The sequence below is a fragment of the Pseudomonas sp. TJI-51 genome, assembly GCF_000190455.2.
Classification (GTDB): Bacteria; Pseudomonadota; Gammaproteobacteria; order Pseudomonadales; family Pseudomonadaceae; genus Aquipseudomonas; species Aquipseudomonas juntendi.
Map to the genome: position 1 here is coordinate 1 of NZ_AEWE02000067.1, position 57,671 is coordinate 57,671.

Genomic DNA, 57,671 nt, shown 5'->3' on the forward strand with positions numbered 1-57,671 from the left:
ACGTCAGGGGCGCAGTTCAGCGCAGTGCCTTGGTGTAGGAGCGGCCTTGTGTCGCGATGGGCCGCAAAGCGGCCTCGGCGGGTTCAGCTGTTCTGCGAACCTTCAAACCAGGCCAGCTTGTCGCGCAACTGCACCACTTCCCCAACAATCACCAGGGTCGGCGCATGCACTTCATGCTGGGCCACCAGCTCCGGCAAATCCGCCAAGGTACCGGTGAACACCCGCTGGTTACGCGTAGTGCCCTGCTGCACCAGGGCCGCCGGGGTACTGGCCGCACGCCCATGGCGAATCAGCTCTGCGCAGATCGTAGGCAAGCCCACCAAACCCATGTAGAACACCAGGGTCTGCGACGGCGCTACCAGGTCGTTCCATGGCAGGTTGCTGGTGCCATCCTTGAGGTGCCCGGTCACGAAGCGCACCGACTGGGCATGGTCGCGATGGGTCAATGGAATGCCGCCATAGGCGGAACAGCCACTGGCCGCCGTAATACCCGGAACCACCTGGAAGGGGATGCCATGCTCGGCCAGCTCTTCGATCTCTTCGCCACCGCGCCCAAAGATGAACGGGTCGCCGCCCTTCAGGCGCAGCACGCGTTTGCCTTGCTGGGCCAGGTCAACCAACAGGCGGTTGATCTGGTCCTGCGGTACGGCGTGGTCAGCGCGGCGCTTGCCAACGTAGATACGCTCGGCATCACGCCGGCACATATCGATGATCGCCGGGGCCACCAGGCGGTCATACAGCACCACGTCGGCCTGCTGCATGAGGCGCAAGGCGCGAAAGGTGAGCAGGTCCGGGTCGCCTGGGCCCGCACCAACCAGGTACACCTCGCCCCCCTGCTGCACCGGTGCGCCCTCCACCATCGCCTGCAACAGGCGTTCGGCTTCGGCGCCCTGCCCGGCCAGCTGGCGCTCGGCGATCGGGCCCTGGAACACGGTCTCCCAGAAGCCACGGCGCTGGTTCACATCCGGATACAAGGACTTGACCTTGTGCCGGAACCGCGCCGCCAGCCCGGCCAGCTCACCGTAGGCAGCCGGGATCCAGGCTTCCAGCTTGGCGCGAATCAGACGCGCCAGCACCGGAGCGTCCCCGCCACTGGACACCGCAATCACCAACGGTGAACGGTCGACAATCGCCGGGAAGATCACCGTGCACAAGGCCGGCGCGTCCACCACGTTGACTGGCAGGCTGACGGCCTGCGCATCAGCCGACACCTGCGCGTTCAGCCCAGGGTCGTCAGTGGCGGCGATCACCAGCCGGCACCCGACCAGGTCGGCGGCCTGGTAGCCACGCACCAGCACCTCACCGCCACCTTCCCGGGCCAACGCAGCCAACTGGCCGTCGACGTCCGGCGCCACCACGCGCAGCACACTCCCGGCATCCGCCAGCAAGCGCGCTTTGCGCAAGGCGATCTCACCGCCGCCGACGACCAGAACACGGCCGCCCTGCAGCTTGTGGAACAGCGGCAGATAATCCATTTAGCGGATGACCTCGACGCCGCCCATGTAAGGCTTCAGCACCTCTGGTACGCGGATCGAGCCGTCGGCCTGCTGGTAGTTTTCCAGCACCGCAACCAAGGTACGGCCAACCGCCAGGCCGGACCCGTTGAGGGTGTGTACCAGTTCCGGCTTGCCGGTTTCCGGGTTGCGCCAGCGGGCCTGCATGCGGCGCGCCTGGAAGTCGCCGCAGTTGGAGCACGAGCTGATTTCACGGTACTTGTCCTGGCTCGGCACCCACACTTCCAGGTCATAGGTTTTCACCGCGCCGAAACCCATGTCGCCGGTGCACAGGGCCAGCACGCGGTACGGCAGCTCCAGGAGCTGCAGCACGCGCTCGGCGTTGGCCGTCAGCCCTTCCAGGGCTTCCATCGACTTCGCCGGCTCCACCACCTGCACCATCTCGACCTTGTCGAACTGGTGCTGGCGGATCATGCCGCGGGTATCCCGGCCAGAAGCGCCCGCTTCACTGCGGAAGCACGGGGTGTGGGCAACCAGCTTCAGCGGCAGTTGCTTGGCATCCAGAATCGCGCCTGCCACCAGGTTGGTCAGCGACACCTCGGCAGTCGGGATCAGGTAGAAGTCAGCCTCGCCTTCGCGGGTAATCTTGAACAGGTCTTCTTCGAACTTCGGCAACTGGCCAGTGCCCTGCAGCGCTGGGGCCTGCACCAGGTACGGGGTGTAGTGTTCCTCGTAACCGTGCTCGCCGGTGTGCAGGTTGATCATGAACTGCGCCAGGGCGCGGTGCAGGCGGGCAATCGGCCCGCGCAGCACGGCAAAGCGTGCGCCGGACAGCTTGGCGGCGGCTTCGAAGTCCAGGCCACCGCTGAGTTCACCCAGGGCAACGTGGTCCTTGATATCGAAATCGAAGGTTTGCGGGGTGCCCCAACGGCGCACTTCAACGTTGTCGTCTTCGCTGGCACCGACCGGTACGCTGGCATCCGGCAAGTTGGGGATGGTCAGCAGGATGCCGTCCAGCTCGGCCTGGATCTCGTCCAGCTCGGCCTTGCCGGCCGCCAGCTCATTGGCCATGCGCTCGACATCGGCCATCAGTGGGGCGATGTCCTCGCCTTTGGCTTTGGCCTGGCCGATGGACTTGGAACGGGCGTTACGCTCGGCCTGCAGTTGCTCGGTACGGGTCTGCACCGCCTTGCGGCGTTCTTCCAGTGATTCGATGCGCGCGACATCCAGGCTGAAGCCACGGGAGGCCAGGCGATCCGCCACTTCCTGAAGTTGGCCGCGTAACAGTTTGGAATCGAGCATATCGTTCTCTCGTTATAGGTAGGTGTTGGTTCAGAAACGGGTCAGGGACAGGCCGGCCCAGGTCGCGAGCAGCCCGCCCACTACGCTGATACTGGTATAGCCCAAGGCCAGCGGCACTTGCCCGCTTTCCATCAGGCGCACGGTATCGAGCGAAAAAGAGGAAAAAGTTGTTAGGCCACCAAGGAAGCCGACGATCAAGCCGGCGCGCAACTCAACCGGCGCCAGTGGCTTGTGCAGGAACAAGCCGTAGAGCAGGCCGATCAGCAGGCAGCCAACCAGGTTGACCGCCAGCGTACCGGCATAGAAGTGCCGTGGCCAGTGGGCGGTGACCCAATTGGCGGTGGCGAAGCGCAGCAACGTACCGGCCACGCCCCCGGCACTCACGGCAGCGATCAAGGCAATCATGGTTTTCTCCGCTGACGGGGGCTGTTGCGGTCCAGGTCGGCCAGGTGGCGCAGCTTCTCGCCGATTTTCAGTTCCAGGCCGCGCGGCACCGGCTGGTAGTACTGGCGCGGCTCGAGTGCATCGGGGAAGTAGTCCTCACCGGCCGCATAGGCGTCGGGCTCGTCATGGGCGTAGCGGTACTCGTCGCCATAACCCAGTTGCTTCATGAGCTTGGTGGGCGCATTGCGCAAGTGCAGTGGCACTTCCAGCGAGCCATGCTCGGCGGCTTCGCGCAGGGCGGTCTTGAAGCCCATGTACACCGCGTTGCTCTTCGGCGCACAGGCCAGGTAGGTGATGGCCTGGGCCACCGCCAGCTCGCCTTCGGGGCTGCCCAGGCGCTCTTGTACATCCCAGGCGGCCAGGCACAAGCCGAGCGCCCGCGGGTCGGCGTTGCCAATGTCTTCGCTGGCCATGCGCACCACACGGCGGGCGATGTACAGCGGGTCGCAGCCGCCGTCGAGCATGCGCGCGAACCAGTACAGGGCGCCGTCCGGGTTGGAGCCGCGTACCGATTTGTGCAGCGCGGAAATCTGGTCGTAGAAGGCTTCGCCGCCCTTGTCGAAACGGCGACGGCTGTCGCCCAACAGGCTCTGCAGCATCTCGACGTCGATTTCACTGCCGTCTTCGGCCAGGTCCGAGGCATTTTCGAGAAAATTGAGCATGCGCCGGCCATCGCCGTCTGCGGCGGCCATCAGCATCTTGAAGGCATCGTCGCCCACCCGCAGGTTGCGCTTGCCCAGGCCACGATCCTCGGTGAGGGCACGGTCGACCAGCTTGCGCAACGCCGCCTCGTCCAGGCTCTTGAGCACGTACACCCGCGCCCGCGACAACAGTGCGTTGTTAAGCTCGAACGAGGGGTTTTCGGTGGTGGCGCCAATGAACAGCAGGGTGCCGTCTTCCACGTAGGGCAAGAAGGCATCCTGCTGCGACTTGTTGAAGCGGTGCACCTCGTCGACGAACAGAATGGTGCGGCGGCCGTATTGCCCTGCCTGCTGCTTGGCAACCTCCACCGCCTGGCGAATTTCCTTGACCCCGGCCAGTACCGCCGACACGGTTTCGAAATGGGCATCACAGAACTGCGCCAGCAGCCGCGCCAGGGTGGTCTTGCCTACCCCTGGCGGGCCCCAGAAGATCATCGAGTGCAGCGCGCCTTGCTCCAATGCCTCGCGCAGCGGTTTGCCGCGCGCCAGCAGGTGCTCCTGGCCTACGTACTCGTCCAGGTTGGACGGGCGCAGGCGGGCCGCCAGGGGCTGGGCGACAGGTTCGCTTCGAAACAGGTCCATGGCGAGCTCTGGTTACTCCTTGATCACGTCCGCGCCTTTGGGAATGTCGAACTTGAACCTGCTGTCCGGCACCGCCTGGTTGGCCTTGACGCCATTGAACAGGATGTTCGTGCGCTGGCCGACGCTGTCGATCAGCTGCATGTCATTGATCAGGCCCTTGCGGAACGACACGCGCAGCGAGTCGAACAAGGTGTCCTTGGTTTTCGGCTTGAGGGTGAAGTCCATCACTTCGCCCTGCTCCTTCGAGGTGATGTCGAAGCTCTGGCTGATTTTCGACACATCACCCGACAGCAGCAGCGCCGGGGTCTGGTTCAGGCGCACATCGAGCTTCTTGATGGTGGCCTGTTCCAGGTCCGGGTCCCACAGGGTGACGTTCTTGCCGTCCGACACCACCACTTGCTCCTGCGGTGCGTCGGTATGCCAGTAGAACAGGCCCGGACGCTTGACGGTCATCTTGCCCGAGGTTTCCTGCAGGCTGGTGCCATCGGCGCCCAAGGTCAGCTGGGAGAAATTGGCCTCGATGGTCTGTGACTTTTCCAGCAACTGGGTCAGGCGTTGTACATCCTGCTCACCGGCATAAGCGGTAACCGAGCCCAGGGTCAGGGCAGAAACCAACAGCATGCGAATCGCGCGCATGGGAATCCTCATTGAGCATTGAAAAGGCCGGGCACCAACACTGGCGCCCGGCAGGGTGTTCATCAGTCGCGCGGGCCGCCTGGGGCAATTACTTCCCGCGAGCCGTTGCTGTTCATCGGGGTAACGACGCCGGCCATTTCCATCGACTCGATCATGCGGGCGGCACGGTTGTAGCCAATCTTCAGCTTGCGCTGCACAGCAGAAATGGAAGCACGACGGCTCTCGAGCACGAACTGCACCGCTTCATCATACAGCGCATCGGTTTCGGCATCGTCACCATCACCTCCACCGCCGCCGCCGTCGAAGCCGCTGCCGGCTTCTTCCACGCCATTGAGAATGTCGTCGTTGTAGTCTGGGGCGCCGCGCAGCTTCCACGCCTCGACCGTGCGGTGCACCTCGTCGTCGGAAACGAACGCGCCATGCACCCGGATCGGCAGGCTGGTGCCCGGCGGCATGTACAGCATGTCACCGTGGCCCAGCAGCTGTTCGGCACCGCCCTGGTCGATGATGGTCCGCGAGTCGATCTTGCTCGACACCTGGAAGGCCATGCGGGTCGGGATGTTGGCCTTGATCAGACCGGTGATCACGTCCACCGACGGGCGCTGGGTGGCGAGGATAAGGTGAATGCCCGCCGCACGCGCTTTCTGCGCGATACGGGCGATCAGTTCTTCGACCTTCTTGCCGACAATCATCATCATGTCGGCGAATTCATCGACCACCACCACGATGGTCGGCAGGGTTTTCAGCGCCGGCGGCTCGTCGTCCATGCTTTCGCGGCGGTACAGCGGGTCGTGGATGATTTCCCCGGCTTCCTGGGCGTCCTTGATCTTGCGGTTGAAGCCGGCCAGGTTACGCACCCCCATGGCCGCCATCAGTTTGTAGCGGCGCTCCATCTCGGCCACGCTCCAGCGCAGGGCGTTGGCGGCGTCCTTCATGTCGGTGACCACCGGGCACAACAGGTGCGGAATGCCTTCGTAGATCGACAGCTCGAGCATTTTCGGGTCGATCATGATCAGCCGCGCGTCTTCCGGGCTGGACTTGAACAGGATCGACAGGATCATCGCGTTGACCCCCACCGACTTACCGGAACCCGTGGTACCGGCCACCAACAGGTGGGGCATCTTGGCCAGGTCGGTAATGACCGGCTTGCCGCCAATGTCGTGGCCCAGGGCCAGGGTGACAGGGGACTTCTGCTCGTCGTACTGCGGCGTGGCCAGCACTTCGGAGAAACGCACCATCTGGCGGTTTTCGTTGGGGATCTCGATACCCACGGTGGTCTTGCCGGGGATGACCTCGACCACACGCACGCTGGTCACCGCCAGCGACCGTGCCAGGTCCTTGGCCAGGTTGGCGATACGGCTGACCTTGACGCCAGCGGCAGGCTGGATTTCGTAACGGGTGATCACCGGGCCTGGGTGGATGGAGTCCACCGAGACCTCAACGCCGAACTCCTTGAGCTTGATTTCCAGCAGCTGACCGACACCGGCCAGGGATTCTGGCGAGTACTCGATCTTCTTCTGTTCTGCCGGGTCGAGGATGGATATCGACGGCAGCGTGCCCTCCACGGCGCTGTCGATGAACAGCGGCGTCTGCTTCTCTTTCATCACCCGCTTGCTTGGCTCTGGCGCCTTGTCTGCGGCCGGGGGCACGATGGTTGGCGTGGACGACGGCACACGGGCAAGGCTTGGCTCGCGGGGCGGCACCACCGGCTCGCGGGCCAGGGCCGGTTCGCGCACCGGGGCAACGGGCTCGCGCCCGAGGGTCGGCTCGCGGGGCTCGACCACCGCTGCCGGCGCCTCTTCACGCTTGAAGATGCGCTCACGCAGCGCCGGTTTGGCGGGTTCGCGTTTCTCGGCGACCGTTGGCGCGGCCTTCACTACAGGCTCATCCTCACGCAACTGCGCTTCAAGGCGCTTGCGTTCGTTGCGGGCTTCCCACCAGCGATTGGCGGCGCCCTGCACCAGTTCAAACAGGTCGAGGGTGATCTTGCCCGTCAGGTCCATCACCTTGAACCACGACAGGTCGGTGAACACGGTCAGGCCGAACAGGAACAGGGCGATGAACATCAGCGTACTGCCCTGCACGTTCAGCAGGTTGCGCGCCAGGTCGCCAAGGCTCTCGCCCAGGGCGCCGCCGGCAGAAAACGGCAAGCTCGCAGGCGAATGGAAGTGGATGTGCGCCAGCGCGGCCCCCGACAGCACCAGGAACACCAGACCGATCAGCCGCCAGGAAAACAGCCAGCCGCTCCAGTCCCAGGGCTGATGGCGCTGGCGGAAGATCTGCCAGGTTTTCACCGCCAGCAGCAGCGGGAAGATATAGGCGAAGTAACCCAACACCATGAACAGTATGTCGGCAAAGTAGGCACCGGCACGCCCGGCGGCGTTCTGCACCTGGTCGACGGTGGCGGTGTGGCTGAAGCCCGGATCCGAGGTGTCGTAGGTCAGCAGCGCCATCCACAGGTACAGGCACAGAGCGCCAACGGCGATCAACGCACCTTCCTTGAGGCGATAATGCAGCTGCTGCCGCCACAGGGGCACGGGCAAGGGAGCTGGGGTTGCGGTGGATTTCTTCAAAACACGTCTATTCCTGCGCGTGTTGCGCGTCCAATAGTGCTCGGCCGGCAGTGCGGCCAATGAACCACTACTTTTAACATTACTGCCCGCCCACTGCCATGACGGCGCGCCATAAGGCGCTCAAGCGGGGGCGACTTTCACATGCCTGCAATTTGAGCACGCATTTTCTTTCGTGACAAAGGCTTATGCTGTGTTTTTGCACAGGTATGACAGCAAATGTAGCGGATGGTGCCTGTGGTTTCATCAATGTGCAGGAAATTGCCCGAATTCCGCGGCCGTGCCGGCCCTGGCCGCCGCTGCCGGCGCTCAGCCATTGACCCTGCCGGGCGCGCACGCCATGCTGCCCGCTCCCCTCCCCCACCGCACGATAGACCATGCTCACCTGGCTGACCCGCGACTCGCTGACCTTCCCGCCCCTGGAAAAGGCCCTGCACGAACCCAACGGCCTGCTCGCCGCCGGCGGCGACCTGAGCCCCGAACGGCTGGGGGAGGGCCACCGCCCAGGCTGNNTGGTGCAGGCCTACCGCCATGGCTGCTTCCCCTGGTACCAGGACGGCCAGCCGATCCTGTGGTGGTCACCCGACCCGCGCACGGTGTTGCTGCCCGACCAGCTTCACGTATCGCGCTCGCTGGCCAAGCTGATGCGCCAGGGGCGCTATCAGGTCAGTTTCGACAGCGACTTCCCGGCGGTGATCGACGCCTGCGCCGCCCCCCGCGATTACGCCGACGGCACCTGGATCACCGATACCATGCGCAACGCCTACTGCGAACTGCACCGTCGCGGCATTGCCCACTCGGTCGAAGTACGCCAGCACGGCGAACTGGTCGGCGGCCTGTACGGCCTGGCCATGGGCCAGTTGTTCTTCGGCGAATCGATGTTCAGCCGCGCCGACAACGCCTCCAAGGTCGGTTTCGTGACCCTGGTCGAGCACCTGCGCCAGGCCGGCTTCGTACTGATCGATTGCCAGATGCCTACCAACCACCTGCACAGCCTCGGCGCCCATGCCATCAGCCGCGCCGAGTTCGCCCGCTACCTGGCCCGCCACCTCGACCAGCCCAACAGCGCGACCTGGGTGGTTGCCTAGGCGGTTTTCCCTGGCTGGCTTACACTTAGAACAAAGTCTCACCGAGGGGTTGATCATGACAGAGTTGGCGCGGTTGAAGTTCTATGCCACTCAACCCCACTCCTGCAGTTACCTGCCCGACGAGCAGGCAACCACGCTGTTCCTCGACCCCAGCCAGCCGATGGACGTAAACGTCTATGCCGACTTGTCGGACATGGGTTTTCGCCGCAGTGGCGACCACTTGTATCGCCCCCACTGCCAGAACTGCAACGCCTGCGTACCGGCGCGCATTCCCGCGGCCCGCTTCATTCCCAACCGCCAGCAGCGGCGCATTCTCAAGCGCAATGCCGACCTCAGCGTGAGCGCAGCGCGGCCGGCGTTCAAGGAAGAGTACTTCGAGCTGTACCGGCGTTATATCGAAACCCGCCATGCCGACGGTGACATGTACCCACCCAGCCGCGACCAGTTTTCCACCTTCCTGGTGCGGGACCTGCCCTTCTGCTGGTTCTACGAATTTCGCCTGGCCGGCCGGCTGATGGCAGTGGCCGTGTGCGACGTGCTGCCCAATGGCCTGTCAGCGGTCTACACCTTCTACGAGCCCGACGAAGAGCGCCGCAGCCTGGGCCGTTTCGCCATTCTCTGGCAAATCGGCGAAGCCCTGCGCAAGGATCTGGAGGCGGTGTACCTGGGCTACTGGATCAAGAACTGCAAGAAGATGAACTACAAGACACAGTATCGACCCATCGAATTGTTGATAAACCAGCGCTGGGTCACCCTCAACTGAAAGCATTGGCTTGACACACAGTTTTCCGGCATAATCCACGCCACTTTTTTTGCCCGGTGCGGATATGCGTCGGGCCAACACTGGACACCGAGGGCTCAACTGCATGTCGAAAGAAGACAGCTTCGAAATGGAAGGTACTGTCGTCGACACCCTGCCCAACACCATGTTCCGCGTGGAGTTGGAAAACGGGCACGTCGTAACCGCGCACATCTCCGGAAAGATGCGCAAAAACTACATCCGTATTCTCACTGGCGACAAGGTTCGCGTCGAGCTGACGCCTTATGACCTGAGCAAGGGCCGCATCACCTACCGTGCGCGCTAAGCTCCAGCCATGAAAAAGCCCGGCCAAGTGCCGGGCTTTTTCATGCCTTCAAGTTTGTAAGGGGCTGCGTTGCAGCCCCATGTATCACGCTACTTCAGCCGTGGTCTCGAAGTCGAACACCAACTCGCCATCGCGCAAGTCGACGTGCACCACACCGCCATGCTCGGCCAGCTCACCAAACAGGATCTCCTCGGCCAGCGGCCGCTTGATCTTGTCCTGAATCAACCGCGCCATCGGCCGCGCGCCCATCTGCGCGTCATACCCCGAGGCCGCCAGCCAGCCGCGGGCCTCGTCGCTGACCTCAAGCAGCACGCGCTTGTCTTCAAGCTGCGCCTGCAGTTCGATAAGGAACTTGTCGACGATGCTCTTGATGGTTTCGGTGCTCAGGCGGCCAAACTGGATGATGGTATCCAGGCGGTTGCGGAACTCTGGCGTAAAGCTCTTGCGGATCACTTCCATCGCATCGGACGCATGGTCCTGATGGGTGAAGCCGATCGAGGCCCGCGACGCGGTTTCCGCGCCGGCGTTGGTGGTCATGATCAGGATCACGTTACGGAAGTCGGCCTTGCGCCCGTTGTTGTCGGTAAGGGTACCGTGGTCCATCACCTGCAGCAGCAGGTTGAAGACTTCCGGGTGCGCCTTCTCGATTTCGTCGAGCAGCAACACGCAGTGCGGCTGCTTGGTAATCGCCTCGGTCAGCAGACCACCCTGGTCGAACCCGACATAGCCGGGCGGTGCACCGATCAACCGCGAAACCGTGTGGCGCTCCATGTACTCGGACATATCGAAGCGCACCAGCTCCACACCCAGCGCCTTGGCCAATTGCCGGGCCGCTTCGGTCTTGCCGACGCCGGTAGGGCCGGCAAACAGGAACGAACCCACTGGCTTGTCAGGTGCCTTGAGGCCAGCACGCGACAGCTTGATGGCCGTGGACAGCGAATCGATGGCCTGGTCCTGACCGAAAACGGTCAGCTTCAGGTCGCGCTCCAGGTTACGCAGCAGTTCCTTGTCGGAGCTGCTGACATGCTTCGGCGGAATTCGCGCAATCTTGGCGACGATATCCTCCACCTGCGGCACGTCGATGCGCTTGACGCGGCTGGCTTCCGGCTGCAGGCGCTGGTAGGCGCCAGCCTCGTCGATCACGTCGATGGCCTTGTCCGGCATGTGCCGGTCATTGATGTAGCGCGAGGCCAGCTCGGCGGCGGCGCGCAGGGCTTCGTCGCTGTACTCGATATTGTGGTGGCTTTCGAACCGCCCTTTCAGGCCACGCAGGATGCCCACGGTGTCTTCAACCGAGGGTTCGCTGACGTCTACCTTCTGGAAGCGCCGCGCCAAGGCACGGTCCTTCTCGAAGATGCCACGGAATTCCTGGAAGGTCGTGGAGCCGATGCAGCGGATTTCACCCGAAGACAACAGCGGCTTGAGCAGGTTGGACGCATCCATTACCCCACCCGACGCCGCACCGGCACCGATGATGGTGTGGATCTCATCGATGAACAGAATGGCCTGCGGGCGCTTGCGCAGCTCGCCAAGCAGCGCCTTGAAGCGCTTCTCGAAGTCGCCGCGGTACTTGGTACCGGCCAGCAGCGCGCCCAGGTCGAGCGAGTACACCACGCTCTGTGCCAGCAGGTCAGGCACCTGGCCATCGACAATACGCTTGGCCAGCCCTTCGGCAATCGCCGTTTTGCCCACCCCGGCCTCACCCACCAGCAGCGGGTTGTTCTTGCGGCGGCGGGCAAGGATCTGCGCAACGCGCTCCACTTCCTGCTCGCGGCCAACCAGCGGGTCGATGCGGCCAGCACGCGCCAGCTCGTTGAGGTTGCTGGCATAGGCGTCCAGCGGGTTGCTGGAAGAAGAGGTTTCACCACCCTCTTCGTCCTGCATGTCCTGGTCGCTCTCGGATTGCGAGCCATGCCCCGGCACCTTGGAGATGCCATGGGCGATGTAGTTGACCACATCGATGCGGGCCACGCTCTGCTGCTTGAGCAGGAACACGGCCTGGCTTTCCTGTTCGCTGAAGATCGCCACCAGTACGTTGGCGCCGGTCACTTCACGCTTGCCAGAGCTTTGTACGTGGAACACGGCGCGTTGCAGCACACGCTGGAAGCCCAGGGTTGGCTGGGTTTCCCTGTCTTCATCGTTGACAGGAATCAGCGGCGTGGTCGAATCGATGAACTCTTGCAGGTCGTGCTTGAGCTTGTCGAGATTGGCGCCACAGGCGCGCAGAACGGTCGCGGCAGCCTCATTGTCCAGGAGTGCCAGCAGCAGATGTTCGACGGTCATGAATTCATGACGCTTCGAACGGGCCTCCTTGAAGGCAAGATTGAGGGTGACTTCGAGCTCGCGGTTTAACATAGCTTCACCTCATACCCAAGTGGTCGGCGATTAACCGTCCTTCTCGATTTCACAGAGTAGCGGATGCTGGCTTTCCCTGGCGTATTGGTTGACCTGCATAGCCTTCGTTTCGGCGATGTCACGGGTAAACAATCCGCACACTGCCCGCCCCTCGGTATGGACGGTCAGCATGATCTTGGTCGCCAGCTCGCGGTTCAGACTGAAGAACGTCTCGAGCACTTCGACGACGAAATCCATCGGTGTGTAGTCATCGTTGAACAAAACCACCTTGTACATCGGTGGCGCCTGCAGGATCGGCTTGGCTTCCTGAACCGCCAGACCGGAGCCATCGTCCTCATTCGATTGAGGACGATCCTGATTGAATGTTAGTCGAATCTGGCTGTGTGCATGCATGGAAAGAATTTCATCACATCGACAGGTTAAGGTTGTGGGTTGACCCTGCGAACGGCCATTGGTGCAGCCGCTGCATGACCTTGACTATCGGCAAAACGGTGTTACAACCAATAGGAACCCACCGTGGTCGATAAAGATCCGCGCAGTCAACCAGATTTTTTCGCAAGGTTCGTATGCGGATGAAGTGGATGATACTCCAGTGATGGAGTCCTTTGCAGAGGGACATAGGGATGGCAAGCGGTAAAGTCAAGTGGTTCAACAATGCCAAGGGCTATGGATTCGTCAATGAAGAGGGCAAGAACGACGACTTGTTCGCTCATTATTCAGCCATCCAGATGGACGGGTACAAGACGCTCAAGGCCGGCCAAGCCGTGACCTTCGATGTCATCCAAGGCCCGAAAGGTCTACACGCCGTCAACATCAGCAGTGCATCCACGGCTGCGCCCGCGCCGGCCAGTGCACAGCCCGCGGGCAGCACGGCCGACGCCTGACCGACTGCCCTGCCAGCGGGTAAACGAAAAGAAAGGCCGCTTCTTTACCAGAAGCGGCCGTTTCACATTCGCTTACATATGTTTGATCATGGCATCGCCGAAGCCCGAACTTCCCACCAGCGTGGCACCGTCCATCAGGCGCTCGAAGTCGTAAGTCACGGTCTTGGCCGCAATCGCGCCATTGGTGCCTTTGATGATCAGGTCGGCGGCCTCGGTCCAGCCCATGTGGCGCAGCATCATTTCTGCCGAAAGAATCACCGAACCCGGGTTGACCTTGTCCTGCCCGGCATACTTGGGCGCCGTGCCGTGGGTAGCCTCGAACATGGCCACGGTGTCGGACAGGTTGGCCCCCGGGGCGATACCGATGCCGCCCACCTCCGCCGCCAGGGCGTCAGACAAATAGTCGCCGTTGAGGTTGAGCGTGGCGATAACATCGTAGTCGGCCGGGCGTAGCAGGATCTGCTGGAGCATGGCGTCGGCAATGGCGTCCTTGACGATCACTTCGCGGCCGGTCTTGGGGTTGTTGAACTTCATCCACGGCCCGCCGTCGAGCAACTCGGCACCGAACTCGTCACGCGCCACTTCGTAGCCCCAGTCCTTGAAGGCACCTTCGGTGAACTTCATGATGTTGCCCTTGTGCACCAGCGTCAGCGACTCGCGGTCGTTATCCACCACATATTGCAGGGCTTTGCGTACCAGACGCTTGGTCCCTTCGCGGGAAACCGGCTTGATACCAATGCCGCAGTCCTGGTCGAAACGGATCTTGGTAACGCCCATTTCCTCCTTGAGGAACTTGATCACCTTGTCTGCTTCCGGCGAACCGGCCTTCCATTCGATGCCGGCATAGATGTCTTCGGAGTTCTCCCGGAAGATCACCATGTCGACATCCCCCGGTTTTTTCACCGGGCTTGGCACGCCCTGGAACCACAGCACAGGGCGCAGGCACACATACAGGTCCAGCTGCTGGCGCAAAGCCACGTTCAGCGAACGGATGCCGCCACCCACCGGGGTGGTCAGCGGGCCCTTGATCGACACCACATAGTCACGCACGGCGTCGAGGGTTTCCTGCGGCAGCCAGGTGTCCTGGTCGTAGACCTGGGTGGCCTTTTCGCCGGCGTACACCTCCATCCAGGCGATCTTGCGCTTGCCGCCATAGGCTTTCTGCACAGCGGCATCGACCACCTTGATCATCACCGGTGAGACGTCAACGCCGATCCCGTCGCCTTCGATGTAGGGAATGATCGGCTGGTCGGGCACGTTGAGCGAATGGTCTGCATTGACGGTGATCTTGGCGCCGTCGGTCGGAACCTTGATTTTCTGGTATGCCATGCTTGCACTACTCCGCTATCGGGTGTGGGTTGGACATCAAGCGTAGCAATGAGCCTAAACCACATCTGCCGACCTGCAAGCTGACGGCGTGGGCGCGGGCGCGCCCGCGCAGAACACCCCGCCAGCACTGCGGCATTACGCCACATTGCCCCTCAGTCTTTGGTCTTATAAATGGGCCGATATCACTTGGCCTTGCTGATTAGGCCAAATGGTTTGGTATACTCCGCCGCGACCGTTGGGTCATCGGGGCGAATCCCAGGAAAATGCGGACCGCCCTGGGCCGTGATCGGCCGAAAAGCCGGGCCTTTTCCGCCTGGCTGCCAAAGCCTGGGCTGTTACCGCAGTTCAGCACTTGACGCTCGACTGATGCATCCACCATCACCGCTCGCAGCTTCTCGACTTTCCGCTCATGGCTTGCCAGGGCGATGCGCCTTACCCTGCGCACCACGAGACTCGAGCACGCTCAGCACACAGAGAGTTAACCCGCATGCCCACCCGTTCCAAGATCATCTATACCTTCACCGACGAAGCCCCTGCCCTCGCCACCTACTCGCTGCTGCCGATCATCGAAGCTTTCACCGCTTCGGCTGACATCGCTGTCGAAACTCGCGACATCTCCCTGGCTGGCCGTATCCTTGCCGCCTTCCCGGAGCAACTGGGCGCAGAGAAGCAAGTAGGCGATCACCTGGCGGAACTGGGCCAGCTGGCTACCACCCCTGAAGCCAACATCATCAAGCTGCCGAACATCAGCGCCTCGGTACCGCAGCTCAAAGCCGCGATCAAGGAGCTGCAAGGCAAGGGCTACAACATCCCTGACTACGCCGACGAGCCGGCCACCGAGCAAGAGAAAGAATCCCGCGCCCGCTACGACCGCATCAAAGGTTCGGCCGTGAACCCGGTCCTGCGTGAAGGCAACTCCGACCGCCGCGCACCGCTGTCGGTCAAGAACTACGCGCGCAAGCACCCGCACAAGATGGGCGCCTGGGCCGCCGACTCCAAGTCGCACGTCGCCCACATGACCCAAGGCGACTTCTACGGTAGCGAAAAAGCTGCACTGATCGAAGCTGACGACAGCGTACGTATCGAACTGGTCGGCAAAGACGGCAGCACCACCGTGCTGAAGGAAAAGACCGCGGTCAAGGCTGCTGAAGTCATCGACTGCGCAACCATGAGCCGCAAGGCCCTGAAGGCCTTCATCGCCGAGCAGATCGCCGATGCCAAGGCCACCGGCGTGCTGCTGTCGGTACACCTGAAAGCCACCATGATGAAGGTCTCCGACCCGATCATGTTCGGCGTCATCGTCGAAGAGTTCTACAACGACGTGCTGGCCAAGCACGCCGCCGCCCTGGCCGAAGTCGGCTTCAACGCCAACAACGGCATCGGCGACCTGTACGCCCGCATCAAGGACCTGCCAGCTGACAAGCAGGCCGAGATCGAAGCCGATATCCAGGCCCTGTACACCCAGCGCCCGGCCCTGGCCATGGTCAACTCCGACAAGGGCATCACCAACCTGCACGTACCGAGCGACGTGATCGTCGACGCCTCGATGCCGGCCATGATCCGTGACTCGGGCAAGATGTGGAACACCGCTGGCGAGCTGCAAGACGCCAAGGCAGTGATCCCGGACCGTTGCTACGCCGGCATCTACCAGGCCACCATCGAAGACTGCAAGGCCAACGGCGCCTTCGACCCGACCACCATGGGCAGCGTGCCGAACGTTGGCCTGATGGCGCAGAAAGCCGAAGAGTACGGCTCCCACGACAAGACCTTCCAGGTCAAGGCCGACGGCGTGGTTCGCGTGGTCGACAGCAAGGGCAACGTGGTTCTGGAGCAGAACGTCGAGGCCGGTGACATCTTCCGCATGTGCCAGACCAAGGACGCGCCGATCCAGGACTGGGTCAAGCTGGCCGTCAACCGTGCCCGCCTGAGCAACACCCCAGCGGTGTTCTGGCTGGACCCGGCCCGTGCCCACGACGGCGTGATGATCGAGAAGGTGCAAAAGTACCTGAAGGATCACGACACCACCGGCCTGGACATTCGTGTCATGGCCCCGGTCGACGCCATCAAGTTCTCCCTGGCCCGCATTCGCGAAGGCAAGGACACCATCTCGGTTACCGGTAACGTACTGCGCGACTACCTGACCGACCTGTTCCCGATCATGGAACTGGGCACCAGCGCCAAGATGCTGTCGATCGTGCCGCTGATGAGCGGCGGCGGCCTGTTCGAAACCGGCGCCGGCGGTTCGGCACCCAAGCACGTGCAGCAGTTGGTCGAAGAGAACTTCCTGCGTTGGGACTCGCTGGGTGAATTCCTGGCCCTGGCCGCTTCCCTGGAGCACCTGGGCAACACCTACGACAACCCGCGCGCCAAGGTTCTGGCCAGCACCCTGGACCAGGCAACCGGCAAGTTCCTCGACACCAACAAGTCGCCATCGCGCAAAGTTGGCGGTATCGACAACCGCGGCAGCCACTTCTACCTGACCCTGTACTGGGCCCAGGCCCTGGCTGCACAGAGCGACGACGCCGCCCTGCAGGCACGCTTCGCCCCACTGGCCAAGACCCTGACCGAGAACGAGGAGACCATCGTCGCCGAGCTCAACGCCGTTCAGGGCAAGCCAGCCGACATCGGTGGCTACTACGCCCCGGATGCCGAGCTGACCGCCAAGGTGATGCGCCCAAGCCAAACTCTGAACAGCGCCATCGCCGCCCTGTAAGGTCCGCTTGACGTAACAGCACAAACCCCGGCCACGCACCGGGGTTTGTGCTTTTTCAGCTGCAAGTTTCAAGCTACAAGCTACAAGCCACAAGTCGAAGCGGTACGCGGATTGCTTCAACTTGCTACTTGCCACTTGCCACTTGCCACTTGCTACTTGCTACTTGCTACTTGCTACTTAGGGAGAGCATCGACCGTGTCTTGGCAACCCCACATCACCGTCGCCACCATCATCGAGCAGGACGGCAAATTCCTGTTCGTCGAGGAATTCAAAGCCAACCGGCACGTCTTCAACCAGCCCGCCGGGCACCTGGAAGCCAACGAGACCCTGCCCCAGGCCGCCCTGCGCGAAACCCTGGAAGAAACCGCCTGGGAAGTCGAGCTCACCGGCGTGGTCGGCATCTACCTGTACACCGCGCCCAGCAACGGCGTGACCTACCAGCGCATCTGCTTTGCCGCCCGCCCCGTGCGCCACCATGCCGACCTGGCCCTGGACAGCGACATCGTCCGCGCTGTCTGGCTGACCCGCGAAGAGTTGCTGGCCGACCCCACCCGCTGGCGCAGCGAGCTGGTGCCGCGCTGCCTGGACGACTACCTTGCAGGCCCGCTGCACAGCCTTGCGCTGCTGCGCGACTGACGTAGCGCCGCGGTTTTGATAGAATCGGCGTTTTTCCCCCTTGATACACACCGGTACCCATGACCAGCCCAGCACTCAAAGACCCCGCCAAGACCCGCGTCATCGTCGGCATGTCCGGCGGCGTGGACTCTTCCGTCTCCGCCCTTCTGCTCATCGAGCAGGGCTACCAGGTGGAAGGGCTGTTCATGAAGAACTGGGAAGAAGACGACGGCACCGAATACTGCACCGCCCGTGAAGACCTGGCCGACGCCCAGGCCGTGTGCGACCGCATCGGTATCAAGCTGCACACCGCCAACTTCGCCGCCGAGTACTGGGACAACGTGTTCGAGCACTTCCTCGAAGAGTACAAGGCCGGTCGCACGCCCAACCCGGACATCCTCTGCAACCGCGAAATCAAGTTCAAGGCGTTCCTCGACTACGCCCTGTCGCTGGGTGCAGACCTGATTGCCACCGGCCACTATGTACGCCGCCGCGACACCGGCGCCGTTACCGAACTGCTCAAAGGCCTGGACCCGAACAAGGACCAGAGCTATTTCCTGCACGCCGTTGGCGGCAAGGAAATCGCCCGCACGCTGTTCCCGGTGGGCGAACTGGAAAAACCCGAGGTCCGCGCCATTGCCGAAAAACACGGCCTGGCCACCGCCAAGAAAAAGGACTCCACCGGCATCTGCTTCATTGGTGAACGCCGCTTCAGCGACTTCCTCAAGCAGTACCTGCCCGCCCAGCCAGGTAATATCGAAACCACCGAAGGCGAGGTGATCGGCCGCCACCATGGCCTGATGTACCACACCATCGGCCAGCGCCAGGGCCTGGGTATCGGCGGCCTGAAGGACGCCGGTGACGAGCCCTGGTACGTGCTGCACAAAGACCTGACCCGCAACGTGCTGGTGGTCGGCCAGGGCAACGAACACCCATGGTTGTTCTCCCGCGCCCTGCTCGCGTCGGAAATCTTCTGGGTCAACTCGGTAGACCTGAGCAGCCCGCGCCAGCTCACCGCCAAGGTACGCTACCGGCAGAGCGACCAGCGCTGCACCCTGGCGCTGACCGACGGCGGCTACCGCGCCGTGTTCGACGAGCCCCAGCGCGCCGTGACGCCGGGCCAGTCGGTGGTGTTCTATGATGGCGAGGTGTGCCTGGGTGGCGGCGTGATCGAGGCGGCCGAGCCGTGGAGCCCGCGGGCATGAGCACACTGCGCGAGCAATTGATTGCCCTGGGCGGCGTCTTCCAGGCAGCCGTACTGGTTGACCGCATCGCCCGCACCGGCCAGGCCAGCGAGGCCAACATCGGCTGCATGCTGGGCAGCTTGCTGGTACGCGACCCCAAAGACACCCTGGAAGTGTTCGGCGGCGACGACCTGAACTTGCGCGATGGCTATCGCGCGTTGGTCGGCGCCCTGGAGCGCGACCCCAGCAGCCTGCAGCGCGAGCCCCTGCGCTACGCCCTGTCGATGCTGGGCCTGGAGCGTCAGTTGAACAAGCGTGGCGACCTGCTCGACACCATCGGCAACCGCCTGCCACAAATCCAGTCGCAGGCCGATCACTTCGGCCTGGTCCACGAAAATGTCATCGCTTCCAGCGGAGCCTTGTACCAGGACACCTTGAGCACCCTGCGCCAGCGCATCCAGGTACACGGCGACATGCGCTTCCTGCAGCAAGCCAGCAACGCCTCGAAAATCCGCGCCCTGCTGCTCGCCGGCATCCGCGCCGCGCGCCTGTGGCGCCAGCTGGGCGGCCACCGCTGGCAACTGGTGTTCAGCCGGCGCAAACTGCTGAACGAGCTGTACGACATGATGCGCAGCACCAACTGACGGGCTGGGCAGCCCCTTGTGGGAGCGGGCATGCCCGCGAAGCAGGCGACGCGGTATATGGCACCGGCTACGCCGGTGTTCGCGGGCATGCCCGCTCCCACAGGGCCTGCCACCAGATCCAAATTGGGCCGACCTTTGGTCAGCCACCCGACCCAGGCGTATTTTTCATGTATGATATGCCCCCTTCCAAAAGCCTGACTGTCCGAGAACACCCCATGCAGCTTTCTTCGCTCACTGCGGTTTCCCCTGTAGACGGCCGTTACGCCGGCAAAACCCAGGCCTTGCGCCCCATCTTCAGCGAATTCGGCCTGATCCGTTTCCGCGCCCTGGTCGAAGTGCGTTGGTTGCAGCGCCTGGCCGCCCACCCGCAAATCGGCGAAGTGCCGGCGTTCTCCGCCGAGGCCAACGCCCTGCTGGACACCCTGGCCAGCGATTTCAAGCTTGAGCACGCCGAGCGCGTCAAGGAAATCGAGCGCACCACCAACCACGACGTCAAGGCGATCGAATACCTGCTCAAGGAGCAGGCCGCCCAGCTGCCTGAGCTGGCCAAGGTCAGCGAGTTCATTCACTTCGCCTGCACCAGCGAGGACATCAACAACCTGTCCCACGCCCTGATGCTGCGTGCTGGCCGTGACGACGTGCTGCTGCCGCTGATGCGCCAGATCGCCGAGGCCATTCGTGCCCTGGCCCACGCTCACGCCGACGTGCCGATGCTGTCGCGCACCCACGGCCAGCCGGCTTCGCCGACCACCCTGGGCAAGGAACTGGCCAACGTCGTGTACCGCCTGGAGCGCCAGATCGCCCAGGTTGCCGCCGTACCGCTGCTGGGCAAGATCAACGGCGCCGTGGGCAACTACAACGCCCACCTGTCGGCCTACTCGCAGATCGACTGGGAAGCCAACGCCCGTGCCTTCATCGAAGACGAGCTGGGCCTGCAGTTCAACCCGTACACCACCCAGATCGAACCGCACGACTACATCGCCGAACTGTTCGACGCCATCGCCCGCTTCAACACCATCCTGATCGACTTCGACCGTGACGTATGGGGTTACATTTCGCTGGGCTACTTCAAGCAGAAGACCGTCGCCGGCGAAATCGGCTCTTCGACCATGCCGCACAAGGTCAACCCGATCGACTTCGAAAACTCCGAAGGCAACCTGGGTATCGCCAACGCCCTGTTCCAGCACCTGGCCAGCAAACTGCCGATCTCGCGCTGGCAGCGTGACCTGACCGACTCCACCGTGCTGCGCAACCTGGGCGTGGGCTTCGCCCACAGCGTCATTGCCTACGAAGCCAGCCTCAAAGGCATCGGCAAGCTGGAAGTGAACGAAGCCCGCATCGCCGCCGACCTGGACGCCTGCTGGGAAGTGCTGGCCGAACCGATCCAGACCGTGATGCGCCGCTTCAACATCGAAAACCCCTACGAAAAGCTCAAAGAGCTGACCCGTGGCAAGGGCATCACCCCACAAGCGCTGCTGACCTTCATCGACGGCCTGGACATGCCAGCCGAAGCCAAGGCCGAGCTCAAGCTGCTGACCCCTGCTACCTACATCGGTAACGCGGCAGCCCAGGCCAAACGCGTCTAAGCGGACCGCCGCATACAACGCCCGGCCTGGCCGGGCGTTTTTATTCCCGTACGAAAATTACGTTTTTTCAATAGGTTGAACATGAATCCTGATACTCCACTGCAGCTGCTCGGCGGCATCTCGGCCCGCGAATTCATGCGCGACTACTGGCAGAAAAAGCCGCTGCTGGTGCGCCAGGCCTTCCCGGACTTCATCAGCCCAATCGACCCCGACGAGCTGGCTGGCCTGGCCCTGGAGGAAGAAGTCGAGTCGCGTATCGTGCTGGAGCATGGCGCCCACCCGTGGGAACTGCGCCGTGGCCCGTTCACCGAAGAGACCTTCGCCGAGCTGCCGGAAAAAGACTGGACCCTGCTGGTACAGGCCGTCGACCAGTTCGTTCCGGAAGTCGCCGAGCTGCTGGAGAACTTCCGCTTCCTGCCCAGCTGGCGCATCGATGATGTGATGATCAGCTTCGCTGCCCCTGGTGGCAGCGTTGGCCCGCACTTCGATAACTACGACGTGTTCCTGTTGCAGGGCCACGGCCAGCGCAATTGGAAGGTCGGCCAGATGTGCAGCAGCGACAGCGCGCTGCTGGAGCATGCCGACCTGCGTATCCTGGCCGAGTTCGAGCAGGGCGAAGAATGGACCCTGGAGCCAGGTGACATGCTGTACCTGCCACCACGCCTGGCCCACTACGGCGTTGCCGTGGACGAGTGCCTGACCTACTCGGTTGGCTTCCGTGCCCCTAGCGCCGCCGAAGTACTCACCCACTTCACCGACTTCCTCGGCCAGTTCCTGCCCGACGAAGAGCGCTACAGCGACGCCGACGCCCAGCCTGCCAGCGACCCGCACCAGATCCAGCATGACGCCCTCGACCGCCTCAAGGCGCTGCTCGACAAGCACATGAACGACAAGGACCTGCTGCTGACCTGGTTTGGCCAGTTCATGACCGAGCCGCGCTACCCGGAACAGATCGTCGGCGAAGAGCTGAGCGAAGAGGAGCTGGTCGATGCGCTGGAGCAAGGCGCCATCCTGATCCGCAACCCGAGTGCCCGCCTGGCCTGGTCGGAATTCGAAGACGACCTGCTGCTGTTCGCCAGCGGCCGCAGCTGCCCATTGCCTGGCAAGCTGCGCGAGCTGCTGAAACTGGTGTGCGCGGCCGACGCCCTGCACATCGACAACCTCGGCGAATGGCTGCAGGATGAAGATGGCCTTATGCTGGTACAGCAGCTGGTGAAACAAGGAAGCCTGGGATTCGCCAATGAATAAGATTCGTGTGCGCCTCGCCGACTGGCACAAGGACAACGCCGACATCCGCCGTATCCGTGAAGCGGTGTTCATCGCCGAACAGCACGTGCCGCCGGAGCTGGAATGGGACTCGGAAGATCCGACCGCCGTGCACTTCCTGGCCCTGGAAGGGGACTATCCGATCGGCACCGCCCGCCTGCTGCCCGATGGCACCATCGGCCGGGTCTCGGTATTGAAGGACTGGCGCGGGCTGAAGGTGGGTGACGCACTGATGAATGCGGTGATCGTCGAAGCGCAGAACCGTGATCTGAAGCAGCAGATGCTCAGCGCCCAAGTCCACGCCACGCCGTTCTACGAGCGGCTGGGCTTCCGCGTAGTCAGCGAAGAGTTCCTCGAAGCCGGCATCCCGCACGTGGACATGGTGCGCGACTCGCGCCCCTGACCCATAGCCTTTACCGGCCTTTTCGCGGGTAACCCGCGAAGAGGCCGGCGCAGGCAGGTGACATGCTCACTCACAAAAAGCTGTACATCCATCCAGATAAAACTTGCCTCCGCGCCCCTGCTTGCGCATCCTAGTGCTCATCATTCCCCGATGAAGCGTTCCCGGCCATGCGCCTGTTCCTCTGCGAAAAACCCTCCCAGGCAAAAGACATCGCCAAAGTGCTCGGCGCCACCCGCAAGGGCGACGGCTGCTGGCAAGGCACCGACGTCTGCGTAACCTGGTGCATCGGCCACCTGCTGGAAACCGCCCCGCCCGACAGCTACGACGAACGCTACAAGCGTTGGAACCTGGCCGACCTGCCGATCATTCCAGACAAATGGAAGATGCTGGTCAAACCCAAGACCGCCAGCCAGTTCAAGGCGGTCAAGCGCCTGCTTGGCGAAGCGCGCGAGCTGGTAATTGCCACCGACGCCGACCGTGAAGGGGAAATGATCGCCCGTGAGCTGGTCGAGCATTGTCGCTACCGTGGCCCGGTGCAGCGCCTGTGGCTGTCGGCGCTGGACGACGCCTCCATTCGCAAGGCCCTGGCGCGCCTGCTGCCGGGGCACGAAACCTTCAACCTGTACCATTCCGCCTTGGGCCGCTCGCGCGCCGACTGGCTGATCGGCATGAACATGAGCCGGCTGTTCACCCTGCTGGGCCGGCAATCCGGCTACCAGGGCGTGCTACCCGTGGGTCGGGTGCAAACGCCCACCTTGCGCCTGGTGGTTGACCGCGACCGCAGCATCGCGAACTTCGTGCCGGTGCCGTTCTGGGCTATCGACGTGCAACTGGAACACGCCGGCCAGGGTTTCAACGCGCAATGGCGGGCGCCGGAAGACGCCTGTGACGACCAGGGGCGCTGCCTGAACCAGGCACTGGCGCAACGAGCGGCTGCCGATATCGGCCAGGCCGCCACCGCAAGGGCCATGAAGGTGGCCACCGAGCGCGTGCGCGAAGCAGCGCCATTGGCCTTCGACCTCGGTACCCTGCAAGAGCTGTGCTCGAAAAAATTCGGCCTCGGCGCCCAGGAAACCCTCGACATCGCCCAGGCGCTGTACGAAACCCACAAGCTGATCACCTACCCGCGCAGCGACTGTGGCTATCTGCCGCAAAGCCAGCACGCCGAGGCAGCAGGCATCCTCGCCGCCCTGCAACGGGCCGATGCCAGCCTGGCGCCCCTGCAGCCCTACCTCGAGCCGCAACGCCGCTCGCGGGCCTGGAACGACGCCAAGGTCAGTGCCCACCACGGCATCATCCCCACTGCCGCTGCCAGCGACCCGGCGCGCCTGCCAGCCAAGTATAAGGCGGTGTACACCCTGATCCGCGCCCGCTACCTGGCGCAGTTCCTGCCCAACCACGAGTTCGACCGCACCCAGGCCGACTTCGACTGCGCGGGCCATGCCCTGCGCGCGGTGGGCAAGCAGATCGTCGAGCCCGGCTGGCGCCGCGCCCTGCCCGAAGCCCTGACCCCGAGCAAAGGCCGCGAGGCGCCCCCCGCCCAGGTGCTGCCAGCATTACGCGAAGGCCAGGACTGCAGCGTGCAAGGCCTGCAACTCAAAGACCTGTGGACCCAGCCACCCAAGCCCTTCACCGAGGGCGACCTGATCAAGGCAATGAAGAACGTCGCCAAGCTGGTGGACGACCCGCGGCTGAAACAAAAGCTCAAGGAAACCACCGGCATCGGCACCGAGGCCACTCGGGCGAGCATCATCCAGGGGCTGCTAGACCGCGGCTACCTGGTGAAGAACGGCAAGGCATTGTCGGCCACGCCTGCCGCGTTCAGCCTGATCGACGCCGTGCCCCGTGCCATCGCCGACCCAGGCACGACGGCCATCTGGGAGCAGGCCCTGGACATGGTGCAGAGTGGCGAGATGAGCCTGCAAGACTTCGTCGCCCGGCAGTCGGCATGGATGGGCAAGTTGGTGGAGCGTTGCCAGGGTATGCGCATGACCATCAGCGGGCCGGCAGCCGGGGCGGCGCCGCCGTGGAAGAAGAAGCGGCGTAGCGGTGCTGGAAAAAGCAAACCGACTGGGAGCAAGCCGGCGGCTGGCAAACCGCGTCAGCCTCGGAGGAAGGCAGCAACCTGACACTTAATCGCGAAGAGGCGAGTACGGTGACTGCAAATCACCCATCAGGTACCGCTTTTCAACCGGCTGAACGCGCGGGTGAGCTCGCGGTTGAATGCCTTGCCATTGTCATTCTTGCTATACAACCGCGCCCTCACCTCAGCCGGTGGGTAGGTCCCCGGGGCATTGCGAATATCTGCATCCACCAGGCCATCAGCCGCAGTGATCGCATTGGCGTAGTGAATGGTATCGGTAATCGGCGCGATCACTTCCGGGCGCATCAGGTAATCCATCAGCTTCCAGGCCGCCTCGGGGTGCGGCGCATCCTTGGGCACCACCAGCGCATCCAGCCAGATCAACGTGCCTTCCTGCGGAATGCTGTAATCCAGCACGAACGCCTTGCCCGCCTGCTGCGCCTGCCCTTGGGCGATAGCCACATTGCCGTTCCACGACATCGCCACGCAGGTTTCGCCATTGGCCAGGTCGTTGATGTTGCGATCGTTGTCGAAGTAACGAATGTACGGGCGGACCTTGCGCAACTGTGCTTCTGCCGCCTTCAGGTCTTCAAGGCGCTGCTGGTTGATATCCAGGCCCATGTAGCGCATCACCGCGGCGAACACTTCATTGGGGTCGTTGAGCAGGCTGACCCCGCAGTCGGCGAATTTCGCCACCACTTGCGGGTCGAACAGCATAGCCCAACTGCCCAGCGGTGCGTCGGCCATGCGCATGGTCACGGCCTGCTGCTGGTAACCCACGCCGGTGGTGCCCCAGGCATAGGTCCCGGCGTAGCGGTTGCCTGGGTCGAAGACAGCCATGTGCTGGCGAAACTCCTCGCCGATGCCCGCCAGGTGCGGCACCTTGGCTTTGTCCAGCGGCTGCAAGGCGCCGCTGGCGATCGCGCGGCTCAGGTGCTGGCCGGCACTGAGCACAACATCGTACCCGCTACCCCCGGTCAGCAGCTTGGTCTCAGCGGTTTCCAGCGAGTCGAAATGGTCGGCGACCACCCGGATGCCGGTTTCCTTCTCGAAATTGCGCAGGGTATCCGGGGCGAGGTATTCGCCCCAGATATACAGATTGACGCTGGGCTGTTGTGCGTCGGCCGCCAGGGCCACCGATGCCGTGCAGCCAAGGGCGGCCGCAGCCGCCAGCGTGGTCAGTTTCATCAGCGGCGGCCTCCGGCGTATTGCGGCATGGTGATACAGGCGACGTTGCCGCCACCGAGCAGGATTTCGCGGGAGTTGTCGATGCCGATGATGCGGTGCTCGGGGAACAGTTCGGCAAGGGTCGCCTGGGCGACGCTGTCGTTGCGGTCACCGAACAACGGCACGACGATAGCCGAGTTGCCGGCGTAGTAGTTGATGTACGACGCGCAGATGCGGGTCCCGGCCTCGCGCAGGTGAGTCCCTTCGACCTGGTCCAAGCCTGCCGCCTCCTCGGCAGTCCACTGCAATACGTCGGGCTGGGGCAGCTTGTGTACCTTCAGCTCTCGACCGCGGGCATCGCGGGTGCTGCGCAGGATGTCGTAGGCCTCCTGATAGATCTCCCACTGCGGGTCATCGCGGTTATCGGTCCACTGCAGCACCACTTCGCCTGGGCGCACGAAGCACGCCAGGTCGTCGACATGGCCATCGGTCTCGTCGAACTTGCAGCCACGGGGCAACCAGATCACCTGGTCCGCGCCCAGGTAATCCTCCAGGCGGCGGGTGACCTCGGCTTTGCCCAGGTGCGCGTTGCGATTACGGTTGAGCAGGCACTGCTCGGTGGTCAACAGGCTGCCCTGGCCGTCACTCTGAATACCGCCAAGCTCGGCGATCAATGGGGCGCGGTAACGGTCCAGGCCTTCGATTTCGAGCATTTTCTGGGCGATCTGGTCGTCCTTGTCCCACGGATAGTAGAGGCCACCGTCGAGCCCACCGTAGGCGTTGAACTCGAAGTCGACGCCGCGCACCTCACCGCTGCTGTCGTTCACCACGAAGCAAGCACCGCTGTCGCGAAACCAGGTGTCGTTGCAGGTCATTTCCACCACCCGCACCTGCGGCGGCAGCATGCGCCGGGCGTTGGCGTACTGGGCAGCAGAGGCGCAGACCGTGACGGGCTCACTGGACGCGATTGCGCTGACGATATCGACCCAGACTTTCTGCGCAGGCTTGGCACCATTGCGCCATACGTCCGGGCGCTCGGGCCAACCGAGCCAGCATCGCGCCTTGCGCTCGAATTCGCCAGGCAAGCGGAAACCATCGGCTTTGGGGGTGGTAGTGAGCGAACGTGCCATGGATCAACCTCGTGTCGGTGAGCGATGACTGCACGCTACGCCGCCCCGCGCTGGGCATCCAACGATGAAAACTCAGCGATAGCTGAATTCAATTCAACTGTCACCCAGCTGTTCAATGAACCAGTCGATGAATTCGGCCACCGGCGCCCGTTCCAGGCGCAGCCGCTCGCACACCAGCGCGTACTGCCCCTGTGCCGTCACACTGGCACTGAACGGACGTACCAGCCGGCCGCTCTGCAAATCAGCCTGACAGGTCAGGTTGTCCCCCATCGCGATGCCCTGCCCCAGCAATGCAGCCTCCAGGGCCAGGGCGGCGTGGGGGAAATACAACTGGCGGGTGGGCAAGGCGTCTTCGGCGTGGGTGGCCAACCAGGTGGTCCAGGTGCGGCCGTCCTGGTCATCATGCAGCAGGCAGTGGCGCACCAGATCGCGCGGGCGCTTGAGGCCGCCCTGGTTGAACAGCCCCGGGCTGCACACCGGGAAGAACTGCAGCAGCGGCAAGGGCCGGACGAAGTGCGTGCTGGCGTCCAGAGCACTGGTACCGTAGGTGATGGCCAGGTCGACATCCAGTGCCGGAGCGCCGGCATCGATCGGCTGATCGTGCAGGTGCAGGGTGATGTGCGGGTAACGGCTGCTGAAGTCAGCCAGGCGCGTCACCAGCCATTTCTGTGCCAATTCAGCGGTCACCGCCACCCGCAACACCGCCTGGGAGCCAGGGTCACGCAGTTCGTCGCAGGCCTTGCCGATCAGTTCGAAGGCCTGTTGCAGGTGATGCAGCAGGCGCCCGGCTTCGGCACTGGGGCGTACCTGACGGCCGACACGCTCGAACAGGGCAACACCGAGTTGCTCCTCAAGTTGGCGAATCTGGTGACTGACAGCGCTGTCGGTGACACACAATTCGGCGGCGGCGCGGCCGAAGTGGCCGTGGCGGGCAGCACATTCGAAGGTGCGCAAGGCAGTCAATGAAGGCAGGCGGCGCATGGTTTTTTCCTGATAGGGCCTTGTGTCGCGCAAGGGCCGCAAAGCGGCATCCGATCATATATCCAACCACGGTGGAAAAACGAACAAGTTGGCATCATGAAAATACGATGCTAGATTTTCATGAAAATAATCACAATAAATTTCATCAGGCCCACGCATGTTCAAGCAATCCGCTCAGCACGTCGCCAGCTACTACGCCCAGACCTACCCCGCCAGCATCCCTCTGCGCCCTACCCTGCAAGGTCGCCACGACACCGATGTGCTGATCATCGGCGCCGGTTTCAGCGGCCTGCACACCGCCCTGCGCCTGACCCAGGCCGGCAAGCGCGTGGCGCTGCTGGATGCCAGCCGCGTGGCCTGGGCCGCGTCCGGTCGCAACGGTGGCCAGGCGCTACTGGGCTGGTCCTGCGATATGGCGCCGCTGGAAAAGGCCCTGGGCGTCGAACGCACCCGGCGGCTGTGGACCAGCATGTGCTGGGCCGCCGACGAAATGCGCGAACTGCCCGAGCGCCATGGCTTCGACATCGATTACCGGCAGGGCAGCCTGTGGACCGCCGTGCTGCCGCGCCGTGTGAAGGTACTCGCAGAAGCCCTGCACGACGCCGAGCACAAATGGGGCTACGACGCCCTGCGCCTGATCGGTCGCGACGAGCTGCCGCAATGGATCCACAGCTCACGCTACCAAGCCGCGCTGTACGACGCCAAAGGTGCTCACCTCAACCCGCTGAAGCTGGCCCAGGGCCTGGCCAGCACCATCGAGGCCGCTGGCGGGGGCATCTACGAGCAGAGCCAGGTGCTCGACTACCAGCAGGCCGGCAGCGGCTACGTCGCCCGTACCGAGCAAGGCGAAGTACGCTGCAACGTGCTGGTGCTGGCCTGCAACGCCTATATCGACCGCCTCGACCGCGGCCTGGCGCGCCGCCTGTTGCCGGTTGGTTCCTATCAGGTAGCCACGGCACCGCTGGACGCCGACCTCGCCCGCTCGCTGCTGCCGCGCAACAGCTGCGTGATCGACAACCAGTTCGTCCCCGACTACTTCCGCCTGACCCCGGACCACCGGCTGCTGTTCGGCGGCGGCTGCACCTACCTGGGCGGTATTCCCAAGGATGTCGCCAGCGCCACCCGCCCACACCTGGAGCGGGTGTTCCCGCAACTGGCCGGGGTGGCCATCGATTATGCCTGGGGCGGCCACATCGACTGCAGCATCCAGCGCACCCCGGACGTCGGCCGCGCGGACCAACGCTACTGGCTGCAGGGTTTCTCCGGCCACGGCGTGCTGCCGACCCTGGCAGCGGCACGGGCAGTCAGCGACGCCATCCTGGGCGATGACGACCTGCTGACGCTGTACCAAGGCATCGACAATGGCCACTTCCCCGGCGGTAACCTGCTGGCAGCACCGCTGGAAGCCGCCGCCAAGGCCTGGTACCGGATGCGGGACCGCGTCTGAAGGGAAAAACTGGTGCTGACAACCTTGGCCTGCGAGGATTACCATCCCGGGCCTCGGAGTGGCCATTCCCGCTCCGGCCTTTTTCCCGCACCTGCCAAAAACCCATGCCCTTCGAACTTACCGTAGAACCCCTCACCCTGCTGATTCTGGCCCTGGTCGCCTTCGTCGCCGGTTTCATCGATGCCATCGCCGGCGGCGGCGGCCTGCTCACCACCCCGGCGCTGCTCACAGCCGGCATGCCGCCGCACCTGGTACTGGGTACCAACAAGCTCAGTTCCACCTTCGGCTCGGCCACCGCCAGCTTCACCTACTACAAACGCAAGCTGTTCCACCCGGCGCAGTGGCGCCCGGCGCTGTTCGCCACGCTGGTGGGCGCGTTGATCGGGGCGATCGTGGCCCATTACATGCCAGCCGAATGGCTGAACAAGATGCTGCCGGTGATCGTCTTCGCCTGTGGCCTCTACCTGCTGTTCGGCGGCACGCCCAAGGCACCGCTGGACGCCGATGCCCCGATCAGAAAAAAATGGCAGGCGCCGCAGGGCTTTACCCTGGGTTTCTATGACGGCGTGGCCGGCCCCGGCACCGGGGCGTTCTGGACGGTCAGCACCCTGCTGCTGTACCCCATCGACCTGGTTCGCGCCAGCGGCGTGGCGCGCAGCATGAACTTCGTCAGCAACATCGCGGCGCTGACGGTGTTCATCATTTCCGGGCAGGTCGACTACATCGTCGGCCTGTGCATGGGCTTGTCGGTGATGGTCGGTGCCTTCTTTGGCGCACGCACGGCGATCAGCGGCGGCAGCAAGTTCATCCGCCCGGTGTTCATCACCGTGGTGCTGGCGTTGACCGTGCGCCTAGCGTGGCAGCACTGGTTCGGGCAGGCCTAAGCGGCGAGCGACATAGAGGTCGATCAGGTAGCGCGCAATAGAGCGCCCAGCCGGCAGCGGCGGCAAGTCGTGCACGCTGAACCACTGGGCGTCCTCGATCTCGTCCGGCTGCATGACGATCTCGCCACCCGCGTATTCGGCATGGAAGCCCAGCATCATCGAGTGCGGGAACGGCCAGCACTGGCTGCCGACGTACTGGATGTTCTGCACCTCTACCGCCACCTCTTCACGCACTTCGCGCACCAGGCAGTCCTCGGCCGACTCGCCCGGCTCGGCAAAGCCTGCCAGGGTGCTGTACACCCCCGTGACGAAGCGCGGCGAGCGTGCCAGCAGGATTTCGTCGCCACGGGTCACCAGCACGATCATGCTCGGCGAAATACGCGGGTAGCTGCGCAGGTCGCAAGGCTGGCAGTGCATCGCCCGCTCCCAGCGGATTTGTGTCATCGCCTGCCCGCAGCTGCCGCAGAAACGGTGCTCGCGAGCCCAGGTGCCGATCTGCGCGGCATAACCCAGAACCTTGTAGGTGTCGAAGTCACCCTCCAGCATGAACGCGCGCAGCCCGCGCCAGTTGCAAGCGGGCACGTCGCTGGCAGCGCGCAGTTCCAGCAGGAACACAGGCTGGCCGTCGAAGTGGCCAATGCCGTGTTCGCACAGCACATCCAGGCCCTGGCGCTTGAGCCAGTCACGAGGGAACAGCGCGCCGTTGGCGTCGTGCAGAAACCCTTCCGGGCTGCGCGCCACGGCCAGCCCGCCGGTGATCTGAGGGTCGAGTACTGCGGTAGTCCAGCGTGCTGACATCTCGGGTTTCCTTTACTGCGCGTGCGCCGGCCCGATCAGTCGGCGAACGTCGGTTTCTGTTTGCTCATGTGCGCGGCCACAGCCACGCGCAGGTCTTCGGACTGCAGCATCGCGGCGTTCCACGTGGCGATGTAGTCCAGGCCATCGTCGATGCGGTGGTCGCGCATGTAGCTGAGCATTTCCTTGGTGCCCGCCACCGCGATCGGCGATTTTGCAGCAATCTGGCGGGCGATGGCAAAAACCCCGTCCAGCAGCGCGGCGTGGTCATCATAGACCCGGTTCACCAGGCCGATGCGCAGCGCCTCGTCCGCCGCGACATTGCGCCCGGTGAACGCCAGCTCACGCATCATGCCGTCGCCGATGATGCGTGGCAAACGTTGCAGCGTGCCGACATCGGCGGCCATGCCCATGTCGATTTCCTTGATCGAGAATTGCGCGTCACTGCTGCAGTAACGCATGTCACAGGCCGAGATCAGGTCGATGGCGCCACCGATGCAATAGCCCTGCACCGCCGCCAGCACCGGTTTACGGCAGCTGTCCACGGCGGTGAACGAGGCTTGCAGGCGCTGTATGGTCTTGCGCAGGAAGCGCGCATTGCGGCCCACGTCCTTGCCCATCTCCCCGGCCAGCGAGGCCAGCATCATCAGGTCGATTCCGGCCGAGAAGTGCTTGCCGGCACCGCTGATGACCACCGCACGCACGGCGTCGGTGTCGTCGATCCACTGGAAGATATCGACAATCTCTTCCCAGAAGGCCGCGTTCATCGCGTTGACCTTCTCCGGGCGGTTGATCTGAACGTGGGCGATGCTATCGGTCAGCTCGACCTTGAATGCGGTGTATTCAGTCACGAACGGAACTCCTAGGGTTGGATGGTTCACCATCGTGGATGGTAACCCAGCTGGAGCAGACAATGGTTTGCGCATACAACTTTTGCCCCGCCGCGGGATCGAACCCCAGGTAAGCACTCATCCGTTTCAAGGAGATCAACCATGGCGCTACGCACCACGCTGCTGCTTTCCTGCATGACCCTTGCCTTGCTCGGCTGCGCCGGCAACGACCACCCTGCACCGCCGCGCACCCAGCAGGTGGACCTGCAACGCTACCAGGGCACCTGGTACGAACTGGCGCGGCTGCCGATGTTCTTCCAGCGTAATTGCGTACAGTCCGAGGCTCATTATGGGCTACGCGCCGATGGCCGTATCGACGTGACCAACCGCTGCAAGGAAAAGGACGGTGAGGTGAACGAAGCCAAAGGCATTGCTGAAGCCCAGCAGCCGGGCAGGACTGACAAATTGTGGGTACGCTTCGACAACTGGTTCAGCCGCCTGGCCCCTGGCCTGACCAAGGGTGAGTACTGGGTGCTGTACCACGACAAGGATTACCGCGTGGCACTGGTCGGCCACCCCAACCGTGAGTACCTGTGGCTGCTGTCGCGCACCCCTGCGGTCACCGACCAGCAGCGCGAACAGTTGCTGAGCATTGCCCGCGAACAAGGCTACGACACCAGCAAGCTGGTCTGGCGGCAGGCTGACTAGCGGGCAATCGACGGCCTGCGGCAATCCGGCTAAGGTGTGCGGCGTTGTTCGTCTCGAAGGAACGAGGCCCTGCGTATTGCGCGATTTTGCGCGACTGGACTGGCACAAGGAGCCGCAACATGGACCTGCTGTTTCTCGGTACCTCCGCCGGGGTGCCGACCAAAGCCCGCAACGTCAGCGCCACCGCCGTAGTCGAAGCCAGTGGTAGCCACTGGTACCTGGTCGACTGCGGCGAGGGCACCCAGCACCAACTGTTGCACACGCCGCTGTCGGTTCGCGACCTGCAGGCGGTCTTCATTACCCACGTCCATGGTGACCATTGTTTTGGCTTGCCCGGGCTGCTCGCCAGTGCCGGCATGAGTGGCCGTAACCAACCGCTGAATATTGTCTTGCCTGCCGCGCTGCATGGCTGGCTACGCCAAGGCCTGGCCGCCAGTGATACCTTCCTGCCGTTCGAGCTGCGCCTGCTGGCGGTGGAAGATTGGCAGGGCTGGCGCAACCAGACCCTGCAGGTGACAGCGGTGCGCTTGTCGCACCGGGTGCCGAGCGTAGGTTTCGTGTTTACCGAACTCAACCCCGAACTCCGCCTGGACACCCTGCGCCTGGAGGCTGAGGGCATACCGCGTGGCCCGATGTGGGGCGAGCTGGCCAAGGGGCGTACCGTGCAATTCGGCGAGCAACTGTTGCATGGCAATGAATACCTGCGTGGCTCGCGCCCGCCCCGGCGAGTTATCGTGTGTGGTGACAATGACAACCCGCAATTGCTCGCCGACGCCGCCCGTGGCGCCGATGTGCTGGTGCATGAGGCAACCTTCACGCAGGCGGTGGTGGAGCGGACCGGGGTCACCTTTGGCCACAGCACTGCGGCGGCAGTGGCGCGCTTTGCCGAGGCGGCAGGCGTGCGCAACCTGGTGCTGACGCACTTCAGTGCCCGCTATCAGAGCGACCCAAGGCGCAGCCCGAGCATCAACGACGTGCGTGATGAGGCACTGGCCCACTACCGCGGCCGGCTGGTGCTGGCGCAGGACCTGCAGCGCTATCACATCGGCCGTGACGGCTACCTGGAACCAGCCCTGTAGGAGATAACACAGCACTACGGGCTGCGCTGTCGCGCAGAGAACTGAATTCGTAAGCGCGACGCGGCCTGTGTGGGAGCGGGCGCGCCCGCGAAGAATCCAGCGCGGTGGCTGGCACCGGCTACGCCGGTGTTCGCGGGTGGGCCCGCTCCTACAAACGGACGGTGTGGCTCCGCCGATCTATGGCCAAACACGACCAGTGAAGGAGTGGCCCTTACGCCTGATCAGGCTGCCAGGCGGCCGCTGGCAATGGCCTGCGAAGCAGCCAGCATCGCCCGCAACAACACCGCGCAACCCGCCGCCAGGTCATCGGGTGCGGCGTTTTCGATTTCGTTGTGGCTGATGCCGTTCTCGCACGGTACGAAAATCATCCCCGCCGGCCCCAGCTCGGCAAGGAAGATCGCGTCATGCCCTGCCCCGCTGACGATGTCCATGTGCGGCAACCCCAGGGCCTTGGCCGAATCGCGCACGGCATCGACACAGCCCTTGTCAAAGTACAATGCCGGGAAGTCCGCGGTGGGCACCAGTTCGTGGCTCAGGCCATGCTTGGCGCAGGTCGCCTCGATGACCCCTCGTACCTCGGCGATCATCGCATTCAGTTGTTCGCCCTCAAGGTGGCGGAAGTCCAGGGTCATGCGCACTTCGCCAGGGATTACGTTGCGTGAGCCCGGGTAGGCCTGCAAGCAACCCACCGTGCCGCAGGCATGCGGCTGGTGGCCGAGGGCTGTGCGGTTGACCGCTTCGACCACCGCTGCGGCACCCACCAGGGCATCCTTGCGCAGGTGCATGGGGGTGGGGCCGGCATGGGCTTCGACGCCGCGCAGGGTCAGGTCGAACCACTTCTGGCCAAGGGCACCGAGGACCACCCCAATGGTCTTGGCCTGGTCCTCGAGTATCGGCCCTTGCTCGATATGCGCTTCGAAATATGCCCCCACCGGGTGCCCGAGCACCGCACGTGGGCCGGCGTAGCCAATGGCGTTCAACGCCTCGCCCACACTGGTGCCCTGGGCATCGCGCTTGGCCAGGGTTTCTTCCAGGGTGAACTTGCCGGCGAACACACCCGACCCCATCATGCAGGGGGCAAAGCGCGAACCTTCTTCGTTGGTCCACACCACCACCTCCAGCGGTGCTTCGGTTTCCACGCCCAGGTCGTTGAGGGTCCGGAGCACTTCCAGCCCGGCCATCACGCCGAAACAGCCGTCGAACTTGCCGCCAGTGGGCTGGGTATCGATATGGCTGCCGGTCATCACCGGTGGCAGCTTGGGGTTACGCCCAGGGCGACGGGCGAAGATATTGCCCACGGCATCGACGCTGACCGTGCAACCAGCCGCCTCGCACCACTGCACGAACAAGTCGCGGGCCTGGCGGTCGAGGTCGGTCAGGGCCAGGCGGCAGACACCCCCCTTGGGCGTGGCGCCGAGGCGGGCCAGGTCCATCAGCGATTGCCAGAGGCGGGCACTGTCGATGTGGTGGGCGGTGGTCTTGAGGATGTCTTGGAAAGGGGTCACGGGTTTCTCCTTCAGGCTTTTTTGTTGTCTGTTCGGGCCTCTTCGCGGGCATGCCCGCGAAGAAGCAGACACGGTCTCAGGGCAAGGGCTTGACCAGCCGCGCCGGGCTGCGCGCCGCCAAGCCGGCGAACACGTAGTACAACGCCGCCCCCAGCAGCGAGCCGGTGAACCAGCCATAGTCGTAGAACCAGCTGAAACTGCTGTTGCCGATCGCCAGCACCGTCAACCCCACGGGCAGCACGAAGGCGGCGAAGCCAGCCCAGTTCCACGCCGGGTACACGTCGTCGCGGTACAGCCCGGCGAGGTCCAGCTTTTGCCGGCGGATCAGGAAGTAATCCACCACCATGATCCCGGCTATCGGCCCGAGCAGGCTGGAGTAGCCCAGCAACCAATTGGAGTACACGCTTTCCAGGCTCAGGTCGGACACGATCCAGCCCAGTTTCTTCAGCAACTCGTGGCCCATCAGCGCCAGGCCGATGAAGCCGGTCAGCCACACCGCACGGCTGCGCCCGATCAGGCGCGGGGCGATGTTCTGGAAGTCGTTGGTCGGCGACACGATGTTCGCCGCAGTGTTGGTCGACAGGGTGGCGATCACGATCAGCGCCATGGCCAGGGCGACCCAGAACGGGCTGTGGATCTTGCCGATCAGGCTGACCGGGTCGGACACCGTTTCGCCCACCAGCGACGCCGAGGCCGCAGTCAGCACCACGCCCAAGGCCGCGAACAGGAACATGGTCAGCGGCAGGCCAAAGATTTGCCCGAGGATCTGGTCCTTCTGGCTGCGGGCATAGCGGCTGAAATCGGGAATGTTCAGCGACAGCGTGGCCCAGAAGCCGACCATGGCCGTGAGCCCAGCGCAGAAGTAGCTGACCACGCTGGCGCCTTCAGGGCGTTTGGGCGGTTGCGCCAGCAGTTCGGTCATCGACATGTGTGGCAAGGCCCACACCAGCAGGCCCAGCCCAACGGCCACCAGCAGCGGCGCCGAAAGCGTCTCCAGCCACTTGATCGACTCGGCGCCCCGCAGTACCACCCACAGGTTCAGGCACCAGAAGATCATAAACCCGATCACCTCGCCGACACCGCCCAGGGCCTTCCAGCCGTCGAACACCGAACCCAGGAACAGATGGATGGCCAGCCCGCCGAACAGGGTCTGGATCCCGAACCAGCCGCAGGCCACCACGGCGCGAATCAGGCACGGCACGTTGGAGCCCAGAATGCCGAACGACGAGCGCAGCAGCACCGGAAACGGGATGCCGTACTTGGTGCCGGGGAACGCGTTGAGGGTCAGCGGGATCAGCACAATGATGTTGGCCAGCAGGATCGCCAGCAGCGCCTCGCCAACGCTCAGGCCAAAGTAGGCTGTGAGCACGCCGCCGAGGGTGTAGGTTGGCACGCAGATGGACATGCCTACCCACAGGGCCGTGATGTGCCATTTGTTCCAGGTGCGCTGGTGCACCTTGGTCGGTGCGATGTCGTGGTTGTAGCGCGGGCTGTCGAGAACATCACTGCCCTCGGCCAGCTCGAACAGGCCATCCTGCTCGACCACTTGCGATCTGCTCTGTTGCATGGGCCTTTCTCCAGACTTTTTCGAGTTGTCTGCTCATCGGGCTAATTCGATGGCCGGAGTACACACGCGTATGAGTGCCTTAGAAATCTCGACCAATTTTCTATCTTGTCAAGTTAGTCAAAAACCCTGGAGGCCCCGAATTCAGCGGGCTCTAAATATTTAATTCATGTAAATCAATGATTTAAAAACCACAAAATAAATAGGAAATTTTCTTGCCGAATTCAGGATCAGCATCTAGCCTCGAATTTTGTCAGGTATGACAGGATTAACACCTGCCCGCCCTGCTTCCGAAAATTCCAAGAACCGGCCAAGACCGGTCAGCCTGCGAGGAAAACGGCATGTCCCTGTTGATCCGTGGCGCCACCGTTGTTACCCACGAAGAGAGTTACCCCGCCGATGTGCTGTGTGCCGATGGCCTGATCCGTGCAGTCGGGCCTGGCCTGGAAGCGCCGACCGATTGCGAGATCCTCGACGGCAGCGGGCAATACCTGATGCCGGGCGGCATCGACCCGCACACCCATATGCAATTGCCGTTCATGGGCACCGTGGCCAGTGAAGACTTCTTCAGCGGTACCGCGGCCGGCCTGGCGGGCGGCACCACATCGATCATCGACTTCGTCATTCCCAACCCGCAGCAGTCACTGCTGGAGGCGTTTCACACCTGGCGCGGCTGGGCCCAGAAAAGTGCCAGCGACTATGGCTTCCACGTCGCCGTCACCTGGTGGAGCGAGCAGGTGGCCGAAGAGATGGGCGAACTGGTGGCCAAGCATGGGGTGAACAGCTTCAAGCACTTCATGGCCTACAAGAACGCCATCATGGCGGCCGACGACACCTTGGTGGCCAGCTTCGAGCGCTGCCTGCAGCTAGGTGCAGTGCCCACCGTGCATGCCGAAAATGGCGAGCTGGTGTTCCACCTGCAGAAAAAGCTGCTGGCACAGGGCCTGACCGGGCCGGAAGCGCACCCCCTGTCGCGCCCTTCGCAGGTTGAAGGCGAGGCGGCCAGCCGCGCCATCCGCATTGCCGAAACCCTCGGTACACCGCTGTACCTGGTGCACATTTCCAGCCGCGAGGCGCTGGATGAAATCGCCTATGCGCGGGCCAAGGGCCAACCGGTTTACGGCGAAGTGCTGCCTGGCCACTTGCTGCTGGACGACAGCGTCTACCGTGACCCGGACTGGGCCACAGCCGCCGGCTACGTCATGAGCCCGCCGTTCCGCCCGCGCGAGCACCAGGAGGCGCTGTGGCGCGGCCTGCAGGCGGGCAACCTGCACACCACCGCCACCGACCACTGCTGCTTCTGTGCCGAACAGAAAGCCATGGGCCGGGATGACTTCAGCCGCATCCCCAATGGCACCGCCGGCATCGAAGACCGCATGGCGGTGCTGTGGGATGCCGGGGTCAACAGCGGGCGCCTGTCGATGCACGAGTTCGTGGCACTGACCTCTACCAACACGGCGAAGATCTTCAACCTGTTCCCACGCAAGGGCGCCATCCGCGTAGGGGCCGATGCCGATCTGGTGCTATGGGACCCGCAAGGCACGCGCACCATCTCGGCGCAGACCCACCACCAACGGGTGGACTTCAACATCTTCGAAGGCCGCACTGTACGTGGCGTCCCCAGCCATACCATCAGCCAGGGCAAAGTGGTCTGGGCTGATGGTGACCTGCGCGCCGAGGCGGGCGCGGGGCGCTATGTGGAGCGGCCGGCGTATCCGTCGGTGTATGAGGTGCTGGAGCGTCGGGCCGACCAGCAGCGGCCGACGCCCGTTCAGCGCTGAAGCCATTGGGGCTGCTGCGCAGCCCATCGCGACAAAGGCCGCTCCAACAGGAATGCGCGGTCCCTTGTAGGAGCGGCCTTGCGTCGCGATGGGCCGCACAGCGGCCCCCGATCCCACCACAACAGCTGTCGCCTGAACCCTAAAAAAATAGAGAGGCTACAACCGTGATCGACGCCCTGAACCATTTGCCGCGCCCCCGGGCCGGCGCCGACCAATTGGCCGAGTGCTTCAGCGACCTGGCCCCACCCCTCACCGCACGCCAGGCCGCCGTGGAAAGCGCCCGCTGCCTGTATTGCTACGACGCGCCCTGCGTCAACGCGTGCCCCAGCGAAATCGACATCCCGTCATTCATCCACCGCATCAGCGACGAGAACCTGCAAGGCGCTGCCGAACGGATTCTGTCGGCCAACATTCTCGGCGGCAGCTGTGCCCGCGTCTGCCCGACCGAAATCCTGTGCCAGCAAGCGTGTGTGCGCAACAACGCGCAGGAATGCGCCCCGGTACTGATCGGCCAGTTGCAGCGCTACGCCCTGGACAATGCCCAGTTCAGCGACCACCCGTTCCAGCGTTCACCGGCCACGGGCAAGCGCATTGCGGTGGTCGGCGCTGGCCCTGCGGGGCTGGCCTGCGCACACCGGCTGGCCATGCATGGCCATGACGTGGTGGTGTTCGAAGCCTGTGACAAGCCAGGTGGCCTCAATGAATACGGCATCGCCCGCTACAAGCTGGTTGACGATTATGCCCAGCGGGAAGTGGCATTCCTGCTGGGTATCGGCGGTATCGAGCTGCGCCATGGCCAGCGCCTGGGGGGCAACCTCAGCCTGGGCGAACTGCGCGAGCAATACGATGCGGTGTTCCTTGGCCTGGGCCTGAATGCCGTGCGCCAGCTGGGGCTGGCCGATGAAGAGGCCCCCGGCCTGCTCGCCGCCACCGCTTACATCCGCGAGTTGCGCCAGGCAGACGACCTCAGCCAACTGCCGCTGGCCGAGCGCTGCCTGGTGATCGGTGCTGGCAACACCGCCATCGACATGGCAGTGCAAATGAGCCGCCTGGGTGCCCGCGACGTCAACCTGGTGTACCGCCGGGGCCACGCCGACATGGGGGCCACCGGGCACGAGCAGGACATCGCCAAGGCCAACCAGGTGCGCTTGCACACCTGGGCCCGCCCCGACAGCGTGCTGCTGGATGACACCGGCAACGTACGCGGCATGCGCTTTGCCCGTACCGAATTGGCCGACGGCCGCCTGCGCGACACCGGCGAAACCTTCGAACTGGCCGCCGACGCCATCTTCAAGGCCATCGGCCAGCGTTTCGACGACAGCAGCCTCGCCGACCCTGTGGCAGCGCAACTGGCCCGCGACGGTGAGCGCATTCGCGTTGACGTGAACATGCAGACCAGCCTGCCAGGGGTATACGCCGGTGGCGACTGCACCGCGCTGGGCCAGGACCTCACCGTTCAGGCCGTACAACACGGCAAAGTGGCCGCCGAAGCCATCCATGCCCAACTCATGCTCAACGTGGAGGCAGCGTAATGGCCGACTTGTCTATCATGTTCGCCGGGATCAAGGCCCCCAACCCGTTCTGGCTGGCGTCCGCGCCGCCCACCGACAAAGCCTACAACGTGGTCCGCGCCTTTGAAGCCGGCTGGGGTGGCGTGGTGTGGAAGACCCTTGGCGAAGACCCGGCCGCGGTCAACGTCTCGTCGCGCTACTCGGCCCATTACGGCGCCAACCGCCAGGTGCAGGGCATCAACAACATCGAACTGATCACCGACCGTTCACTGGAAATCAACCTGCGCGAAATCACCCAGGTGAAGAAGGACTGGCCCGACCGCGCGTTGATCGTGTCGCTGATGGTGCCGTGCGAGGAAGCGTCGTGGAAGTTCATCCTGCCGCTGGTGGAAGCCACCGGCGCCGATGGCATCGAGCTGAACTTCGGCTGCCCGCACGGCATGCCGGAGCGCGGCATGGGCGCGGCGGTCGGCCAGGTGCCGGAGTACGTGGAAATGGTCACCCGCTGGTGCAAGCAGCACTGCTCGCTGCCGGTGATCGTCAAGCTGACGCCGAACATCACCGACATCCGCCAATCGGCACGGGCTGCGCATCGCGGCGGGGCCGATGCAGTGTCGCTGATCAACACCATCAACTCGATCACCAGCGTCGACCTTGACCGCATGGTCGCCCACCCCATCGTCGGTGACCAGAGCACCCATGGCGGTTACTGCGGCTCGGCGGTGAAGCCGATCGCGCTGAACATGGTGGCGGAGATTGCCCGTGACCCGGCCACCCATGGCCTGCCGATTTGCGGCATCGGCGGCATCGGCAACTGGCGCGACGCGGCCGAATTCATGGCGCTGGGCAGCGGCGCGGTGCAGGTGTGCACGGCGGCCATGCTGCATGGCTTTCGCATCGTCGAAGACATGAAAGACGGCCTGGCCCGCTGGATGGACCAGCACGGCCACGCCAACATCGAGGCGTTCCGTGGCCAGGCGGTAGGGCATACCACCGACTGGAAGTACCTGGACATCAACTACAAGTCGGTGGCGCATATCGACCAGCAGGCGTGCATCGGTTGCGGTCGCTGCCACATCGCCTGCGAGGACACCTCGCACCAGGCCATCGCCAGTACGCTGAAGGCAGACGGTACGCATGCCTACAGCGTGATCGAGGAAGAATGTGTGGGCTGCAACCTGTGCCAGATCACCTGCCCGGTGGAGAACTGCATCGACATGCAGGCGCAGGACACTGGCAAGCCTTACCTGAACTGGACCCAGGACCCGCGCAACCCCTACCGCGAAGCGAGCTGATGTAGGCCGGCGCCCGCCGCACTGGCACGGCCTTTTTGTGGGCAGCAAAAAGACCGTGCGCGGCAGGCATGGCCGGTCACGGCTCCAGGCCAATCCCCCGCAGGATCACACTGGTCACCGTTTGCACCGCACTTTCGAACGCCAGGTCCGACAGTTCATCGCCGCCGTTGAGCAACTGCACCTGGTAACCGAAGTCGGCGTAATGCTGGGTCGAGGCCCAGATCATGTACAGCAGCGCCGAGGGCTCGACCGGCAGAATGCGCCCCTCCTCCACCCAGCGGCGGATCTTAGCCTCCTTCAGCTTTGCCCACGGCACCAGGCTGTCATCCAGGTTGCCCCCCAGCACCGGTGCCCCATGCAGCATTTCCTCGGCCCAGATCTTCGAGCCTAGCGGCCGTGACCGCGAATGCCCCATTTTCGCGCGGATGTAGCTGGTCAGCACCACCCTTGGGTCGTCGAAATTCTCGAAACACAGCGCGTCCTGCTTCCACACATCCAGCAGGTCCTGCAGCACCGCACGGAACAGATCGTCCTTGGTGCTGAAGTAGTAATGCAGGTTGGAACGCGGCAGTTCGGCCTGCTCGGCGATATCGCCCATGGAGGTCGCGCCGTAGCCTTTTTCGGCGAACACCTTTTCCGCCGCGTGCAGGATCTTGCCAACGTTGCGCCGGCGAATTTCGATCTTGTGATTGGCCATCAGGCTTGAGCCGTCCACACCGCCAGTTCATGACCGTCCAGGTCAATGAAATGGAAACGCCGCCCACCGGGGAAGGCAAAGGTCGCGCGGCTGATACTGCCCCCCGCCGCGGTCACGCGCTGCTGCGTGGCTTGCAGGTCATCGGCGTAAAGGATGATCAGCGGCCCCCCCGGGCGCACCGGCTCCCCCGTGGTAAAGCCGCCCGTCAGGCGGCCGTCGCTGAATTCGCTGTAGGTTGGCCCGTAGTCGGTGAAGCGCCAGCCGAAAACATGCCCATAGAACGCCTTGCTGCGTGCGATATCGCTGACATTGAACTCGATGTTGTCGATCTGCCGATCCGAACCGCGGATACCCATGGACGCTCCTTGCCGAATGAGATTTGACCTAGTCTACCCCGCTCGCTTGCCGGAGCGTGCACAAATTCGGTGCAGCCGGCTCAACCGCAACTGGCCCGGTCGCGGGCCGGACAGCGGGCCTGCTGGAGGTTCAGGGCGGTGTTGATGATGCCGATATGGCTGAACGCCTGCGGGTAGTTGCCAAGCATGCGCTGGCAGGCCGGGTCGTATTGCTCGGCCAGCAGGCCCACGTCGTTGCACAGGCCGGTCAAACGCTCGTACAACGCCTGCGCTTGCGCCATCCGGCCCAGCAGGATGTAGACGTCGGCCAGCCAGAACGAGCAGACCAGGAACGTACCTTCGCCCGGGGCCAGGCCATCCCCGGCACTGTCACTGTCGTAGCGCATCAGCAAACCGTTTTTCAGCAAGCGTTGCTCGATCTGTTCCAGTGTGCGCAGAAAGCGCGGGTCATCGGCAGGCAGGAAGCCGGTCAGGGCGATCTGCAACAGGCTGGCGTCCATCTCGTGCGAACCATAGGCCTGAACGAAGAAACTGCCGCTGCTGTCGAGCCCTTGCTCACACACTTCACGGCGGATCTGGTCGGCCACCTGGCGGTAATGCTGGCCATGCTCACGGCCTTCTTCGGTGGTGTCTGCCAAGCCGGCAGCGCGTTCGAACGCCACCCAGGCCATCACCTTGGAGTGCACGAACTGCTGGCGGCCGCCGCGCACCTCCCAGATACCTTCGTCCGGCTCGCGCCAGATACGCTCCACATAGGGCAGGATCAGCCGAGAGATGGCGGCGCTACGTGGATGGCGCGGCAAGCCGCCCTTGATTGCCTGGCTCATGGCATCGGCCAGTTCGCCATAGATATCCAACTGCGCCTGAGCCGACGCGGCATTGCCCACCCGCACCGGTTGCGAGTGCTCGTACCCCGGCAACCAGGGCAAGGTGTATTCCTGCAGGTCGCGCTCGCCACCCAATCCGTACATGATCTGCATCTGTTCGGGGTTGCCGGCCACCGAGCGCAGCAGCCATTCGCGCCAGGCCTGGGCCTCGTCGAAATAGCCCAGGTTCATGAATGCCAGCAAGGTCATGGTGGCGTCGCGCAGCCAGCAGAAACGGTAATCCCAGTTGCGCTCGCCGCCGAGTTGTTCCGGCAACGACGTGGTGACGGCCGCAACGATGCCGCCAGTAGGCGCATATGTCATGGCTTTCAGGGTGAGCAACGAGCGACGGACCAGTGCGCTGTAGGGGCCTACCTGAGGGCAGCGGTCGGCGAACGCCTGCCAGTGCTCGCAGGTATGGGCCAGGGCCGCGTCGGCATCGCAGCCGGGCTGCACCGGCAGGTGCGAGGGCTGGTGGCGCAGGCTGAACACCTGGCGCTGGCCGGCCGCCACGCGAAAGCGCGCGCCGGTGTGGTGGTCGCGGGCATGGGGCGGTACGGTGCTGCACAGGATCAGGCGGTCGGGGCCGGCCACCGCGCTTAGGGTGAGCGGGTCCAGGCGTTCGACCCATGGCACGCTGCGCCCGTAATCGAAGCGCATGACCAGGTCCATTTCGAAATTGGTTTCGCCCGAGAGGCCTTCGACGATGCGCACCACGGCGTTGACGTCACCCAGCGGCATGAAATCGAGTACGCGGGCCCGGCCAGTGGCGGTGACCCACGTGGTTTCCAGCACCAGGGTATCGTTCAGGTACTGCCGGCTGCAGTGCTCGACCGGGTCGCAAGGGGCCAGGCGCCAGCGGCCGTTTTCTTCGTTGCCCAGCAAGGCGGCGAACACCGCCGGGGCGTCGAAGCGTGGCAGGCATAGCCAGTCGAGCGAGCCATCCCGGCTGACCAGGGCGGCGCTGCGGCAATTGCCCAACAGGGCGTAATCTTCTATGTGGGCGGGCATCGCGTTTCCTTAAAGTGGTTGCCTGTGCTGGCCCTTTCGCTTGTCAACCCGCCCCACAGGGCCGCACCGCCCAAGGGGTTGTGCAGCACCTGTCAGAGGGGGTTCACTCGCGACGCGGCCGGCACACGCCGAAAAACCTGTTACCCCAATCGGTGCCATTCCCGCTTGTCCCGGCTCAGCAGGTCATTGCCCGCCTCGGGGCCATCTTCACCCGCCGGGTACTCGTGCACCTCGCCCCCCTGGGCCCAGGCATCGAGGAACGGCTGCACGGCACGCCAGCCGTTCTCGATGTTGTCGGCCCGCTGGAACAAGGTCTGGTCACCGGTCAGGCAGTCATAGATCAAGGTCTCGTAGCCGGTCGCCGGGGTCATCTTGAAGAAGTCCTTGTAGGCAAAGCCCAGCTCGACGTTCTCCATTACCAACTCCGGCCCGGGGCGCTTGGCCTGCAGGTCGAACCACATGCCTTCGTTGGGCTGAATCTGGATTTTCAGGTAGTTGGGTTTGGGGCGCTCCAGCTCCGACTCGCGGAACTGCGCGTACGGTGCCGGCTTGAAACAGATGGCAATCTCGGTGTCACGCACGCTCATGCGCTTGCCGGTACGCAAGTAGAACGGCACCCCCGCCCAGCGCCAGTTGTCGATCATCACCTTCAGCGCCACGTAGGTTTCGGTCTGGCTGTCGGGCGCGACATTGGCCTCCTCGCGGTAGCCGGGCAGGTGCTTGCGCCCCTGCTTGCCGGCGCTGTACTGGCCCCGCACGGAATGCTTCAGCGCCATCTTCGCCGACCACGGGCGGATGGCGCCGATCACCTTGGCCTTTTCGCCGCGCACGGCGTCGGCGCCGAACGCTGCCGGCGGTTCCATGGCAACCATGGCCAGCAGCTGGAACAGGTGGTTGGGCACCATGTCGCGCAAGGCGCCGGTGGCGTCGTAGAAGCCACCCCGCGTCTCGACACCGACGGTTTCCGCGGCGGTGATCTGCACATGGTCGATGTAGTGGTTGTTCCAGAACGACTCGAACAACCCATTGGAGAACCGGCTGACCAGAATGTTCTGCACCGTTTCTTTGCCCAAGTAGTGGTCAATACGGTAGATCTGCCGCTCGCCCATCACCTTCAGCAGGCAGGCGTTCAACGCCTCGGCACTGGCCAGGTCGGTGCCGAACGGCTTCTCCACCACGACCCGCCGAAAGCCGCCGGCAGACTCGTCGAGCAAGCCGGCCTCGCCAAGGCGCTGGGCCACTTCAGGGAAGAAACGCGGCGAGGTGGCCAGGTAAAAGATGGCGTTGCCGTGGCTGGTCTTGTCGATGCGCTTGCCCAGGGCCTGGTAGGTGGCCGGGTCGAGGAAATCGCCCGTCTGATAGTCCAGGCGCTTGGCCAGCCGCGCCCAGAGTTTTTCGTCCAGGCACTGGGCGGCGCCTTCGCCGCCCTTGTCACGCTCGGCCATGAACGCATGCAGGCGTGCGGCAAATTCCTCGGCCGTGGCAGGGTTGTGGTCAACGCCAACGATGCGCAGGTTGCGGTCGAGCAAACCGTCGCGGCTGAGGTTGTACAGCGCAGGCATGAGCAAGCGCTTGACCAGGTCGCCATTGGCGCCGAACAGAAACAGCGTGCAGGGGGGTGCGGCCGGAGTGCTCTTTTTAGTCATTCGTCTTTTTTCTCGACATGGCCACCGAAGCCCAGGCGCATGGCCGAGAGCACTTTGTCACCGTAGGTGCCCTGCTGCTGACGCGAGCGGAAACGGGCAAACAATGCGCTGGACAGGACCGGTACCGGCACTGCCTGCTCAACGGCGGCATCGATGGTCCAGCGGCCCTCGCCACTGTCGGATACCGAGCCACTGAACTGCGACAGCTGCGGATCGGCCACCAGCGCATCGGCGGTGAGGTCGAGCAGCCACGAGGTAACCACACTGCCCCGGCGCCATACCTCGGCGATTTCGGCCACATCGAGGTCGAAGCGCTGGTCTTCCGGCAGTTCGTTGCCGCCTTTGCTGCGCAGCAGGTCGAAGCCTTCGGCATAGGCCTGCATCAGGCCGTATTCGATGCCGTTGTGCACCATTTTCACGTAGTGGCCGGCGCCCGGTGGGCCAGCGTGGATATAACCATGCTCGGCGCGCTGGTGTTCGCCGCTGCGGCCATGGGTGCGCGGAATGTCGCCTACACCCGGTGCCAATGCCTTGAACAGCGGCTCCAGGCGCTCGAACACGTCCTTCTCGCCACCGATCATCATGCAGTAGCCGCGGTCCAGGCCCCATACCCCGCCAGAGGTACCTACGTCCAGGTAATGCAGGCCACGCTTGGCCAGCTCGGCGGCGCGGCGCATGTCGTCCTTGTAGAAGGTGTTGCCGCCGTCGATGATGGCATCGCCCGGCTCCAGCAGCTCGGCCAGTTGCGCGATGGTCTGCTCGGTCGGCTCGCCAGCCGGCAGCATCACCCATACCGCGCGTGGCGCTTTCAGTTTTTGCACCAGCGCGCCAAGGTCGTGTGCGCCCTGGGCGCCCTCGCCTTCAAGGCCGGTAACCGCCTCGCGGTTGCGGTCGTGCACCACGGTGCGGTGGCCAGCGCGCATCAGGCGCCTTGCGATATTGCCGCCCATGCGGCCCAGCCCGACGATTCCCAGTTGCATGAGCCGATGCTCCCCTTTCGAAATAGATGACAACAGTCCAGCTGTTCAGGTTAGTCCAGCATGCCGCCCGAGGGTTCAGCGACGAACGGCAAGACCACGATAAACAAAAAAGTTCCCAAGGCTTGTGAAAGAATTCAAAATGCGGCCGCCAGAAGCGTCTACGCTTTGAATTGTCACCAGCCAAAACCGCGAGGTGTGCTCATGGGTACCTTGATGCCTGCAACCCCAACCCAGACCCTCTATGTCTCCGTGCGCCGTGATGAGCTGCGTAAACTCAAAGACGAACGTGACCAACTGCGCCAACAGGTCGCCGAGCTGAACGTGTTGCTGGACCAGGCACGCATCGCCGCTAAAGCCATCGACCTCTGATTCCCCCCGCCCTCGGTGGGAGTCCTGCGCTCCCACGCTGCAGCCCTGCCCCGCGGTAAAAGTTGAATTGTGAAGGGTTCGCCTTCAAGGCGCGCGATTTCAGGCCTCGAAAAACTCGAACCCTGCACCGGCCACCCCATCCAGTACCATCGGCTACCAACGCCCCCACATCAGGTTCAGCGAACATGGCCTTCTCCAGCGAATCCCTGGCAATCTTCCTCGCAGTGCTGGATGCCGGCTCGTTCTCCGCCGCCGCCCGCAAGCTGGGGCGGGTGCCGTCCGCGGTGAGCATGGCAATCGCTCAACTCGAGGCCGAACTGGACCTGCCGCTGTTCGACCGGGCAACGCGCAAGGCCCTGCCCACCAGCGCCGCCCTGGCCCTGGAGCCTCAAGCCAGGCAAGTGATCTGCCAGCTCAACCTGCTCGACGCCCAGGCCCTGCAATTGCACCAGGGCCTGGAGAAACGCCTGACCATCGCCATGGCGCCCGAACTGCAGACCGGGCGCTGGAGCCAGCCACTGGAAACCCTCGCCCAGGCGTTTCCCAGCCTGGAAGTGGAAGTGCGCTCGGCCACCCAGACCGAGGCCATTCGCCTGCTGCACGAAGGCAGCGTGCAACTGGCACTGGTGTTCGAGCGGCCAGGCATCGATGAGCGCGAGTCATTCCTCGAAGCCGGTAGCCAGCTGCTGGTTGCGGTGGCCTCGCCGCGCCATCCGGCCGGGCAGAACAGCGGCACGCCGCTGCCCGAAGAAGCCTTCGCCGAGCAACGGCAAATCATCGTGGCTTCGGGCAAGCCCACCGGCTCGGACCCGCGCATGGTGCTGTCGCGGCGCATCTGGCTGACCGACAGCTACCTGGCCACCCTGGATCTGGTGCAGTCCGGGCTGGGTTGGGCATACCTGCCACAACCCCTGGTGGAACCGCTGATTGCATCCGGCGCGCTGGCCGAAGTGCGCTTCGACAACATGGCCAGCCGCTTGCGCTTGTGGGTGGACATCATCTGGCTCAAGGCACGCCCCTTGGGCCTGGGCGCCCGCCGTTATCTGGACGTCATGCGCCAGTGCTTCGAGGCAGAGCCGCCCAGGGCCTGAACGGCGGGCGCCCAGCGCCGGGCAGGCCAAGGGGTGCCGGCGGCACGCTGCGGCCTGATTCAAAAAAAGAAAATTCCTACCGCGCACTAAGACTCCAGTAACTGCCCACTGAAGCGATTCCTCGCTAGATTCGCGCTCGCCATCCAGAAGAAAAGGAACTTCTCATGTCGAGCCAAGCCGCACGCGGCTACCAGCAGTCGGTGGATGACTTCGCGCACCGGCACCGCCACCCCGATGAAGCCTTTTACCTGCTGCTGGCCCCCTTCGCTGGCTGCCCGGGCGGGCACCCGCTGGACATCGCCAGGCTGGCCGAGGCGCTGGGCAGTGACGCCGTAACGCGCATCGACAGCAGCGGCCTGGTGCAGGCCCCTGAACGCTGGCCTGCGCTGGTGCGGCTGGCCCGCCCCGGCCAGGCGTGCGGCGCGCTGGCCGCATTGAGCGCAACCTACGCCGCCCGAGAGGCTACGGCCACCTGGCACTACGTGTGTGCCTGGCTGCTCAGCGATCAACCCGCCGATGCCATTGCCCGGTATATCAGCCAGCAGTGCCATGTGCTGCATCAGCCCGCCCCGCATGGCATCACGGCCTGGTACGAACCCGTGAGGCTGGCGTTGCTGCGCGTCACCCTGAACAATGCTGGCGCAGTACTCGGGCCGATTCGCAGCTGGCTGCATCCCGATGGTTGCGGCAGTTGCACGGTGCTCGAACGGCCATCGCCGGCTGGCGAGCTGCGCATCACCCGGGAAGTCCGCGCAACCCAGAGCGTCGCGCCACAGATCATTCAGTTGCTCAGTGCCTGGCATCGCCTGGCGACCGCGCAAACTGGCGCCACCCGTGGCCAATGCCCAGGCTCATCCGGCTTGCCGGCCAACGCGCCCGTCCATGTCATGAACCTGATGATCAGGGCCTTCAAGCAGGGCCTGCGCGACCGTGGCGATATCCAGTGCATGTGCCTGCACCTGCTCATGGTCCACCCCTTGCTGCTGGAGCACCCGACCATCCAGCGCGATGTGGCACGGGCGGTGGCTGGCCAGCAACGCCTGGCAGCCTGCTTCGCCCGCTACGGCGACAGTGCCTGGGCACGCATCGTCGCCGACCTGCCGCAGGCAGGAGGCTACTCATGAGCATCAGTGCAACCATCCATGCCGCCATGCAGGAAGAAATCCCCAACAGCCACGGCGGCTGCAACGCCTGCGGGCGTATTGGCCTGCCCATCCTGCTGCTGCGCGAGGCCTATGCCCCGCGCCCCGATGCCGGGCACCTGTTTCGCTGGGCCAGTGACAGCGAAATCACCTACCACCCGATGCACACCGACCAGCTCCGCCTGTTGCGCCAAGGCTACGTTTACGTACTGCTCGACCAGGCCACCTGGCAGGCCTACGCAGTGGCGGCCGATGCCACCTTGCAGCGGTTTCCGGTATCGCAGATGCCGCTGGGGCCGCCCAGGCCATTGCCCAAATGGTGTGCCACCGCAGGCCATGACGTCATCGCCTCGTTCATCAACATCGACACGTCGCTGTACCGCACCGCTTGGGTTGCCTTCGCCAACGATCCGTGGCCGCGCACCGTGCTCGACCGCTACCGCAAAGCCATCGCCCAGTCAGACCCGGCTACCCTCGCCCGCTTCGTCGAAGTCGACCTGCACCGTGCACGCAACGACCCCGCCAGCCTCGGCATCGCCATGACCGACAGTTTCCGCTTCGGCATGGAGGGCGTGCTCGAGTTCTCCACCTTTTCATCGGCCCGGTTCACGAGTGCTCACGGCTTCTACAGCCGTTTGGGTCGGTGGTCCGAAACCCACAACTATCTGCGTACCGTCATTGCCCGGGAACAATTGCCAAACGGTGTGCTGGCGCTGACCTTGCCCGACCCCGTCGGCATGGTGGTGGAACTGAACGCTCAGCGCACAGGTTGGGTCCAGGCCATGCAGGCATGGCGCGCGCAGCCGCAGCGGCACTTCGAGTACTTCACCTCCCAGGCGTTGCTGGGCATCCAGCAACTGCATGCTGCCACGGCCGCCGCACAGGGCGCCGAGGCAGCTGAGCGTAAGGCACGCCAGGTCGAGCAGTGGAACGACAGCCCCGTCGGCATCAAGGCGCACCTGCCGCCAGTGGATATCGCAAGGCAGACCCGCCGCAACACCGCCCGCAACCAGGAGCAGGCCCGGGACCGCTTGCAAGCGCGCTACGACGAAAGCGCCCGCGCGGCGTTCCAGGCTGGCTACGACCGTGAACTGAACCACTGGCAGTCGATGATCGACCAGGTTGGCCAGCTGTACGCGCTGCACTACGCCCAGCCGGCGTTTCACCAGATCGCTCGCTTCGACTACGACGCTGCCGACCCGGTCTCGGTCGAGTACTTCATCCAGATGATCGCCGACTGCCTGGCCGGGGGCCCTAGCGAACTGATGCCCGAGGAAGGTCAGCCGCTGGGTATGACGCAGCTCGTCTGGCAGCAACTGCTGGAAGACGAGCACAGCTTGTTGTACCAGGCGCTGATGGCCAGGAACCAGACGCTGCTGCAGCACGTGATCGGCGGCTTGGCAGGCGACGACTTCGGCAAGGTCTACGACATCATCAAAGCCATCGCTGGCACCCCCGAGGGCCAGTTGCTGATGGTCAAGCCGCTGCGGGATGCCATCGGTCAACTGCTGGCCGCGACCACCAGCGCAGGGAATACGCTCGCCCAGCACCTCAGCGAACGCAGCCGCACCCTGGTCGGCCATGTGCACCGGGCGGCTTTCGCGCTGTATGCCGGGCAGCACGTAACCCCGCTGCGCGTTTCATTGACCGTCGGCGAGTACCTGAGCGTGCTCGACGAGGCCCTGCAAATCCGTACCGATGCATTTCTGCAGCAGGTCGACCAGCAGTTCCGCGACCCCGTGGGGCGCAAGGTCCGCGCCATGGTGCTGAGCGGCGCAATCAATATCGCCGCGGTCGGTAACCGCAACCAGATGATCGACGTGGTGCTGTGGACCTTCGAGGGCGCCGAGCAATTACAGGCACGGTTGGTCCAGCTGAAAACGTCGACGGCCGAAGGTTTCGGCGCGCTGGTGCGCAATGTGGCGATCGGTGCAGCCTCGGTAAAGGCACAGGTGTCTGCCGGGCTGCAGATCAGTTCGGTGGCGGCGCAAAGCGTGGCCAGCGATGCAATGCGTAGCCTGCGGGATGCGGCGACCGGTACGGGCAGCGTCGGCCTGCTGCTTGCGCTGGGCGGGCTGTGGTTTCAGCAGGACAGCCTGCGTAGAAACTACCGGGCGTTACAGCAGACCCATCAGCACAACCCCGAGGCGCAGGCGGCGGTCTGGTCTTCATCGCTGGGGGTGCTGGGTGCCAGTGTTGAGGCCGCAGGACTGGTTGTTGCGCAGGTATTCGCACGTACACAGCGCCCTGGGCAGATACTAACGGCGGGTTTGGGCATCAGTATTGCGCGGTACGGCGGCGGCATCGCGGCGATGGCTGGTGTTATGGATGCCGTGCAGTACTGGAATGCCGGCCTTCGAACTGGCCGTGAAGGTGATGAGTCAGCGAACTTCCTATACAAAGGCGCTGCCTGGGTATCAGTAGCCTCTGCGGGCTTTGGCATTGCTTTCTTGGGAGCATCGCTCATAGCGCTAGGCTTTATCGTTTTTTTGGGACTGGCGGCCTACACGCTGGCGACGATCGCCAACAACCATGAGTCCTCATTGCTGGAGTTGTGGGCCCGACATAGTAGATGGGGAAAGCCAGAGGGGCATCGACGCTGGATCGACGAACAGGACCTTAGCAACGCGGTAAGTGCATTCAATGCAGCAGTCATTGGTCTACATGCTTACGTGTCGATCAGAACGAGGTTCCAATCCTCTCACACCGCACAAACGCCACATTCAGTAGGGGCACTGCTCAATGACGGAAATTCTGTTGCAACGGGTTTTTATCTCGACGTAGATCTTAGGCTGCCGAGTGCCACCTCCGAACTTACCAAGTACGAATGGCATCTCGCAATTATCCCAGCAGGTGTTGATCGACAACGCTGTACCGCTGCTTATAGCTCGGATACTGGTAAAATCGAACACATCCCAAGTGATTTGGGCGGCGTTCTCGCTGACTTAGGAAGCCTTGAAAAATACTTTACTCTCAAATCCCTCGACAGAACAATTCACATTACTGGTTCACTCCCGCTCCTGGACAACCACAACATAGAGAAAGTTGAGTTGACGCTCGCCTACTGGCCTAACAGAAACGATAAATCGAGCCACGCTAAAGTGGTGATAATCGAGAACATAATGAATTCAGTCTGGAGCATATTTTAATGTCTCGCCCGCTGCTGAACCCTCCTTGCAAAGGTTGGAAGGAAGACCTTCCATTGCCAGATACCTCAAACACAACTGCGCCTGGTTTAGGTTATCAATCTCCTAACCACCAAGATATGATCTATCTCGAAATAGCTAGGCCTTTGGGCGGAGCCAGGGAATTGATGTTATTTTTTTCATTTCCTATGATTATCTTCACTGCCACCTTACCTCTTAATATAATACAGATTTCTGAACTTCTTGATTCTGAGCTCATACTTATTAGCGTCTTGCTGCTAGCCGGCGGAATATGGGCATCTGCCTTCTTCATTCGCATTAGCCTATCCCCCCCTCGCGACGAGCCTATTCGCTTTAACCGTAAACGAAAAAAGATCTATGCCTACAACTTCAAACACTGTTGGTGGAATCCCTTCGGAACTTGGAAGGTCGAGACAGTCTGCTACGACTGGTCGCAAGTCCGTGCCGAGCGATGGTTTCAGCGCGGCATGCTGCCAAACGGTGTCCCCATTTTCAAATGGGGGGTCATGCTGTCCATCGTCGCACCCGGAACGAACAACGTCATCGACCGGTTTCCCCTGAGCACCATGGGGGCGGATCAACATGCCTGGGCTTACATCTGCACTTACATGCAGCATGGCCCCAGCGCCTTGCCCCCACCTGGGGAGCCCAAGAATCACAACGACGTACTCTGGTGTGAACTCGCTTTGCGGCTAGCCCCTAAAGTCGAGTGGCCGGCCGAAATGGATCGGGAGTCGAGAACAGCATCTCTAGGTAATTAGGCAGTGAGTTAACTCGATGCTGGGACAACAACCTGGAGGGCATTGAGCGCTTGCTTGTGTATTCACCCTGCAGATACGACCAATCGAGCTTTGTAAAAATCGATACAAAATTAATCGCTTCTGGAGCATCTTTCAATGTCTCGCCCGCTGCTTAATCCTCCCTGCACTTTCTGGAAGGAGGACCTCCCTCTTCCTGATGACCCGTGTACAACTGAGCCAAGCTTAGGCTACAAATCTCCAAATCATCAAGATTCAATCTATCTTGAAGTATCTAGAGCTATAAGCTGGGCTAGGGAACTAGTAATCCTCTTTACATTACCTGCAATTTTCATCATTGCAACAATTCCTTTCGACATGATAAAAAGTTTTGCATATCTCGATTCTGAGCAAGTATTCATTGGCACTCTTTCGCTGATCCTCGAAATATGGGTGTGTGTATTTTTAATTCGAAGGTGCATATGCCCCCCTCGCGACGAACCCATTCGTTTCAACCGGAAACGAAAAAAAATCTATGCCTACAACTTCAAAGACTGTTGGTGGAAGCCTTTCGGAACCTGGAAAGTCGAGCCAGTCTGCTACGACTGGTCGCAAGTGCGCGCCGAGCGCTGGCTTTACCGTGGCGTGCCGGGAAACGGTGCGCCCAGTTTCAAATGTGGGGTGGTGCTGTCCATCGTCGCACCCGGAACAAACAACGTCATCGACCGGTTTCCCCTGAGTACCATGGGGGCGGATCAGCATGCATGGGCTTACATCTGCACTTACATGCAGCATGGCCCCAGCGCCTTACCCCCACCTGGGGAGCCGAAGGATCACAACGACGTACTCTGGTGTGAGTTCGCCTTGCGCCTGGCCCCTAAAGTGGAATGGCCGGCCGAAATGGACCTGGAGTCTAGAACAGCACCATGAAGTCACCCGATGCTCAATTCACCGGGCGAAGAACCTGTTCCCCCCAGGCAGCCGCGTGGTCGGCGCTGCGTGATCCAGCCGCAACCAGCGCGATTTTCCGCTAGGCAACAGGCGCCACCAGCCTGTAACCCACCCCCGCCTCGGTGATGATGAAGCGTGGCGCCGTAGGGTCATCGCCTAGTTTCTGGCGCAGGTGCCCGACCACGATGCGCAGGTAATGGGTATCCTCCACATGGCTGGGCCCCCAGATATCCTTGAGCAGTTGCTGCTGGGTCATCACTCGCCCCGGGTGCCCGGCCAATAACGCCAGCAGCGCGTACTCCTTGCGTGTCAGCGCCACCTCCACGCCCTCCAGGGTTACCCGGCGAAAGGCGAAGTCCACCGTCAACGGCCCGAAGCTGGCCTTCACTTCCGAGCCCCCGGCTTGCGGCACCTGGCGCAATAACGCACGGACCCGGGCGAGAAATTCCTGGATACCGAACGGCTTGGTCACATAGTCGTTGGCCCCACCATCCAGCGCATCGACCTTCTGCAGCTCACTGGCACGCACTGACAGCACCAACACCGGGACCGAGCTCCATTCCCGCAGCTCCCGCAACACCTGCTGGCCGTCCATGTCAGGCAGGCCCAGGTCCAGCACGACCAGGTCCGGCTTGCCCAAGGCCGCCTGGGCCAAGCCTTCGGCACCGGTAGCCGCCTCGAGCACCTTGTAGCCTTGCGAGGCCAGGCTGATACGCAGGAATTTGCGGATCTGCGGTTCATCGTCGATAACCAACAGGGTGGCGGGCTGGCTCATGGGCTTTCACTTTCGGCTGCAGGTTGCGGGGGCAGCGGCAAGCATAAAGTGATGCCGGTGCCCTGGCCATCAATGCCTTCGCCCACCAGGATCTGCCCGCCATGGGCACCGATCATGCCCTGGCAGATGGCCAGGCCCAGGCCAGTCCCCTGCCCGCCGCGATCGCCACGGGCGGCGGTGTAGAACATGTCGAAGATCTTTTCGCGCTCGGCCACGGGAATGCCCGGCCCCTGGTCGCTCACGGTCAGGCACAGCCGCTCGTCCTGCACCGCCACCCGCAATTCCAGCCGACCATTGGCCGGCGAGAAGCGCGCAGAGTTCTCCAGCACATTGACCAATGCCTGCTCGATCAATGCCGCATGCACGAACAGCAGCGGCAGATCGCCGGGCACGTCGGTGTGCACGCGAAGCGGCGCCAGCACCACGCGCAGGCGGTTGAGCGCACTGCCGACGATATCGGCTGGCGCCACCCAGTCGCGGGCCAGCTTGAGGCCACCGTGCCCCAGGCGTGTCATGTCCAACAGGTTCTGGATGTAGCGGTCCAGGCGCTCGGCCTCGTCGCGGGTGCCCTCCAACAGCTCGCGGCGGTCGTCGAGCGGAATCGCTTCGCCCAGCGCCAGCAAGCTGTCGATGCTGCCGCGCATGGCCGTCAATGGGGTGCGCAGGTCGTGGGATACCGAAGCCAGCAAGGCACTGCGCAGCTGCTCGGTCTCGCCATGCAAGCGCGCGGCTTCCAGTTGTTCGGCAAGGCGGGCACGGGCCAGGGCCTGGGCCAGCGGCTGGCCAAGGGCGATCAGCAGGCGCCGACGCGGGTCGCTCAGCGGCTGGCCTGAGCGTGGGCGCACGCCCAACAGCGCCAGCGGTTGCTCATCCACCGCCAGTGGCCACCACCACCAGCGCCCCTCCGGCAGGGTGTCGCTGCCGTGCCCGGCGGCCTGCCCGTGTTGCCAGGCCCAATCGGCGGCGGCCCGCTCGGTGGCGCTGAAGCCCTGGTGCTCGCCGCTGGCCACCTGCAGTTGGCCATCGGCAGTGCGCTGCAGCAGGCACACTTGCAGGTCGCGCCAGCCGCCCAGGTGCTGCCCGGCGGCGTTGAACACGGCCTGGCGGTCAGTGGCCACCGTCAGCCTGCGCGACAGGTCGAGCAATTGGCTGGTCTGCGCCTGGGTTTCGCGCAGCGCCTGCAACTGGCGGCGCTGGCGGGCGGCCAGGTTGCCGGTAAGGGCGGCCATCAGCAGGAAGAACACCAGCGTCAGCACATCTTCTTCGCGCTGGATGCTGAACGAGAAATTGGGCGGAATGAACAGAAAGTCATACGCCAGGAACGACAGTGCCGAGCAGGCCAGGGCCGGCCCCAGGCTGCTGCGTACCGCCACCAGCAGCACCGCGGCCAGAAACACCAGCGAGATGTTCGGCAGTGCCAGCACGCTCGACACGGCCCAAGCCAGGCCTGCGGCCATCCCGGTGGCCAGCAACGCCAGCAGGTAGTGCCGCCAGACCCACACCCGGCGCACCGCCGAACGCGGCGCCGAGGGCTGTACATCGCGGTCTAGCACGTTGATTTCCAGCCCATGGCTTTCACGCAACAGCCGGGCAGCCACCCCTGCACCGAACCAGCGCCGGTGCACACGGTCGCGCGACTGGCCGACCAGTACCAGGCTGGCGCGCCGCTCGGCCGCATGCTGGATCAGCGTGCGCGCCACTTCACCGGCACGCAGCAACACCACTTCGCCTCCCAGGCGCTCGGCCAGTTGCTGGGCCGCCTGCAGGCGCTGGCGGGCTGCCTCGTCACGCAAACGGCCGTTGTCCACGTGCACCAGGCTCCACGGCAAGTGGCGGCGCTGGGCCACGCGGCTGGCGTGACGCACCAGGCGCTCGGCCTGGTCATCGCCATCCACACCGACCAGCAGCCGGCCGCGCAACGCGGGGGCTGCCTGCCCGCGCTGGCGGTAGCCATGGGCCAGGTCGGCATCGACCTGGGCGGCGGCCGTCTGCATGGCCAGTTCGCGCAGAGCGGTGAGGTTGGTTTGCGAGAAAAACGCATCGATGGCGGCCCGCGCCTGCTCGGGCACGTACACCTTGCCTTCACGCAAGCGCTCCAGCAGCTCACGCGGTGGCAGGTCGATCAGCACCAGCTCGAAGGCTTCCTGCAGCACCCAGTCAGGCAAGGTTTCGCGCACGTGCACGCCGGTGATGTCGCGCACCTTGTCGTTGAGGCTTTCCAGGTGCTGCACATTGACCGTGGTGTACACGTCGATGCCCGCGGCCAGCAGCTCCTGCACGTC

At 63.6% G+C, this 57,671-nt stretch carries 48 protein-coding genes (1 of these 48 running past the window's edge); 25 read left to right on the top strand and 23 right to left on the bottom strand.

The features are described from left to right. Positions 1-83: 83 nt before the first annotated feature. The 6 genes from cysG to G1E_RS15410 form a co-directional block, all read right to left on the bottom strand. Entirely contained in the window at positions 84-1,475 is a 1,392-nt protein-coding gene (gene cysG / locus G1E_RS15385) for a siroheme synthase CysG (protein WP_009683104.1), read from the bottom strand. Continuing rightward, positions 1,476-2,756 (bottom strand): serine--tRNA ligase, encoded by a 1,281-nt coding sequence (gene serS / locus G1E_RS15390; RefSeq protein WP_009683105.1) that lies wholly within the window; start codon positions 2,754-2,756, stop codon positions 1,476-1,478. It lies immediately after the preceding gene. A gap of 30 nt (positions 2,757-2,786) precedes the next feature. Next, positions 2,787-3,161 carry a fluoride efflux transporter CrcB gene (gene crcB / locus G1E_RS15395; RefSeq protein ID WP_009683106.1) on the bottom strand — a complete coding sequence of 125 codons (375 nt, stop codon included), beginning with the start codon at positions 3,159-3,161 and terminating at the stop codon, positions 2,787-2,789. Next, positions 3,158-4,483, bottom strand: a complete 1,326-nt coding sequence (locus tag G1E_RS15400; protein WP_009683107.1) for a replication-associated recombination protein A — start codon at positions 4,481-4,483, stop codon at positions 3,158-3,160. The genes crcB and G1E_RS15400 overlap by 4 nt, the downstream gene beginning before the upstream one ends. Positions 4,484-4,495: 12 nt before the next feature. Then, the gene (lolA, locus tag G1E_RS15405) at positions 4,496-5,119 is read right to left on the bottom strand and encodes an outer membrane lipoprotein chaperone LolA (protein ID WP_009683108.1); all 624 of its coding nucleotides are present in this window, start codon (positions 5,117-5,119) and stop codon (positions 4,496-4,498) included. Positions 5,120-5,181: 62 nt separating this feature from the next. Then, the gene (locus tag G1E_RS15410; protein ID WP_370593809.1) at positions 5,182-7,743 is read right to left on the bottom strand and encodes a DNA translocase FtsK 4TM domain-containing protein; all 2,562 of its coding nucleotides are present in this window, start codon (positions 7,741-7,743) and stop codon (positions 5,182-5,184) included. A 323-nt stretch (positions 7,744-8,066) separates the two neighbouring features. Between G1E_RS15410 and aat the strand changes: the two genes are divergently transcribed. The 3 genes from aat (at position 8,067) to infA (ending at position 9,862) form a co-directional block, all read left to right on the top strand. Further along, positions 8,067-8,777, top strand: coding sequence for a leucyl/phenylalanyl-tRNA--protein transferase (gene aat / locus G1E_RS15415; RefSeq protein ID WP_047149920.1), 711 nt, complete (start codon positions 8,067-8,069; stop codon positions 8,775-8,777). Positions 8,778-8,832: 55 nt separating this feature from the next. After that, the gene (locus G1E_RS15420; protein ID WP_009683113.1) at positions 8,833-9,540 is read left to right on the top strand and encodes an arginyltransferase; all 708 of its coding nucleotides are present in this window, start codon (positions 8,833-8,835) and stop codon (positions 9,538-9,540) included. Positions 9,541-9,643: 103 nt separating this feature from the next. Next, positions 9,644-9,862 carry a translation initiation factor IF-1 gene (infA, locus tag G1E_RS15425; protein WP_002553999.1) on the top strand — a complete coding sequence of 73 codons (219 nt, stop codon included), beginning with the start codon at positions 9,644-9,646 and terminating at the stop codon, positions 9,860-9,862. An 84-nt stretch (positions 9,863-9,946) separates the two neighbouring features. Here infA and clpA read toward each other — a convergent pair whose 3' ends face one another. Beyond that, complete coding sequence (clpA, locus tag G1E_RS15430) at positions 9,947-12,217, bottom strand: ATP-dependent Clp protease ATP-binding subunit ClpA (protein WP_029887829.1); 2,271 nt, start codon at positions 12,215-12,217, stop codon at positions 9,947-9,949. 30 nt (positions 12,218-12,247) lie between these two features. Further along, positions 12,248-12,610, bottom strand: coding sequence for an ATP-dependent Clp protease adapter ClpS (gene clpS, locus G1E_RS15435; RefSeq protein WP_009683116.1), 363 nt, complete (start codon positions 12,608-12,610; stop codon positions 12,248-12,250). A gap of 230 nt (positions 12,611-12,840) precedes the next feature. On the opposite strand from clpS, the gene cspD reads away from it, so the two are divergent. Then, positions 12,841-13,101 carry a cold shock domain-containing protein CspD gene (gene cspD / locus G1E_RS15440; protein ID WP_009683117.1) on the top strand — a complete coding sequence of 87 codons (261 nt, stop codon included), beginning with the start codon at positions 12,841-12,843 and terminating at the stop codon, positions 13,099-13,101. A 72-nt stretch (positions 13,102-13,173) separates the two neighbouring features. Here the strand turns inward: cspD and icd are convergent, their stop codons facing one another. Then, positions 13,174-14,430 carry an NADP-dependent isocitrate dehydrogenase gene (gene icd, locus G1E_RS15445; protein WP_009683118.1) on the bottom strand — a complete coding sequence of 419 codons (1,257 nt, stop codon included), beginning with the start codon at positions 14,428-14,430 and terminating at the stop codon, positions 13,174-13,176. 487 nt (positions 14,431-14,917) lie between these two features. On the opposite strand from icd, the gene G1E_RS15450 reads away from it, so the two are divergent. The 8 genes from G1E_RS15450 (at position 14,918) to G1E_RS15485 (ending at position 24,970) form a co-directional block, all read left to right on the top strand. Continuing rightward, on the top strand, positions 14,918-17,143 hold the full coding sequence (locus tag G1E_RS15450; RefSeq protein WP_009683119.1) for an NADP-dependent isocitrate dehydrogenase: 2,226 nt from the start codon (positions 14,918-14,920) through the stop codon (positions 17,141-17,143). Positions 17,144-17,338: 195 nt separating this feature from the next. Continuing rightward, positions 17,339-17,779, top strand: a complete 441-nt coding sequence (locus G1E_RS15455) for an NUDIX hydrolase (RefSeq protein ID WP_009683120.1) — start codon at positions 17,339-17,341, stop codon at positions 17,777-17,779. A 59-nt stretch (positions 17,780-17,838) separates the two neighbouring features. Then, on the top strand, positions 17,839-18,963 hold the full coding sequence (mnmA, locus tag G1E_RS15460) for a tRNA 2-thiouridine(34) synthase MnmA (RefSeq protein WP_009683121.1): 1,125 nt from the start codon (positions 17,839-17,841) through the stop codon (positions 18,961-18,963). Then, positions 18,960-19,586 carry a high frequency lysogenization protein HflD gene (hflD, locus tag G1E_RS15465; protein ID WP_047149921.1) on the top strand — a complete coding sequence of 209 codons (627 nt, stop codon included), beginning with the start codon at positions 18,960-18,962 and terminating at the stop codon, positions 19,584-19,586. The genes mnmA and hflD overlap by 4 nt, the downstream gene beginning before the upstream one ends. 215 nt (positions 19,587-19,801) lie before the next feature. Next, the gene (gene purB, locus G1E_RS15470) at positions 19,802-21,172 is read left to right on the top strand and encodes an adenylosuccinate lyase (RefSeq protein ID WP_009683124.1); all 1,371 of its coding nucleotides are present in this window, start codon (positions 19,802-19,804) and stop codon (positions 21,170-21,172) included. An 81-nt stretch (positions 21,173-21,253) separates the two neighbouring features. Then, entirely contained in the window at positions 21,254-22,420 is a 1,167-nt protein-coding gene (locus G1E_RS15475) for a cupin domain-containing protein (protein ID WP_009683125.1), read from the top strand. After that, positions 22,413-22,841: a GNAT family N-acetyltransferase gene (locus tag G1E_RS15480; RefSeq protein ID WP_009683126.1), complete on the top strand. Its 429-nt coding sequence runs from the start codon at positions 22,413-22,415 to the stop codon at positions 22,839-22,841. The genes G1E_RS15475 and G1E_RS15480 overlap by 8 nt, the downstream gene beginning before the upstream one ends. A 167-nt stretch (positions 22,842-23,008) precedes the next feature. Continuing rightward, a complete protein-coding gene (locus G1E_RS15485) occupies positions 23,009-24,970 on the top strand; it encodes a DNA topoisomerase III (protein ID WP_047149922.1) in 1,962 nt (653 codons plus the stop codon). 44 nt (positions 24,971-25,014) lie between these two features. Here G1E_RS15485 and G1E_RS15490 read toward each other — a convergent pair whose 3' ends face one another. The 3 genes from G1E_RS15490 to G1E_RS15500 all read right to left on the bottom strand — a co-directional run bounded on the left by G1E_RS15490 (position 25,015) and on the right by G1E_RS15500 (position 28,202). Next, positions 25,015-26,112 carry an extracellular solute-binding protein gene (locus G1E_RS15490; protein ID WP_033690472.1) on the bottom strand — a complete coding sequence of 366 codons (1,098 nt, stop codon included), beginning with the start codon at positions 26,110-26,112 and terminating at the stop codon, positions 25,015-25,017. After that, entirely contained in the window at positions 26,112-27,221 is a 1,110-nt protein-coding gene (gene aguA, locus G1E_RS15495; RefSeq protein ID WP_047149923.1) for an agmatine deiminase, read from the bottom strand. Before aguA ends, G1E_RS15490 begins: the two co-directional genes overlap by 1 nt. Before the next feature lie 93 nt (positions 27,222-27,314). Beyond that, the gene (locus G1E_RS15500; protein WP_009683131.1) at positions 27,315-28,202 is read right to left on the bottom strand and encodes a LysR substrate-binding domain-containing protein; all 888 of its coding nucleotides are present in this window, start codon (positions 28,200-28,202) and stop codon (positions 27,315-27,317) included. 157 nt (positions 28,203-28,359) lie between these two features. Here G1E_RS15500 and G1E_RS15505 point away from each other — a divergent pair, with 157 nt between their 5' ends. Further along, positions 28,360-29,649 (top strand): FAD-binding oxidoreductase, encoded by a 1,290-nt coding sequence (locus tag G1E_RS15505; protein WP_009683132.1) that lies wholly within the window; start codon positions 28,360-28,362, stop codon positions 29,647-29,649. Positions 29,650-29,753: 104 nt separating this feature from the next. Beyond that, positions 29,754-30,533, top strand: coding sequence for a TSUP family transporter (locus G1E_RS15510; protein WP_009683133.1), 780 nt, complete (start codon positions 29,754-29,756; stop codon positions 30,531-30,533). Here G1E_RS15510 and nudC read toward each other — a convergent pair. Beyond that, complete coding sequence (gene nudC, locus G1E_RS15515; RefSeq protein ID WP_009683134.1) at positions 30,501-31,331, bottom strand: NAD(+) diphosphatase; 831 nt, start codon at positions 31,329-31,331, stop codon at positions 30,501-30,503. The genes G1E_RS15510 and nudC overlap by 33 nt on opposite strands. A 35-nt stretch (positions 31,332-31,366) precedes the next feature. After that, on the bottom strand, positions 31,367-32,179 hold the full coding sequence (locus tag G1E_RS15520; protein WP_047149924.1) for a crotonase/enoyl-CoA hydratase family protein: 813 nt from the start codon (positions 32,177-32,179) through the stop codon (positions 31,367-31,369). Between the two features lie 141 nt (positions 32,180-32,320). Between G1E_RS15520 and G1E_RS15525 the strand changes: the two genes are divergently transcribed. Next, the gene (locus G1E_RS15525) at positions 32,321-32,866 is read left to right on the top strand and encodes a lipocalin family protein (RefSeq protein WP_009683136.1); all 546 of its coding nucleotides are present in this window, start codon (positions 32,321-32,323) and stop codon (positions 32,864-32,866) included. A 119-nt stretch (positions 32,867-32,985) separates the two neighbouring features. Beyond that, entirely contained in the window at positions 32,986-33,945 is a 960-nt protein-coding gene (locus tag G1E_RS15530) for a ribonuclease Z (RefSeq protein ID WP_047149925.1), read from the top strand. Between the two features lie 221 nt (positions 33,946-34,166). Here G1E_RS15530 and G1E_RS15535 read toward each other — a convergent pair whose 3' ends face one another. Both G1E_RS15535 and G1E_RS15540 read right to left on the bottom strand, forming a co-directional pair. Then, on the bottom strand, positions 34,167-35,450 hold the full coding sequence (locus G1E_RS15535; RefSeq protein ID WP_009683139.1) for a Zn-dependent hydrolase: 1,284 nt from the start codon (positions 35,448-35,450) through the stop codon (positions 34,167-34,169). Between the two features lie 76 nt (positions 35,451-35,526). Further along, entirely contained in the window at positions 35,527-37,017 is a 1,491-nt protein-coding gene (locus tag G1E_RS15540) for an NCS1 family nucleobase:cation symporter-1 (RefSeq protein ID WP_009683140.1), read from the bottom strand. A 338-nt stretch (positions 37,018-37,355) separates the two neighbouring features. On the opposite strand from G1E_RS15540, the gene hydA reads away from it, so the two are divergent. The 3 genes from hydA (at position 37,356) to preA (ending at position 41,601) form a co-directional block, all read left to right on the top strand. Then, the gene (gene hydA / locus G1E_RS15545) at positions 37,356-38,795 is read left to right on the top strand and encodes a dihydropyrimidinase (RefSeq protein ID WP_009683141.1); all 1,440 of its coding nucleotides are present in this window, start codon (positions 37,356-37,358) and stop codon (positions 38,793-38,795) included. A gap of 164 nt (positions 38,796-38,959) precedes the next feature. Continuing rightward, on the top strand, positions 38,960-40,327 hold the full coding sequence (locus G1E_RS15550) for an NAD(P)-dependent oxidoreductase (RefSeq protein WP_009683142.1): 1,368 nt from the start codon (positions 38,960-38,962) through the stop codon (positions 40,325-40,327). After that, a complete protein-coding gene (preA, locus tag G1E_RS15555) occupies positions 40,327-41,601 on the top strand; it encodes an NAD-dependent dihydropyrimidine dehydrogenase subunit PreA (RefSeq protein WP_009683143.1) in 1,275 nt (424 codons plus the stop codon). Before G1E_RS15550 ends, preA begins: the two co-directional genes overlap by 1 nt. A gap of 76 nt (positions 41,602-41,677) precedes the next feature. Here the strand turns inward: preA and G1E_RS15560 are convergent, their stop codons facing one another. The 5 genes from G1E_RS15560 to gnd form a co-directional block, all read right to left on the bottom strand. Beyond that, positions 41,678-42,298 (bottom strand): TetR/AcrR family transcriptional regulator, encoded by a 621-nt coding sequence (locus G1E_RS15560; RefSeq protein WP_009683144.1) that lies wholly within the window; start codon positions 42,296-42,298, stop codon positions 41,678-41,680. Beyond that, positions 42,298-42,654 (bottom strand): VOC family protein, encoded by a 357-nt coding sequence (locus G1E_RS15565; protein WP_009683145.1) that lies wholly within the window; start codon positions 42,652-42,654, stop codon positions 42,298-42,300. The genes G1E_RS15560 and G1E_RS15565 overlap by 1 nt, the downstream gene beginning before the upstream one ends. Positions 42,655-42,734: 80 nt before the next feature. After that, positions 42,735-44,531, bottom strand: coding sequence for a glycoside hydrolase family 15 protein (locus G1E_RS15570; RefSeq protein WP_009683146.1), 1,797 nt, complete (start codon positions 44,529-44,531; stop codon positions 42,735-42,737). A 140-nt stretch (positions 44,532-44,671) separates the two neighbouring features. After that, positions 44,672-46,177 (bottom strand): glucose-6-phosphate dehydrogenase, encoded by a 1,506-nt coding sequence (zwf, locus tag G1E_RS15575; RefSeq protein ID WP_009683147.1) that lies wholly within the window; start codon positions 46,175-46,177, stop codon positions 44,672-44,674. Continuing rightward, the gene (gene gnd, locus G1E_RS15580) at positions 46,174-47,157 is read right to left on the bottom strand and encodes a phosphogluconate dehydrogenase (NAD(+)-dependent, decarboxylating) (protein WP_029887475.1); all 984 of its coding nucleotides are present in this window, start codon (positions 47,155-47,157) and stop codon (positions 46,174-46,176) included. The genes zwf and gnd overlap by 4 nt, the downstream gene beginning before the upstream one ends. 201 nt (positions 47,158-47,358) lie before the next feature. On the opposite strand from gnd, the gene G1E_RS28725 reads away from it, so the two are divergent. From G1E_RS28725 to G1E_RS29570, 6 genes are all read left to right on the top strand, one after another. Then, on the top strand, positions 47,359-47,526 hold the full coding sequence (locus G1E_RS28725; RefSeq protein ID WP_009683150.1) for a DUF6026 family protein: 168 nt from the start codon (positions 47,359-47,361) through the stop codon (positions 47,524-47,526). 185 nt (positions 47,527-47,711) lie between these two features. Beyond that, a complete protein-coding gene (locus tag G1E_RS15585) occupies positions 47,712-48,617 on the top strand; it encodes a LysR family transcriptional regulator (protein WP_047149926.1) in 906 nt (301 codons plus the stop codon). Between the two features lie 164 nt (positions 48,618-48,781). Continuing rightward, positions 48,782-49,741: a hypothetical protein gene (locus G1E_RS15590; protein ID WP_047149927.1), complete on the top strand. Its 960-nt coding sequence runs from the start codon at positions 48,782-48,784 to the stop codon at positions 49,739-49,741. A 26-nt stretch (positions 49,742-49,767) separates the two neighbouring features. Continuing rightward, a complete protein-coding gene (locus G1E_RS15595; protein ID WP_177329612.1) occupies positions 49,768-52,908 on the top strand; it encodes a T6SS effector BTH_I2691 family protein in 3,141 nt (1,046 codons plus the stop codon). Beyond that, positions 52,908-53,687: a DUF6708 domain-containing protein gene (locus G1E_RS29565; protein ID WP_232961698.1), complete on the top strand. Its 780-nt coding sequence runs from the start codon at positions 52,908-52,910 to the stop codon at positions 53,685-53,687. Before G1E_RS15595 ends, G1E_RS29565 begins: the two co-directional genes overlap by 1 nt. A gap of 135 nt (positions 53,688-53,822) precedes the next feature. Then, positions 53,823-54,593, top strand: coding sequence for a DUF6708 domain-containing protein (locus G1E_RS29570; RefSeq protein WP_235575289.1), 771 nt, complete (start codon positions 53,823-53,825; stop codon positions 54,591-54,593). Positions 54,594-54,693: 100 nt separating this feature from the next. Here the strand turns inward: G1E_RS29570 and G1E_RS15605 are convergent, their stop codons facing one another. Both G1E_RS15605 and G1E_RS15610 read right to left on the bottom strand, forming a co-directional pair. Beyond that, complete coding sequence (locus G1E_RS15605; protein ID WP_009683157.1) at positions 54,694-55,389, bottom strand: response regulator; 696 nt, start codon at positions 55,387-55,389, stop codon at positions 54,694-54,696. Then, positions 55,386-57,671 carry the 3' portion of a sensor histidine kinase KdpD gene (locus tag G1E_RS15610; protein ID WP_047149929.1) on the bottom strand. Its footprint extends 369 nt past the window's final position, so 2,286 of the gene's 2,655 nt are visible here — the last part of the coding sequence; the start codon falls outside the window, past its right edge; it ends in the stop codon at positions 55,386-55,388. Before G1E_RS15610 ends, G1E_RS15605 begins: the two co-directional genes overlap by 4 nt.

Bases quoted from the DNA above. Each gene is read 5' to 3' on its own strand.
- G1E_RS15400 (WP_009683107.1), bottom strand. From the start codon at position 4,483: ATGGACCTGTTTCGAAGCGAACCTGTCGCCCAGCCCCTGGCGGCCCGC.
- nudC (WP_009683134.1), bottom strand. From the start codon at position 31,331: ATGTCAGCACGCTGGACTACCGCAGTACTCGACCCTCAGATCACCGGC.
- gnd (WP_029887475.1), bottom strand. From the start codon at position 47,157: ATGCAACTGGGAATCGTCGGGCTGGGCCGCATGGGCGGCAATATCGCA.
- lolA (WP_009683108.1), bottom strand. From the start codon at position 5,119: ATGCGCGCGATTCGCATGCTGTTGGTTTCTGCCCTGACCCTGGGCTCG.
- G1E_RS15420 (WP_009683113.1), top strand. From the start codon at position 8,833: ATGACAGAGTTGGCGCGGTTGAAGTTCTATGCCACTCAACCCCACTCC.
- G1E_RS15505 (WP_009683132.1), top strand. From the start codon at position 28,360: ATGTTCAAGCAATCCGCTCAGCACGTCGCCAGCTACTACGCCCAGACC.
- G1E_RS15485 (WP_047149922.1), top strand. From the start codon at position 23,009: ATGCGCCTGTTCCTCTGCGAAAAACCCTCCCAGGCAAAAGACATCGCC.
- G1E_RS15540 (WP_009683140.1), bottom strand. From the start codon at position 37,017: ATGCAACAGAGCAGATCGCAAGTGGTCGAGCAGGATGGCCTGTTCGAG.
- G1E_RS15525 (WP_009683136.1), top strand. From the start codon at position 32,321: ATGGCGCTACGCACCACGCTGCTGCTTTCCTGCATGACCCTTGCCTTG.
- G1E_RS15480 (WP_009683126.1), top strand. From the start codon at position 22,413: ATGAATAAGATTCGTGTGCGCCTCGCCGACTGGCACAAGGACAACGCC.
- mnmA (WP_009683121.1), top strand. From the start codon at position 17,839: ATGACCAGCCCAGCACTCAAAGACCCCGCCAAGACCCGCGTCATCGTC.
- G1E_RS29570 (WP_235575289.1), top strand. From the start codon at position 53,823: ATGTCTCGCCCGCTGCTTAATCCTCCCTGCACTTTCTGGAAGGAGGAC.
- cysG (WP_009683104.1), bottom strand. From the start codon at position 1,475: ATGGATTATCTGCCGCTGTTCCACAAGCTGCAGGGCGGCCGTGTTCTG.
- preA (WP_009683143.1), top strand. From the start codon at position 40,327: ATGGCCGACTTGTCTATCATGTTCGCCGGGATCAAGGCCCCCAACCCG.
- G1E_RS15560 (WP_009683144.1), bottom strand. From the start codon at position 42,298: ATGGCCAATCACAAGATCGAAATTCGCCGGCGCAACGTTGGCAAGATC.
- purB (WP_009683124.1), top strand. From the start codon at position 19,802: ATGCAGCTTTCTTCGCTCACTGCGGTTTCCCCTGTAGACGGCCGTTAC.
- aguA (WP_047149923.1), bottom strand. From the start codon at position 27,221: ATGGCACGTTCGCTCACTACCACCCCCAAAGCCGATGGTTTCCGCTTG.
- clpS (WP_009683116.1), bottom strand. From the start codon at position 12,610: ATGCATGCACACAGCCAGATTCGACTAACATTCAATCAGGATCGTCCT.
- G1E_RS15585 (WP_047149926.1), top strand. From the start codon at position 47,712: ATGGCCTTCTCCAGCGAATCCCTGGCAATCTTCCTCGCAGTGCTGGAT.
- hflD (WP_047149921.1), top strand. From the start codon at position 18,960: ATGAGCACACTGCGCGAGCAATTGATTGCCCTGGGCGGCGTCTTCCAG.
- G1E_RS15605 (WP_009683157.1), bottom strand. From the start codon at position 55,389: ATGAGCCAGCCCGCCACCCTGTTGGTTATCGACGATGAACCGCAGATC.
- G1E_RS29565 (WP_232961698.1), top strand. From the start codon at position 52,908: ATGTCTCGCCCGCTGCTGAACCCTCCTTGCAAAGGTTGGAAGGAAGAC.
- G1E_RS15490 (WP_033690472.1), bottom strand. From the start codon at position 26,112: ATGAAACTGACCACGCTGGCGGCTGCGGCCGCCCTTGGCTGCACGGCA.
- infA (WP_002553999.1), top strand. From the start codon at position 9,644: ATGTCGAAAGAAGACAGCTTCGAAATGGAAGGTACTGTCGTCGACACC.
- clpA (WP_029887829.1), bottom strand. From the start codon at position 12,217: ATGTTAAACCGCGAGCTCGAAGTCACCCTCAATCTTGCCTTCAAGGAG.
- cspD (WP_009683117.1), top strand. From the start codon at position 12,841: ATGGCAAGCGGTAAAGTCAAGTGGTTCAACAATGCCAAGGGCTATGGA.
- hydA (WP_009683141.1), top strand. From the start codon at position 37,356: ATGTCCCTGTTGATCCGTGGCGCCACCGTTGTTACCCACGAAGAGAGT.
- G1E_RS15530 (WP_047149925.1), top strand. From the start codon at position 32,986: ATGGACCTGCTGTTTCTCGGTACCTCCGCCGGGGTGCCGACCAAAGCC.
- serS (WP_009683105.1), bottom strand. From the start codon at position 2,756: ATGCTCGATTCCAAACTGTTACGCGGCCAACTTCAGGAAGTGGCGGAT.
- zwf (WP_009683147.1), bottom strand. From the start codon at position 46,177: ATGACTAAAAAGAGCACTCCGGCCGCACCCCCCTGCACGCTGTTTCTG.
- G1E_RS15475 (WP_009683125.1), top strand. From the start codon at position 21,254: ATGAATCCTGATACTCCACTGCAGCTGCTCGGCGGCATCTCGGCCCGC.
- G1E_RS15510 (WP_009683133.1), top strand. From the start codon at position 29,754: ATGCCCTTCGAACTTACCGTAGAACCCCTCACCCTGCTGATTCTGGCC.
- G1E_RS15590 (WP_047149927.1), top strand. From the start codon at position 48,782: ATGTCGAGCCAAGCCGCACGCGGCTACCAGCAGTCGGTGGATGACTTC.
- icd (WP_009683118.1), bottom strand. From the start codon at position 14,430: ATGGCATACCAGAAAATCAAGGTTCCGACCGACGGCGCCAAGATCACC.
- G1E_RS15500 (WP_009683131.1), bottom strand. From the start codon at position 28,202: ATGCGCCGCCTGCCTTCATTGACTGCCTTGCGCACCTTCGAATGTGCT.
- G1E_RS15565 (WP_009683145.1), bottom strand. From the start codon at position 42,654: ATGGGTATCCGCGGTTCGGATCGGCAGATCGACAACATCGAGTTCAAT.
- G1E_RS15595 (WP_177329612.1), top strand. From the start codon at position 49,768: ATGCAGGAAGAAATCCCCAACAGCCACGGCGGCTGCAACGCCTGCGGG.
- G1E_RS28725 (WP_009683150.1), top strand. From the start codon at position 47,359: ATGGGTACCTTGATGCCTGCAACCCCAACCCAGACCCTCTATGTCTCC.
- G1E_RS15570 (WP_009683146.1), bottom strand. From the start codon at position 44,531: ATGCCCGCCCACATAGAAGATTACGCCCTGTTGGGCAATTGCCGCAGC.
- G1E_RS15450 (WP_009683119.1), top strand. From the start codon at position 14,918: ATGCCCACCCGTTCCAAGATCATCTATACCTTCACCGACGAAGCCCCT.
- crcB (WP_009683106.1), bottom strand. From the start codon at position 3,161: ATGATTGCCTTGATCGCTGCCGTGAGTGCCGGGGGCGTGGCCGGTACG.